52 protein-coding genes, 1 tRNA gene, 1 rRNA gene and 1 pseudogene (2 of these 55 only partly in view) are annotated in these 57,671 nt (G+C 30.2%); 7 read left to right on the top strand and 48 right to left on the bottom strand.

All coding sequences use genetic code 11. From position 1 onward, the window contains the following. From atpD to AXY43_RS17125, 18 genes and pseudogenes are all read right to left on the bottom strand, one after another. Nucleotides 1-554: the 5' end (the start) of a F0F1 ATP synthase subunit beta gene (gene atpD, locus AXY43_RS17210; RefSeq protein WP_011967767.1), read on the bottom strand. Its footprint begins 838 nt before the window's first position; 554 of the gene's 1,392 nt are visible here — the first part of the coding sequence; the start codon lies at nt 552-554; its stop codon lies beyond the left edge, outside the window. A gap of 14 nt (nt 555-568) precedes the next feature. Further along, complete coding sequence (gene atpG / locus AXY43_RS17205) at nt 569-1,420, bottom strand: ATP synthase F1 subunit gamma (protein ID WP_011967766.1); 852 nt, start codon at nt 1,418-1,420, stop codon at nt 569-571. 41 nt (nt 1,421-1,461) lie between these two features. Beyond that, on the bottom strand, nt 1,462-2,976 hold the full coding sequence (gene atpA / locus AXY43_RS17200; protein WP_011967765.1) for a F0F1 ATP synthase subunit alpha: 1,515 nt from the start codon (nt 2,974-2,976) through the stop codon (nt 1,462-1,464). A gap of 10 nt (nt 2,977-2,986) precedes the next feature. Then, complete coding sequence (locus AXY43_RS17195) at nt 2,987-3,526, bottom strand: F0F1 ATP synthase subunit delta (protein WP_011967764.1); 540 nt, start codon at nt 3,524-3,526, stop codon at nt 2,987-2,989. Nucleotides 3,527-3,528: 2 nt separating this feature from the next. Further along, nucleotides 3,529-4,008 (bottom strand): F0F1 ATP synthase subunit B, encoded by a 480-nt coding sequence (locus AXY43_RS17190; protein WP_023974852.1) that lies wholly within the window; start codon nt 4,006-4,008, stop codon nt 3,529-3,531. Between the two features lie 52 nt (nt 4,009-4,060). Then, entirely contained in the window at nt 4,061-4,276 is a 216-nt protein-coding gene (gene atpE, locus AXY43_RS17185) for an ATP synthase F0 subunit C (RefSeq protein ID WP_017209887.1), read from the bottom strand. 54 nt (nt 4,277-4,330) lie between these two features. Beyond that, a complete protein-coding gene (locus AXY43_RS17180; RefSeq protein WP_023974851.1) occupies nt 4,331-5,011 on the bottom strand; it encodes a F0F1 ATP synthase subunit A in 681 nt (226 codons plus the stop codon). A 1-nt stretch (nt 5,012) separates the two neighbouring features. Then, complete coding sequence (locus tag AXY43_RS17175) at nt 5,013-5,378, bottom strand: hypothetical protein (protein WP_023974850.1); 366 nt, start codon at nt 5,376-5,378, stop codon at nt 5,013-5,015. A 720-nt stretch (nt 5,379-6,098) separates the two neighbouring features. After that, nucleotides 6,099-7,280 (bottom strand): acetyl-CoA C-acetyltransferase, encoded by a 1,182-nt coding sequence (locus AXY43_RS17170; RefSeq protein ID WP_023974849.1) that lies wholly within the window; start codon nt 7,278-7,280, stop codon nt 6,099-6,101. Nucleotides 7,281-7,401: 121 nt separating this feature from the next. After that, a complete protein-coding gene (gene wecB / locus AXY43_RS17165) occupies nt 7,402-8,592 on the bottom strand; it encodes a non-hydrolyzing UDP-N-acetylglucosamine 2-epimerase (protein ID WP_011967759.1) in 1,191 nt (396 codons plus the stop codon). A 237-nt stretch (nt 8,593-8,829) separates the two neighbouring features. Then, nucleotides 8,830-9,324, bottom strand: a complete 495-nt coding sequence (locus AXY43_RS17160) for a deaminase (protein WP_011967758.1) — start codon at nt 9,322-9,324, stop codon at nt 8,830-8,832. A gap of 81 nt (nt 9,325-9,405) precedes the next feature. After that, on the bottom strand, nt 9,406-10,035 hold the full coding sequence (gene upp, locus AXY43_RS17155) for a uracil phosphoribosyltransferase (RefSeq protein ID WP_011967757.1): 630 nt from the start codon (nt 10,033-10,035) through the stop codon (nt 9,406-9,408). A gap of 310 nt (nt 10,036-10,345) precedes the next feature. Further along, the gene (gene rpiB / locus AXY43_RS17150) at nt 10,346-10,795 is read right to left on the bottom strand and encodes a ribose 5-phosphate isomerase B (RefSeq protein WP_023974847.1); all 450 of its coding nucleotides are present in this window, start codon (nt 10,793-10,795) and stop codon (nt 10,346-10,348) included. A 50-nt stretch (nt 10,796-10,845) separates the two neighbouring features. Continuing rightward, nucleotides 10,846-11,895 (bottom strand): L-threonylcarbamoyladenylate synthase, encoded by a 1,050-nt coding sequence (locus AXY43_RS17145; protein WP_017209891.1) that lies wholly within the window; start codon nt 11,893-11,895, stop codon nt 10,846-10,848. A gap of 55 nt (nt 11,896-11,950) precedes the next feature. Then, on the bottom strand, nt 11,951-12,538 hold the full coding sequence (locus AXY43_RS17140; RefSeq protein ID WP_011967754.1) for a hypothetical protein: 588 nt from the start codon (nt 12,536-12,538) through the stop codon (nt 11,951-11,953). A 65-nt stretch (nt 12,539-12,603) separates the two neighbouring features. Beyond that, nucleotides 12,604-13,686: a peptide chain release factor 1 gene (gene prfA, locus AXY43_RS17135; protein WP_011967753.1), complete on the bottom strand. Its 1,083-nt coding sequence runs from the start codon at nt 13,684-13,686 to the stop codon at nt 12,604-12,606. A gap of 135 nt (nt 13,687-13,821) precedes the next feature. After that, nucleotides 13,822-15,581: pseudogene (prmC, locus tag AXY43_RS17130) on the bottom strand (peptide chain release factor N(5)-glutamine methyltransferase). A gap of 25 nt (nt 15,582-15,606) precedes the next feature. Further along, nucleotides 15,607-16,191, bottom strand: a complete 585-nt coding sequence (locus tag AXY43_RS17125; protein ID WP_017209894.1) for a thymidine kinase — start codon at nt 16,189-16,191, stop codon at nt 15,607-15,609. 189 nt (nt 16,192-16,380) lie between these two features. Between AXY43_RS17125 and rpmE the strand changes: the two genes are divergently transcribed. Then, nucleotides 16,381-16,590: a 50S ribosomal protein L31 gene (gene rpmE / locus AXY43_RS17120; protein WP_023974844.1), complete on the top strand. Its 210-nt coding sequence runs from the start codon at nt 16,381-16,383 to the stop codon at nt 16,588-16,590. Between the two features lie 213 nt (nt 16,591-16,803). Further along, the gene (locus AXY43_RS17115; RefSeq protein ID WP_039772942.1) at nt 16,804-17,910 is read left to right on the top strand and encodes an MGDG synthase family glycosyltransferase; all 1,107 of its coding nucleotides are present in this window, start codon (nt 16,804-16,806) and stop codon (nt 17,908-17,910) included. Between the two features lie 41 nt (nt 17,911-17,951). On the opposite strand, the gene rho is transcribed toward AXY43_RS17115, so the two are convergent. The 14 genes from rho to AXY43_RS17045 form a co-directional block, all read right to left on the bottom strand. After that, complete coding sequence (rho, locus tag AXY43_RS17110) at nt 17,952-19,394, bottom strand: transcription termination factor Rho (protein WP_039772945.1); 1,443 nt, start codon at nt 19,392-19,394, stop codon at nt 17,952-17,954. A gap of 308 nt (nt 19,395-19,702) precedes the next feature. Then, entirely contained in the window at nt 19,703-21,313 is a 1,611-nt protein-coding gene (locus tag AXY43_RS17105) for a CTP synthase (RefSeq protein WP_039773938.1), read from the bottom strand. A gap of 164 nt (nt 21,314-21,477) precedes the next feature. Further along, nucleotides 21,478-21,786, bottom strand: coding sequence for a hypothetical protein (locus AXY43_RS17100; protein WP_023974841.1), 309 nt, complete (start codon nt 21,784-21,786; stop codon nt 21,478-21,480). A 105-nt stretch (nt 21,787-21,891) separates the two neighbouring features. Continuing rightward, entirely contained in the window at nt 21,892-22,308 is a 417-nt protein-coding gene (locus AXY43_RS17095; RefSeq protein ID WP_011967745.1) for a DUF1934 domain-containing protein, read from the bottom strand. Between the two features lie 131 nt (nt 22,309-22,439). Further along, nucleotides 22,440-23,177 carry a stage II sporulation protein R gene (spoIIR, locus tag AXY43_RS17090; RefSeq protein ID WP_105411868.1) on the bottom strand — a complete coding sequence of 246 codons (738 nt, stop codon included), beginning with the start codon at nt 23,175-23,177 and terminating at the stop codon, nt 22,440-22,442. Nucleotides 23,178-23,240: 63 nt separating this feature from the next. Then, entirely contained in the window at nt 23,241-24,083 is an 843-nt protein-coding gene (gene ispE, locus AXY43_RS17085) for a 4-(cytidine 5'-diphospho)-2-C-methyl-D-erythritol kinase (protein ID WP_023974839.1), read from the bottom strand. Between the two features lie 148 nt (nt 24,084-24,231). Continuing rightward, nucleotides 24,232-26,874, bottom strand: coding sequence for a cyanophycin synthetase (cphA, locus tag AXY43_RS17080; RefSeq protein ID WP_105411867.1), 2,643 nt, complete (start codon nt 26,872-26,874; stop codon nt 24,232-24,234). Continuing rightward, a complete protein-coding gene (locus AXY43_RS17075; RefSeq protein ID WP_011967741.1) occupies nt 26,846-27,691 on the bottom strand; it encodes a cyanophycinase in 846 nt (281 codons plus the stop codon). The genes cphA and AXY43_RS17075 overlap by 29 nt, the downstream gene beginning before the upstream one ends. Nucleotides 27,692-27,697: 6 nt before the next feature. Next, complete coding sequence (locus AXY43_RS17070) at nt 27,698-27,874, bottom strand: hypothetical protein (RefSeq protein WP_155715372.1); 177 nt, start codon at nt 27,872-27,874, stop codon at nt 27,698-27,700. Nucleotides 27,875-28,020: 146 nt separating this feature from the next. Further along, nucleotides 28,021-29,583 carry a DUF3794 and LysM peptidoglycan-binding domain-containing protein gene (locus AXY43_RS17065; RefSeq protein WP_023974837.1) on the bottom strand — a complete coding sequence of 521 codons (1,563 nt, stop codon included), beginning with the start codon at nt 29,581-29,583 and terminating at the stop codon, nt 28,021-28,023. 463 nt (nt 29,584-30,046) lie between these two features. Beyond that, entirely contained in the window at nt 30,047-30,289 is a 243-nt protein-coding gene (locus AXY43_RS17060; protein WP_011967739.1) for a Veg family protein, read from the bottom strand. A 615-nt stretch (nt 30,290-30,904) separates the two neighbouring features. After that, nucleotides 30,905-31,444, bottom strand: a complete 540-nt coding sequence (locus AXY43_RS17055) for a glutathione peroxidase (protein WP_011967738.1) — start codon at nt 31,442-31,444, stop codon at nt 30,905-30,907. A 238-nt stretch (nt 31,445-31,682) separates the two neighbouring features. Next, entirely contained in the window at nt 31,683-32,543 is an 861-nt protein-coding gene (yabG, locus tag AXY43_RS17050; protein WP_011967737.1) for a sporulation peptidase YabG, read from the bottom strand. Nucleotides 32,544-32,705: 162 nt separating this feature from the next. After that, entirely contained in the window at nt 32,706-33,704 is a 999-nt protein-coding gene (locus tag AXY43_RS17045) for a CotS family spore coat protein (protein WP_011967736.1), read from the bottom strand. Between the two features lie 108 nt (nt 33,705-33,812). Here AXY43_RS17045 and AXY43_RS17040 point away from each other — a divergent pair, with 108 nt between their 5' ends. Beyond that, complete coding sequence (locus AXY43_RS17040) at nt 33,813-34,934, top strand: glycosyltransferase family 4 protein (RefSeq protein ID WP_011967735.1); 1,122 nt, start codon at nt 33,813-33,815, stop codon at nt 34,932-34,934. Nucleotides 34,935-35,253: 319 nt separating this feature from the next. Here the strand turns inward: AXY43_RS17040 and AXY43_RS17035 are convergent, their stop codons facing one another. From AXY43_RS17035 to AXY43_RS17025, 3 genes are read right to left on the bottom strand one after another with little or no spacing between them, the layout of a single operon-like run. Then, nucleotides 35,254-36,309, bottom strand: a complete 1,056-nt coding sequence (locus AXY43_RS17035) for a CotS family spore coat protein (RefSeq protein ID WP_023974836.1) — start codon at nt 36,307-36,309, stop codon at nt 35,254-35,256. Nucleotides 36,310-36,364: 55 nt separating this feature from the next. Then, nucleotides 36,365-37,171 (bottom strand): spore coat protein, encoded by an 807-nt coding sequence (locus AXY43_RS17030; protein WP_077869022.1) that lies wholly within the window; start codon nt 37,169-37,171, stop codon nt 36,365-36,367. A 1-nt stretch (nt 37,172) separates the two neighbouring features. Then, nucleotides 37,173-38,189, bottom strand: a complete 1,017-nt coding sequence (locus AXY43_RS17025) for a CotS family spore coat protein (protein WP_017210071.1) — start codon at nt 38,187-38,189, stop codon at nt 37,173-37,175. Between the two features lie 128 nt (nt 38,190-38,317). Here AXY43_RS17025 and AXY43_RS17020 point away from each other — a divergent pair, with 128 nt between their 5' ends. After that, entirely contained in the window at nt 38,318-39,436 is a 1,119-nt protein-coding gene (locus AXY43_RS17020) for a glycosyltransferase family 4 protein (protein WP_023974834.1), read from the top strand. A gap of 156 nt (nt 39,437-39,592) precedes the next feature. On the opposite strand, the gene AXY43_RS17015 is transcribed toward AXY43_RS17020, so the two are convergent. The 5 genes from AXY43_RS17015 to tsaD all read right to left on the bottom strand — a co-directional run bounded on the left by AXY43_RS17015 (nt 39,593) and on the right by tsaD (nt 44,793). Further along, nucleotides 39,593-40,747: an ABC transporter substrate-binding protein gene (locus tag AXY43_RS17015; RefSeq protein WP_017210069.1), complete on the bottom strand. Its 1,155-nt coding sequence runs from the start codon at nt 40,745-40,747 to the stop codon at nt 39,593-39,595. Between the two features lie 12 nt (nt 40,748-40,759). Then, nucleotides 40,760-41,068, bottom strand: a complete 309-nt coding sequence (locus tag AXY43_RS17010; protein ID WP_011967729.1) for a PTS lactose/cellobiose transporter subunit IIA — start codon at nt 41,066-41,068, stop codon at nt 40,760-40,762. A gap of 199 nt (nt 41,069-41,267) precedes the next feature. Then, the gene (locus tag AXY43_RS17005; RefSeq protein ID WP_023974833.1) at nt 41,268-42,497 is read right to left on the bottom strand and encodes a S1C family serine protease; all 1,230 of its coding nucleotides are present in this window, start codon (nt 42,495-42,497) and stop codon (nt 41,268-41,270) included. A 265-nt stretch (nt 42,498-42,762) separates the two neighbouring features. Further along, nucleotides 42,763-43,764: an alpha/beta hydrolase gene (locus AXY43_RS17000; protein ID WP_023974832.1), complete on the bottom strand. Its 1,002-nt coding sequence runs from the start codon at nt 43,762-43,764 to the stop codon at nt 42,763-42,765. A gap of 9 nt (nt 43,765-43,773) precedes the next feature. After that, nucleotides 43,774-44,793: a tRNA (adenosine(37)-N6)-threonylcarbamoyltransferase complex transferase subunit TsaD gene (tsaD, locus tag AXY43_RS16995; protein ID WP_023974831.1), complete on the bottom strand. Its 1,020-nt coding sequence runs from the start codon at nt 44,791-44,793 to the stop codon at nt 43,774-43,776. Nucleotides 44,794-45,268: 475 nt separating this feature from the next. Between tsaD and AXY43_RS16990 the strand changes: the two genes are divergently transcribed. Together AXY43_RS16990 and AXY43_RS16985 are read left to right on the top strand one after the other, a co-directional pair. Further along, entirely contained in the window at nt 45,269-45,967 is a 699-nt protein-coding gene (locus AXY43_RS16990; protein WP_023974830.1) for a RusA family crossover junction endodeoxyribonuclease, read from the top strand. A 21-nt stretch (nt 45,968-45,988) separates the two neighbouring features. Beyond that, nucleotides 45,989-46,552 (top strand): GDSL-type esterase/lipase family protein, encoded by a 564-nt coding sequence (locus AXY43_RS16985; RefSeq protein WP_023974829.1) that lies wholly within the window; start codon nt 45,989-45,991, stop codon nt 46,550-46,552. Nucleotides 46,553-46,629: 77 nt separating this feature from the next. On the opposite strand, the gene AXY43_RS16980 is transcribed toward AXY43_RS16985, so the two are convergent. Both AXY43_RS16980 and yedF read right to left on the bottom strand, forming a co-directional pair. After that, the gene (locus AXY43_RS16980; protein WP_105411866.1) at nt 46,630-47,586 is read right to left on the bottom strand and encodes an NAD(P)/FAD-dependent oxidoreductase; all 957 of its coding nucleotides are present in this window, start codon (nt 47,584-47,586) and stop codon (nt 46,630-46,632) included. Between the two features lie 62 nt (nt 47,587-47,648). After that, on the bottom strand, nt 47,649-48,182 hold the full coding sequence (gene yedF / locus AXY43_RS16975) for a sulfurtransferase-like selenium metabolism protein YedF (RefSeq protein WP_243099098.1): 534 nt from the start codon (nt 48,180-48,182) through the stop codon (nt 47,649-47,651). A 289-nt stretch (nt 48,183-48,471) separates the two neighbouring features. Here yedF and AXY43_RS16970 point away from each other — a divergent pair, with 289 nt between their 5' ends. Beyond that, nucleotides 48,472-50,355, top strand: a complete 1,884-nt coding sequence (locus AXY43_RS16970) for an LTA synthase family protein (protein WP_023974826.1) — start codon at nt 48,472-48,474, stop codon at nt 50,353-50,355. A gap of 56 nt (nt 50,356-50,411) precedes the next feature. Here the strand turns inward: AXY43_RS16970 and AXY43_RS16965 are convergent, their stop codons facing one another. From AXY43_RS16965 to AXY43_RS16940, 6 genes are all read right to left on the bottom strand, one after another. Next, nucleotides 50,412-51,221: a putative ABC transporter permease gene (locus AXY43_RS16965; RefSeq protein WP_023974825.1), complete on the bottom strand. Its 810-nt coding sequence runs from the start codon at nt 51,219-51,221 to the stop codon at nt 50,412-50,414. A gap of 45 nt (nt 51,222-51,266) precedes the next feature. Beyond that, on the bottom strand, nt 51,267-52,610 hold the full coding sequence (locus AXY43_RS16960; protein ID WP_023974824.1) for a TldD/PmbA family protein: 1,344 nt from the start codon (nt 52,608-52,610) through the stop codon (nt 51,267-51,269). A gap of 2 nt (nt 52,611-52,612) precedes the next feature. After that, entirely contained in the window at nt 52,613-53,998 is a 1,386-nt protein-coding gene (locus AXY43_RS16955) for a TldD/PmbA family protein (protein ID WP_023974823.1), read from the bottom strand. Between the two features lie 291 nt (nt 53,999-54,289). Beyond that, a complete protein-coding gene (locus AXY43_RS16950) occupies nt 54,290-55,387 on the bottom strand; it encodes a polysaccharide deacetylase family protein (protein WP_023974822.1) in 1,098 nt (365 codons plus the stop codon). Between the two features lie 165 nt (nt 55,388-55,552). Further along, nucleotides 55,553-55,627, bottom strand: a tRNA-Asn gene (locus AXY43_RS16945). A gap of 72 nt (nt 55,628-55,699) precedes the next feature. Continuing rightward, nucleotides 55,700-57,671 (bottom strand): 23S ribosomal RNA (locus AXY43_RS16940) (it continues 940 nt past the right edge of the window).

Genomic DNA, 57,671 nt, shown 5'->3' with positions numbered 1-57,671 from the left:
CTTTCACCAACTCCAGTAAATACTGATAAACCACCATGTTGTTTAGCTATGTTGTTTATTAATTCTTGGATTAAAACTGTTTTACCAACTCCAGCTCCTCCAAATAGACCTATCTTACCACCTCTTTGATATGGTGCAAGTAAGTCTACTACCTTGATTCCTGTTTCAAACATTTCAGGCTCAACTGATTGATCTTTAAAGCTTGGTGCTGGTCTATGAATCGGATATTCTTGTTTTACTTCAATATCCCCGCACTTATCAATAGGCTTTCCTAAAACATTAAATAATCTTCCTAATACTTCTTCTCCTACTGGAACAGAAATAGGTGCTCCTGTGTCAACAGCATCCATTCCCCTCTTTAATCCTTCTGTAGCTGACATAGCTATTGTTCTAACTATATCATCTCCAACGTGTTGTTCAACTTCTGCTACTAATTCATAATCTCCCGCCTTAATAACAATGGCATTATATAAATCTGGGAGAGAATCTGAATCAAACTTTATATCTATTACCGGTCCAATTACTTGAACTACTTTTCCCATCTTTCCAGGCATAAGATACCTCCTTACTAATTTTGAGCTGCTGCTCCTCCAACAATTTCAGATATTTCTTGCGTAATCGCACCTTGCCTAATTCTATTAAATTTAAGCTTTAATTTGTCTAATAGATCATCTGCATTCTTTGTTGCTCCGTCCATAGCTGTCATTCTTGTACTTTGTTCACTACATTTCGAACTTAATAAAATGCTTCTGATTTTTCCTTTTAGATAAATATTAAGAGCATCTTCTAATACTATATCTAAATCCGGCTCAATAAGAAATGATCCTGTTGTGCCTTCAGATTTACTTATAGGCAAAATCTTAACTGACTTTGTTTCTTGTTTAACTGATGATATAAAGTCAGAGTATACAATATTAACCTCTGATACATCACCATTTAAATACATTTCAAGAGCTTTATCAAATATTTCTTTTGCTTCGCTTACTGTTGGCACATCTTCAATACCAACATATTCTCCTACTGGTTCTATCTTAATTCTCTTTAAATAACCAAGACCTTTGCTTCCAACTAAAACAATCTTTGCAGTATCCTTTTTATCTTTAATTTGACTTACTAATTGAGATACTACACTACTGTTAAACCCACCGCACAATCCTGAATCTGATGTTATTACTACATATAGTTTATTTTGACTATCATTCCCTTCAAAATAAACATTGCTTCCTTCTTCACCAGCTGTAGTTGCAAGATTTCTTACGACAGGTTCAGTTATATCAATAAACTTATTGTTTACTGCTAACTCATTTTTAGTTTTTCTTAACTTAGAAGTGGCAACAAGTCCCATTGCATTAGTGATTTTTCTTGTATTTTCAACTGATTTAATTCTCTTTTTAATTTCAAGAAGTCCAGCTGCGCCCATTATCTCCACCTCCTAAGAAGGGCATAGCTTAAGAATTTAAGCTATGCTTCTTGTAAAAATATCTTTTTAAACTCAACTATTGCTTCCTCTAACATAGATTTTATTTCATCAGTTAAAGTTTTTCCTGTAATAATTGATTTTTCAATTTCTCTATGATGAGTATCAACATACTCTAAGAATTCTTTTTCGAATCTCTTTATATCGCTAACTTTAATGTCCGATAAGAAATCATTAACAGCTGCATATAATATTATGATTTGCTTTCCAACTTCAAGTGGACTATATTGATCTTGTTTTAATACTTCAACTAATCTCTTACCTTTTTCAAGTCTTCTACTAGAATCGGCATCTAAGTCAGATCCAAATTGTGAAAAGGCTTCTAGCTCTCTATATTGTGCTAGTTCCAATCTTAAAGTACCACTTACCTGTTTCATAGCTTTAATTTGTGCACTACCACCAACTCTTGATACTGATATACCTGCATTTACTGCTGGTCTTTGTCCTGCATTAAATAAATCAGATTCTAAGAATATTTGACCATCAGTGATTGATATAACATTAGTTGGTATGTACGCAGTAACATCTCCGGCTTGAGTTTCTATAATTGGAAGTGCTGTAATTGATCCACCACCTAATTCTTTAGATAGCTTCGCAGCTCTTTCAAGTAATCTTGAATGTATATAGAAAACATCTCCTGGGTAAGCTTCTCTTCCTGGTGGTCTCTTAAGTAATAATGACATTGCTCTATATGCAGTTGCATGTTTTGAAAGATCATCATATATTATTAATACATCTTTACCTTGATGCATAAAATATTCTCCTATAGTGCATCCAGAATATGGAGCCATATATTGAAGTGGAGCTGATTCTGAAGCTGTAGCACTTACAACTATACTATAATCCATAGCCCCCATTTCAGTTAATGTATTAAATATATGAGCAACTGTAGATTGCTTTTGACCGATAGCAACATATATACATATAACATCTTTACCCTTTTGGTTTAATATTGTATCTATAGCTATAGCTGTTTTACCTGTTTGTCTGTCTCCAATGATAAGTTCTCTTTGTCCTCTACCTATTGGAATCATTGAATCTATAGCTTTAATTCCAGTTTGTAATGGCTCATTAACAGAACTTCTATCAATTATACCTGCTGCTGGAATTTCGATTGCTCTAGTTTGGCTTGTGCTTATAGGTCCCTTACCATCAATTGGTTCTCCTAATGCATTAACAACTCTTCCAATCATTGCTTCGCCTACAGGAACTTCAACAACTCTTCCTGTTCCTTTAACTGTATCGCCTTCTTTTATTCCTTTTTCTTCTCCTAAAAGAACACAACCAACATTATCCTGTTCAAGATTTAAAACCATCCCATATACATTGTTAGGAAATTCTAATAATTCCCCTTGCATACAATTATCTAATCCATAAACTCTTGAAACACCATCTCCAATTTGGATTATAGTACCAGAATCTACTGTTTTGATATCTTTTTCGTATTTCTCTATTTCCTTCTTTATAATAGAAGTTATTTCTTCTGGTTTAATATTCATGGATTCACCTCTATTCTTTCTTAAGCATTAATTCTTTCATTTCTTCTACCTTTGATTTTATAGTTCCATCAATAATATCATTTCCAACTTTAACATAAACTCCGCCTAGGAGACTTTTGTCTATTTTAGTATCAAATAAAATATTTTTTTCGTATTTTTTTTCAAAGATAGCTTTTAATTGTTCTAACTCTTCATCTAAAAGTGGTACAACTGTTTTAACTATACCTCTTATAGTATTTCTTCTTTCTAGATCAATCTTTTCCATTTGATCTAGTATTTCTCTTAACTGAAGAATTCTATCCTTTTCAATCAATATCATCATGAAAGAAAGTAATTCTTCATCAATTTTTCCTTTAAACAAATCAGTAAATAACTGTTTCTTTTTTGCTGTGTTTATTTTAGGATGATTAATTACTTCATAAAACTCTTTATTTTCATCAAATATATCACATATATCTGTTAAGTCTCGTAAATATTCATCCACTTTATTGTTCTTTTCAGCAATTTCATACAGAGCTAACGCATATCTTTTTTCTAAATACTCCTGCATACTTACATACCTACCTTAGCAATAAAATCGCCAATAAGTTTTCTATGTGTTGCTTCATCTACCTGCTGCTCTAATGCTTTAACTGAAAGCTCTACCGCTAAATCTACTGCTTGTTTTTTAATCTCATATTCTGCTTTTTCTTTTTCTCTTTCAATTTCTAAGTTAGCTCTTTCTTTTATTGAATTTGCTTCAACTTTTGCATTTTGAACAATTTCCTCGTAAAGTTTATCACCTTTTGCTCTTTGAGCTTCAGTGATTTTCTTCCCTTCTTCTTTAGCTGATTGTAAAATTTGTTCATTTTTCACCAAATACATTCTAGCTTTTTCAGCATCTTCATCTGCTTTACTTATCGTTTGATTAACGAGATTTTGTCTTTCTTCAATTATTCCTTTGATTTTATCCCAAAAGAAATGTTTTAAAATCAAGATTATCAGACCAAAATTAATCCAATTGAATATAATTGTTGATACATTTACTTCCATTTTTACTTATATCCTCCCTTCGGAGTCAATGCAATTAACTCATACAAATTTATTATCTGTTCATTAACATAAATGCCATTACTAATCCATATATTGCTGTAGTTTCACAAAGTGCTGCACCTAATATGAAAAATGTCATTACTCTTCCTGATGCTTCTGGTTGTCTTCCTACTGCTTCAACTGCCTTACCAGCTGCAATTCCAATACCTACTCCTGCTCCAATACCAGATAATACAGCTATACCAGCTGCTAGAACTCCTAAACTCATTATGATTCCTCCTAAGATATTAATTAATTTTAATTTTTTAATAATTTTCTAAACTTATTCTTCTGCTATTTGTTTGATATTAATCATAGTTAGCATTGTAAATACTATCATTTGAATTAATCCATCAAATAAATCGAAATATGCGTGTAATATTACAGGTATACCAAACTGTGCAAAAATTGATATTGAACTCAATCCATGATACACCAATTCTAATAATATTACTGCTGCGACCATGTTACCAAAAAGTCTTAGCGCCAAAGACATTGGCAAAATAATTCTTTCTATTATGTTTAATGGCAGCATAGGGATAAATGGATGTAACAATCCCTTTCCAAACCCAAGTATTCCATTCTTTCTAATAGCATTTAAATTCACTACTAAAAATGTGGTTATTGCGAAGGATGCTGTTATGCTCAAATCACTTGTAGGTGGCTTAAATCCTAATAATCCAACTAGATTTAGTATTAGCAAATAGATCATTAATGTTCCTATATAAGGCAGAAATGATTCATATTCTTCACCCATAGTACCAACCATAAAGTCCCTTATTGCTTGATAGACTTTTTCCAAAGCCGCTTGGGTCTTACCAGGTTTTAACTTCAAGTTTTTTGTTAATAGAAAAGCACCTATCCCTAAAATTGCGATAATAATCCATTCAATTATTATCCCTGCAGTAATATCTACTGTAACGCCAAAAATTTCAGGTGAAAATATAGGTATCACGGGCTCCACTCTAAACACTTCCTTTCCTATTTTCTTTAATACGAAAAACTATAAGTAGTACATAATGTGAAACAAAACCTATCATATAATATATTACGTATTCCATGTTTCCCAAAAAAGGAAATATTGTGGCAATTATGAATGCCATCCTAATAAAATACGTAGGAATTATAATCCATGCTCTATTTTTATCCAAAAACTTTCCAACTATATAACCACTTGCTAGAAAATTTATTAACGAAACACACATGCCTATCATATAGATTCCTGCATTTATAAAGGTGGAAATTAAGACTATTATTAAAGATATCAATAATCCGCTCCCCAAATCATATTTTATCGTCTGTAGAAGCAGTTTATTCACTTCTTTATTCATACATAACCCCCTTAACCTCAATATCAGTAATTATATCTTTATATTTATCTTTAATAAAACACTATTTGAAAGTAAAATCAGCTTATTTTTACTTTATAATGAATTTATATTTCATATACTCGTGAATGCTCAGCTAATATTGGTTATTTCTTCATTTTTCTCATTTAATGATTTTTAAAAACTTGCTTGATTCAATTTTCTAAATATTCCGTAATATTTATCTACAAAATATTATTTTTGTTAACATTTTCATTACAAATTTTGTCATCAATTTTCAAAAATTTGGTGAATTTTATACTATTTTTGGGTTTTATAAAGCTATACTTACTATTATACATTTCATATTATTGAATACAGAAATTAATCCTTATTCAATATTTATTTTTTTTCAATCTACAATTACCAAATTTATATGTATTATTTTTTAGCAAATCCTCGCATTAACTATGTTATGAAGTATATAAAACACCTTAATGAAATATATGATTAAAAATTCTTTCATTTTTTCCACTGGTTTATATATAGTAATTATTTTGATAATATTTTTACCCCTTGTATCAGATAATGAATATACATAATAATTTCATTTTCCACTGGCTCTATCTAATTTAATACATGCATTTCTATTTTCTTCTTTTAACTTCATTTTATACTCTTATTTAATAAAAAAAGGTTACCATGAGAATTATCATAGTAACCTTTTTTAAATCTTAATTTATATTAAATTCTTTCAACGATAAGAGCTGTTCCCATTCCGCCACCTATACAAAGTGTAGCTAATCCTTTTTTAGCATCTCTCTTTTCCATTTCATGAAGAAGAGTTACTAATATTCTTGCACCTGATGCTCCAACTGGATGACCTAAAGCAATTGCTCCACCATTTACATTAACTTTTGACATATCGAATTTTAAATCTTTAGCAACTGCTAAGCTTTGAGCAGCAAAAGCTTCATTAGCTTCGATTAAATCTAAGTCTTCTACTGTTAAGTTAGCTTTTTCTAAAGCTTTCTTAGTTGCATGGAATGGTCCATATCCCATGATAGCTGGATCTAATCCTTTTGAACCGTAAGAAAGTATTTTAGCCATTGGTTTAAGTCCTAATTCTTCTGCCTTTTCTGCACTCATAACAACAAAAGCTGCTGCTCCATCATTAATACCTGATGCATTACCTGCTGTAACAGTACCATCTTTAATAAATGCTGGCTTTAATTTAGCTAAAGTTTCTGCTGTTGTTCCGAATCTTGGGAATTCATCTGTATCAAATACTTTTGGTTCTCCCTTTCTTTGAGGAATAACAACTGGAACTATTTCATCTTTAAATCTTCCTGACTTGATTGCTGCTTCAGCTTTTTGTTGAGATGAAGCTGAGAAAGCATCTTGCTCTTCTCTAGTTAATCCCCATTGTTTAGCAATATTTTCAGCTGTAACTCCCATATGATAGTTGTTAAAAGCATCCCATAATGCGTCTTTTATCATTGTATCAACTAATTTGCCATCGCCCATTCTTTGTCCCCATCTTGCTTTGTCCAATGCATATGGAGCAGCTGACATATTTTCCATACCTCCAGCAACAACAACATCAGCATCTCCTGCTTTAATCATTTGTGCTGCTAAACTAACTGCTCTAAGACCTGATCCACAAACCTTATTAATAGTCATAGCTGAAACTTCTTGTGGTAATCCAGCTTTTATTGTTGATTGTCTTGCGGTATTTTGACCAAGACCAGCTTGAATTACATTACCCATAATAACTTCTTCAATTAATTCAGGTTTTACTCCAGCTCTATTTACGGCTTCTTTAATTACTAAAGCTCCTAAATCTACTGCTGAGACATCTTTTAATGCTCCACCAAAACTACCTAATGCTGTTCTTACTGCACTTACAATAACTACCTCTCTCATGTTTGACCTCCTAAAATTTTATAGATTATTTTATTAACTTTCGTTAAATTATTAACATAACTAAATTATACCTTTTATTATTTCTTTTATCAAGCATAAATTGTTAAAATTTAAACAAACTTTATCTTTTAAATTCTTCCACTTCTCTTGTTGTCAAACCAAAATATTTTAATATAGCATCTGCTATTCTTCTAGATGCAATTCCATCTCCATAAGGATTTATAGATTTACTCATTTTACAATAAGCATCAGGGTTTCTAAGTAACTCGTTTGCCTCTGATACTATTTGATCTATATTAGTTCCAACCAACTTAACGGTGCCTGCCTCTACAGCTTCTGGTCTTTCAGTAACGTCTCTCAACACAAGTACAGGTTTTGCTAAATGTGGTGCTTCCTCTTGCAATCCCCCTGAATCTGTCATAACCATAAACGATTTATTCATCAAATTATGCGTTTCCTTAGTATCTAATGGTGACAGCAAGTGAATTCTTTCTTTTCCTCCAAGTCTCTCATAAACTACATCTTTAACTACAGGATTCAAATGAACTAAGTACACTAATTCTACGTCTTCATTCTGTTCAACTATTTTGTTTAATGCTATACATATATTTTGGATTCCTTCTCCCCAGTTTTCTCTTCTATGAGCAGTTATCATTATTACTTTCTTACTAAAATCAATATTATTTAACTCTTCGTTTTCAAAGATGTAATCATCTTCAACTGTATGTTTCATAGCATCAATTACAGTATTTCCTGTAACATATATATCACTCGCATTTATTCCTTCCCTTAGTAAGTTTTCCTTCGAACCTTTAGTTGGTGCAAAATGTAGATCAGCTAGACTTCCTGTAAGTTTTCTATTCATTTCCTCTGGAAAAGGAAAATACTTATTAAAAGTCCTTAGACCTGCTTCAACATGCCCAACTTTAATTTGCTGATAGAATGCAGCTAAAGAACCTGCAAATGTAGTTGTAGTATCTCCATGAACTAATATCATATCTGGCTTTTCTTCTTTAAAAACTTCCTCTAACCCTTCTAAAACTCTACTCGTAATTCCTGTTAAAGTCTGTTTTGTCTTCATTATATTTAAATCAAAATCAGGTTTTATATCAAATAATTCCAAAACTTGATCTAACATTTCTCTGTGTTGAGCTGTCACGCAAACTTTCGATTCAATCTCTTCTCTTCTTTCTAATTCCTTTACTAAAGGTGCCATTTTTATAGCCTCAGGTCTAGTTCCAAAAATCGTAATAATTTTCTTTGTACTCAAATTATTTCCTCCTATATTTAAGCAATTATAGATTTTTCTCATTCTATTTCTAAGTACTGTCTTTATGTATATTTAAAATCAAGTTAAACTTAATTCAGGCGTAGTTTAGTCTCCATCTGAATCTTAGTTGAAACTTATCCAGCGCCGTGCAGCCGTTATCTCCTCATTAAAGAAAAAAGCGTATTACGCATACTATCTATCTGGTAAAGTTTATACTTTAAAAATAAATCCAACTCGCAATGCTTGTTGGATTTATTCAAATATGCAAATTCTAAAAAATTAATACCCTGCGTCTTTTACTATTCTTAGAGAGTCATCGTCTTCTATCCATGAATCTACGCTTATTTCTCTATACTCCTGCTTTGAATCCCTTATAATAACATTAGAAATTCCAGCATTAATTATCAATCTCTTACACATGGAGCAAGAGTTTGCATCCCTTACATATTCTCTTGTTTTTGCATCTCGTCCTACCAAATATAATGTAGCTCCAATCATATCTCTTCTAGAAGCGCTTATTATTGCATTAGCTTCACTATGTACACTCCTGCACAACTCATAATGAGTACCTCTTGGAACTTTCAACTTTTCTCTTATGCAACTATTCAAGTCCATGCAATTTTTTCTACCTCTAGGTGCTCCTGTGTATCCAGTAGAAATTATTTCATCATTTTTAACAATTATAGAACCATAGTTTCTCCTCAGACAAGTTCCTCTCTCTAAAACTGTTTCAGCAATATCCAAGTAATAATTTTTCTTATCTCGTCTCTCCATTTTCTATATTCCCCCCAGTAAAATTATCTTGGGTCATTCAGAAACTTATGTAGATAGCTTTTAATTCTAATAAATCACTAATTACTTAGTGCCAAATAATCTATCTCCAGCATCACCAAGACCTGGAACAATATATCCATGTTCATTTAATTTTTCATCAATTGATGCTAAGTATATATCAACATCATCATGTGCTTTTTTAATAGCTTCTATACCTTCTGGTGCTCCAACCAAGCACATTAATTTTAAATTTTTTGCACCTCTATTTTTTAACATAGTTAAAGCATCTATTGCAGATCCGCCTGTAGCAAGCATTGGATCAACTACTATAATATCTCTTTCTGCAATATCTTGTGGCATTTTACAAAAATATTCAACTGGTTGAAGTGTTTTCTCATCTCTATATAATCCAATATGTCCAACCTTAGCTGCTGGTATTAAATTAAGTACTCCATCAACCATTCCAAGACCAGCTCTTAAAATAGGAACTACAGCCATTTTCTTTCCTGAAAGCATTTTACATTTAGTAACTGCTACTGGTGTTTTCACTTCTACTTCTTCCGTATTTAAATCTCGTGTGACTTCATACGCCATTAACATTGAGATTTCTTCTACTAATTTTCTAAAATCCTTTGAACCTGTTTTTTCATCTCTTAAGATTGCCAACTTATGTAATATTAGTGGATGATTTATTTCTATAACTTTGCTCATTATTATTCCTCCAAGTTTGCTTTTAGTATTTATAGCCCTTTATATTTATATACCCCATTTAGCTTTCTAATAATATAAATTAATATTGTTGCAGCATAGCTGCTTTTTTTCTAATCTAAATGATCTTGGTTGCAGCATAGCTGCTTTTTTCTAATCTAAATGATCTTGGTTGCAGCATAGCTGCTTTTTTCTAATCTAAATGATCTTGGTTGCAGCATAGCTGCTTTTTTCTAATCTAAATGATCTTGGTTGCAGCATAGCTGCTTTTTTCTAATCTAAATGATCTTGGTTGCAGCATAGCTGCTTTTTTCTAATGTGTATACTTTTTTTCAATATCTGAAATCTTATCTATTCTTTTTTGGTGCCTATCTCCTTCAAATTTAGCTGATATAAATGTTTTTACTATATCTAAAGCAAGACCTGCTCCAACAACTCTTTGGCCCATAGTTAATATATTAGCATTATTGTGTTCTCTTGTTGCATGGGCACTAAATGTATCTGAACATAGTGCTGCTCTAATTCCTGGTACCTTATTGGCCGCAATACCAATTCCTATTCCTGTACCACATATTAATATACCAAACTCATATTCCTTTGCAGCAACCGCTTCTGCTACTGGTAATGCAATATCCGGATAATCGCAAGAACCTGTTGAATATGTACCAAAATCCTTAATCTCATGCTTTTCACTTTCTAAAAACTTTATGATTTCATTTTTAAGTTCAAATCCACCATGATCGCATCCAATTGCAATTTTCATAATTAAATCATCTCCTAATTTATTTTGTGATTTTTCAACATGCATAATTATTATACATTTATGATATCAAATCCAGCAGCTTTATTTAATCTATTCATAATAGCTACCCCTACACCTTTTTCTTCATATCCTTCTGCAAAAACTAAATCCGCTCCTAGGTCATCACACTTTCTCAATGCTTCAAATAAACTTCTAGCAACTGTTGATAAATCACTTAGACTACCCAATACTATACTAGTTCCTTCTGTATATTCATCAACATTTTCTTCAACAGTGAGGATACATACTTTTTTACCTTTTTCTATATTATAGTGTACCATTTCGCGGATTTTTTCAATAGTTTTTTTTCTTTCCCCAGAAATTATTGTAACTTTAGCATTTGGTGCATAATGCTTATACTTCATTCCAGGAGCCTTTGGCTTTAAGTTTTCGCTTGGTTTTTCCATTATAGCTTTATCTATTTCAATTCTTGGGTCAACTTCTCTAAGCATCTCTAATGTAATACCACCTGGTCGTAAAACTATAGGTGGCACTACTGTGCAATCCACTATAGTAGATTCAACACCTATGTCACTCTGTTCTCCTCCAAGAATATAATCAACCTTCCCATCAAGATCCTCTATGCATCTCTGAAAATCTGTTGGACTCGGTCTCCCACTTATATTAGCAGAAGGTGCTGCTATAGTTGTCTGAGATAATTCAATTAGTTTTCTAGCTACTTCATTATCAGGCATTCTTATTCCGATAGAGTTTAAATTAGCACTTGTTACATTAGGTATTATATCTTTCTTACTCAAAATTATTGTGAGTGGTCCTGGCCAAAATCTATTTATAAGTTCATCAGCTACTTTTGGTATTTCTTTTGCATATAGATCAAGTTTCTTCGACGAAACATGAATTATGAGTGGATTATCTTGCGGTCTTCCTTTGGCCTTAAATATTTTTTCTACCGCTTCTTCATTAAGTGCATCTGCACCCAATCCATAAACTGTCTCCGTAGGAAAAACTACAGTACCGCCATTTTTTATACATTCAGCAGCTTCTCTTATTTTCTCTTCATCCTCACTAACATTTTTGATCATACTAATTTTAGTTTTCAAACATATTACCTTCTTCCCCTAATTCTAAACTTATTGTTTATAAAAAAATTCCTAATTAAACTATAAGCTGGCCTCTTGATATTTTTATATTTTGTATACTTTCATCAGTGTAAATAGCTTTAACGCAATTCCTATATATTGAATCTAATAATAAATACTTCTTTAGTCCACCTCTTTTTATTACTTGAAAATAATACTCTTTCTGAGAATTTAATTGTTTTATAGAATTATAATCTTCAATAATTTGTGGATATCTTCTTAAAAACCCATCATCAACAGGTCTCAATCCCTTATTTTTAAAAACAACATTTGTTATTAAAACTATTTCTAAATCATAGTCAGATTTATTTGTATGTACAAGTACAACTTTATCACATATAATTAAATATTCTTTAATGGAAATACCGACCTTGAAAATCAACCTATTATTTAAGCACCTATATTCAACAATATAGGCATTCATCTTAATTATAATAGCTATAACTATTAAAAATTCTATAAAAATCACATAACTAATATAAAAAATAGTAGTTAATCCAGTTATTATTAGAACTGTTGGAAGAAAAAACGCAATAATAACCATGGTAATTAAGAAAATTTTTAAATGTAATCGCTCTTTTTTTACAGCCTTATATATATCCATAATCAATCTCCAATGTACTTTTAAAGCCCTACATATATAAAATGCAAGGCTTTGCTTTATAGTTATTACATTTGTGTGTTTCCCATTAATTTCATCTTTTCAGCTTGGTCAGCTGTAATAAGTGCATTTATCATTTCATCAATATCTCCACCCAAAAATGTATCTAACTTATATAAAGTTAGTCCTATTCTGTGGTCTGTAATTCTTCCTTGAGGATAATTATATGTTCTAATTCTTTCACTTCTATCCCCAGTTCCAACTTGGCTCTTTCTGTCTTCTGCTATTCCTTGTGCTCTTTCTCTTTCTGCCTGTTCATATAATCTTGATTTTAAAACTTTCATAGCTTTTTCTTTATTTTTTAATTGTGACTTTTCATCTTGACATGAAACTACAAGCCCTGTAGGCAAGTGAGTAATTCTTACAGCCGAGTCTGTAGTATTAACGCACTGTCCTCCATTTCCTGAAGCTCTAAATACGTCTATTCTAACATCTTTATCTGCAACTTCTATTTCAACATCATCAACTTCTGGTAGCACTGCTACTGTAGCTGTTGACGTATGAATCCTTCCACTTGATTCAGTATCTGGTACTCTTTGAACTCTATGAACTCCACTTTCATATTTTAATTTAGAATAAGCTCCATTACCTTTTATCATAAAAACAACTTCTTTAAAACCACCAAGATCTGTTTCATTCAAACTCATGATTTCTACGCCCCATCGTTGAGTTTCAGCATATCTTGTATACATTCTAAATAAATTGTATGCAAATAGTGCAGCTTCTTCGCCACCTGCACCCCCTCTGATTTCAACAAATACGTTCTTATCATCATTAGGATCTTTTGGTAATAATAAAATTTGTATTTCTGTTTCTAGTTGTTCTTCTCTATTTGTGAGATCAGTTATTTCTTCATTTAACATTTCTCTCATCTCTTTATCACTTTCACCGCTTAACATTTCTTTGTTAGCTTTTAAATCTTCAACTACTTTCTTATATTCCCTATAGCTATTAACTATAACTTCTAAGTCAGCATGTTCCTTACATAGTTTTCTCCATTCATTCTGATTCTGCATAATTGATGGATCACTTATTTTCACTGATAATTCATCATATTTGTTTTCTATAAATTCTAATTTATCTAATAACATTTGATCACTCCGTACTTCTTTTTTCACATTTCTACATTATATCATATTTTAATTACTTAACCAACTAACCTCATTTATAAATTATACATCCTATGACTTCTTAATTCGTTCTTATACCTAAAAGATCTGTTTCAATTAAATTTTAATTCCAACTACCACCCTATCAAGGCTAGCAAAATCTTTAACAATTTTCACATTAGTAAAACCGTTATTTTCCATTAATAGTTTCACCGCTTCTCCTTGATTATATCCTATTTCAAATGCTAATATCCCACTTTCTCTCAATGTATATTGGCTTTGGTCAATTATTTTTCTATAAAAATCTAATCCGTCATTTCCACCATTTAATGCAGTGTGCGGTTCATAATTCTTTACATCCTCCATTAATTTCCCAATTTCACATGCCTCAATATACGGAGGATTTGATACTATAATGTCATATATTTTATTATTTTTTATCGACTCTTCTAGCAAATCACTTTTTATAAAGAAAACTCTATCTTCTAACTTATTTTTCTCTATATTAATTAGTGATACTTTTTCCGGAATAGGATAATAGTCTATTAAATCAACTTTTATATTTTGCCTAAAATGTGCTAATGATATACCAACTGCACCAGATCCAGAACACAAATCGCATATTTGCATTTCTTGATTTTCTTCTATAATTTTAAGAACTTCATCTACAAGTATCTCTGTATCCCCTCTTGGTATTAAAACACCTTCTTCAACATAAAATTCGATACCCATAAATTCACATTTATTTAGAATATATTTTACTGGCATTTTATTTCTACGTTTTTCAATCAAATCAAAATATTTTTCAGCATCTTCCTTACTTACTTCATCTTCTTTATGTGTAATTAAGTAAACCCTATCTTTCTCAATAATATTTCCTAACAATAGCTCTGCATCTAACCTAGCAGTATCTATACCATTTTCTTTTAATGTAAATGTACCTGTTTTTATCAGCTCTTCAATATTTTTATTTGGATCTTTTATTCCTTCTGCTGCTTTCAACGATGCAATAGCCACTTCAATTTGGGAATCATCTGGTTCTTTAGTTGTTAACAGTTGTAACTTAAGACCAGGATACGCTATTATTTGAGCTAGCATACTGTCATTTTTACCAAGCCATTTTATTATCTCATAACTAATCCCTGTAACTACTGGTATAAGAATAATTCTAAGAGCTAACCTTTCTATGATTCCACCCACCCAGTAAAAGAAAACACTATAATACTAACAAACATTACCAAAAACAAAAAGTTAGTACCGCATCTTGGATGTAATCTTGATTGTTTTCTAACGTTCTCTACAGTTAATTCTTCCATAGCTTCATAACAGAATATAGTCTTATGTTCAGCTCCGTGGTATTGAAACACTCTATATATATCGTTAAGTTTGCTTATAGAAAACATATAAAGCAAGAGAATCACTATTCTTATAAGAGCTTCGATCAGATTCAGCATTACATTCGAAATACCTGCACCTTTGAAAACTGATGCTATGCCTGTTGGCAATGCAACGAAAAGTCCTATAGCGAAAAGAAAAGAAATAAACATAGTTATTGCCATTAATACACTATTAGCCCTTTCTCCCAGTTTGTCATCTAACCATTTTTCAAATTTAGAAGGTTCTTCATTATCTTCTTCCAAAAATGATGCTGAGTAGTTTAATGATTCCATTCCAACCTTCATTGATTCTACTAGTACGAAAAAACCTCTAAGAAAAGGTATATTTAAAATCGGATATTTTTTTGTTACTGGTCTATTATCTTTAAAATCTATTTCTATATTACCTTTGGGAGTTCTAACAGCAGTCGCAAGATTTTTACTTCCTCTCATCATAACACCTTCTATGACAGCTTGCCCTCCAACATCACGTCTTTCCATTTATAAAAATCACTTACTCTCCTAATTAATTTTCTTTGTATTTATAGTAGCACTCTCCACACAATGACTCATATTCAACATTATCTTCATCATCAATTGCGATTTGTTCTCCCTCAAATACAAATTTATTATTTATTTTTCTTCCATTAAATATGGCTTTCCTACCGCATGCACAGATTGTTTTCATTTCTTCAATACTATGAGCCAACAATAACAATCTTGTACTACCTTCAAATCCATTTCTTTTAAAATCAGTTCTTAGACCATAACATATTATAGGTATATTAATCTTTACAGCAATTTCAAACAACTGATCTATTTGTGATTCTCTTAAAAATTGAACTTCGTCTACTAGTATACAGTCTATTTTATTATTTTCTTTTATATAATTACTGATTATTTGAAAGATATCATCCTGATCTGAAACTAATAAATCTACCCGCCTATTTACTCCTAACCTAGATACAAGTGTGTCTCCACCTTTGTTATCAATTCTAGGTTTAATAATTACCACCTTCATACCACGTTCTTCATAATTATAAGCAACTTGCATTAAATGAGTTGATTTTCCAGAATTCATGGCCCCATATCTAAAATATAATTTACTCATCTGTAAAATACTCTCCTTATTTAAGGTATCATAATCGATTATATCATTTAATAGTGATCATAAAAAGACATTTTTATATTATTTACATACACGGATTTATTATTGACGCTAAAATTCTACTATGATATAATATGGTGGTTGTTATTGAATAATTAACATAGTTTATATAATTGAAAGAGGTGAAAAATAATGAGAGAAGGCATACATCCAGAATACCACCACAATACAGTGGTTAAGTGTGCATGTGGAAACACTTTCACTACTGGTTCTGTTAAAGAAGAACTAAAAGTTGAAATATGCTCTAAATGCCACCCATTCTTCACTGGTAAACAAAAAATTGTTGACGTTGGTGGAAGAGTTGATAAATTCAACAAGAGATTCAACCTTGACAACAAGTAATAACTTTATGAGGAAAGACGATGTCTTTCCTTTTTTATTCATATTTCTAATATATTAGAAATATATATTTTACTGCAATTGTTTGCAAACTTATACATACTTAAAATTTAAATAACTAAATTTTAATATATTAGCGTATATAATTTAATATTTAAATTATATACTATACATGGTAAACTATGTAATATAATAATGTTGAAATGAGTGACTTTCATGAAAAAAGTTTTAATCTTAACAACATCTACAGGACAGGGACATAATCAAGCTGCTGCTTCGGTAGAGGAATCATTTAATAATTCTGGTTATGAGATTACAAAGCTTGATTTTTTAGCCAAGAATAGCAAGCTTCTTAACGATATAATTGTAATTGGATATGAGTTTTCGGCATCGAAGTTTCCCAAAACTTATGGTTTCTTTTACAAACTAACTGACACAAATTTAACTAATAAACTATTAAAACTCATCTTCTTTATGGCAAGAAAGAAGGTTTCGAAACTTATAAACAAAATACAACCAGATGTCATCATAGCTACCCATTCAATTAATATTAGCGTAATTTCAGATCTAAAAAAGAATGGATTGGATATACCTTTTATTTTAGTGGTTACAGATTTTAAGGCTCATTATTTATATGTGGATTCTTACGTTGATGCTTATATAACCGGAAGTAACTATACAAAAAAATCTCTAGTAGATAGAGGTATTAATCCTAATAAAATTTATCCAATAGGCATACCTATAAGTAGTAAATTTTATACTGAAGTTACATCAGCAAACGATTTAAAAGATGATGAATATTTTAATTTATTGCTTATGGGAGGAAGTCTTGGGTTAACTACTATTTTTACAGTTCTTAAAGAATTGTTAAAAAATCCACACAAGTTAAGAATCACAGTAGTTTGTGGCAAAAATGATAACTTAAAGAATAGATTAATTAGTTATTGCAATGAAAATAAATTTGAAAACAAAAAGCTTCATATATTAGGCTTCACAAAAGATATCTCTTATTTAATGGATTATTCTGATATCCTAATATCAAAACCTGGTGGATTAACTGTTACAGAATCTATAGTAAAGAACATTCCATTAATAATTCCATTTGCCATACCAGGTCAAGAAAATGAAAATATAGATTTTCTGACTAGCGAAGGTTATTCAATATATGTAAAAGATTTAAGCAAGCTAAATGATAAAATAAATTATTTAATAAATAACCCCAATGAGCTATCCAAAATTAAACTAAAGCTCAAAGAGTTATCATCAACTTATTCTTTAACTAAAATAGTCGATATAGCAGATGATTTAATTTCAAAAAAATAAAAGATGGCCACTAGAATAAAATGGTCATCTTTTTTTGTTATCTATTGAACTTTTTTCTGGAATACATCTATAAATTCTTTATTGTTGCCAGTTTTAGATAACATATTAATTAAATTCTCTGTAATATCATCTGAGTTTCCATCTCTATACATCTTTTTCCTTATGGAGAATGCTACTTCTAATTCTTCTTTAGATAAAATTAAATCTTCTTTTCTTGTTCCAGACTTATATATATCTATAGCTGGGAAAATTCTTCTCTCTTGTAGACGTCTATCTAAATGAACCTCCATATTACCTGTTCCTTTAAATTCTTCAAATATCATATCATCCATTCTCGATCCTGTTTCAATTAGTGCAGTAGCTAGTATTGTTAAACTTCCGCCCTCTTCAATTTTTCTTGCTGCTCCAAAAAACTTTTTAGGCATTATAAGCGCACCTGGATCAAGACCACCTGATAATGTTCTACCTGTAGGAGTTATTGTCAAATTGTATGCTCTTGATAATCTAGTTATACTATCCATAAGAATAACAACATCTTTACCTTGCTCAACCATTCTCTTAGCTCTTTCTAAGACCATTTGAGCTACCTTTGCATGGTTTTGCGGTTCCTCATCAAAAGTTGAATAAACTACATCTCCATTAATAGACCTCTTCATATCTGTAACTTCTTCTGGTCTTTCATCTATAAGCAAAACAATAAGCTTTACATCAGGATAATTTTTAGATATATTTTGAGCAATCTTTTTTAATAGCGTAGTTTTCCCAGCCTTTGGTGGAGCGACTATAATTCCTCTTTGCCCCTTTCCTATTGGGCATATTATATCCATCAGTCTAGACGATAAATCATTACTATCAGAGGTTTCTAATTTTAATCTTTCTTTTGGATATATTGGTGTTAATGTTTCAAAGGATTTTCTTCCTATAGCTTTTTCCGGATGCTCTCCATTAACTTTTTGAACAAATAATAAAGCTTTAAACTTCTCAGTTTCCTTTGCTTCTCTTACTTTACCTTCAACTTCATCTCCTGTTCTTAAATTAAATCTTCTAATCTGAGATGGAGATACATAAACATCTTCGCTACTAGTTAAATAGTTTTTACATCTTAGGAAACCAAAACTATTATTTTCAAGTATTTCTAAAATTCCATTTGCAACGTTGGATTCATTTATCATTTCTTTTAAATTTTCTTTCTTTTCCACATTCCCAATTTCATTTGTTCTAGATTTTACTTCTGAATCATTGCTTTCTTTATTCGACTCAGTATTATTACTTCTAGGCATAACACTTCTAGTCTCTTCTACATTCTTAGGTGCTATATTTTCTCTTAATATAACACCATTCTTTTCTATAAAGTTACTAGGAACTTTCAATATTTCTTCTATTAGCTCATTCTTTTTATATTTAGATATATTTTTCACACCTAAATCTTTAGCAATATCTTTTAACTTTGTTAAAGTCATGCTTTCATATTCTTTTTTTGTCAAGTTCGCACCTCCAATTTATAGATATGAATCTATAAAATCAATTCTTTTATAATTTTAGTTATATTTTATATCGGAAAATTTAACAGTAAGATAGTTAGAAATGATATATTTGAGAATATTTTAGAATAATACTTGTAAAAATACATTTTCTATTAGTTTGGATATTTATTTAAAATTTAATGCAATATATTAAATTTTATTTTATATAATTCACGATCAATAATTTAAACTACTAAAGTTATTAAAATAAGTTTAATATATAATAAATTATAATACTTATTATATATTAAACTCAATAATAAAACAAATTACTTTGATTTATTTTCTTCTAATGCTGCTTTAATAAATCCTACAAACAACTTATGTGGCTTGTTAGGTCTTGATTTTAACTCTGGGTGGAATTGTACTGCAACATACCATGGATGATCTTCAACTTCAACAATCTCAACTAATCTTTCATCAGGACTTGTTCCTGCAATTTTCATTCCAGCTTCAGTTATTTGTTTTCTGAATTCATTATTAAATTCATATCTATGTCTATGTCTTTCCTTGATAATTTCATTTTTATATACTTCATAAGAGTTAGTATTCTCAGCTAATCTACAAGGATATAATCCTAATCTCATTGTACCACCAAGATTTTCTATATCCTTTTGATCTGGCATAAGATCTATTACTGGATAATTTGTACCTGGGTTTATTTCCGAACTATTTGCATCTTCATACCCTAATACACTTCTTGCATATTCAATTACGGCACATTGCATTCCCAAGCAAATTCCTAGGAAAGGTTTCTTATTTTCTCTCGCCCATTTTATAGCTGCTATTTTACCTTCTATTCCTCTGTCACCAAATCCACCTGGCACTAATATTCCATCAACATCTTTAAGTAATTCTTGAGCATTACTGTTTTCAATATTTTCGGCATTAATCCACTTAATTTCAACATTAGTATTATTAGCATATCCACCATGACTTAATGCTTCAACTACTGATATGTATGCATCGTGTAACTCAACGTATTTACCCACTAATGCTATCTTCACGTTGTTTTTAAGGTTCTTAATCTTTTGTACCATTTGAATCCATTCGGAATTATCAATATCTTTACATCCTAAATGTAATTTTTCACATACAAGATTATCTAAACCTTCTGAATGTAGCATTAATGGAACTTCATATAAATTTTCCGCATCAAGATTTTGAATTACTGATCTTCCGTCTATATTACAGAACAATCCAATTTTAGCCTTAACATCATCTGATAATTCTTTCTCAGTTCTGCATACTATTATATCTGGTTGGATACCTATCATTCTTAATTCTTTTACTGAATGTTGAGTAGGCTTTGTCTTTAATTCTCCTGCTTTTCCCAAGTATGGTACCAAAGTAACATGTATGTAACAAACATTTTCAGCTCCAACTTCACTTTTTATTTGTCTAATAGATTCTAAAAATGGTTGTGATTCTATATCTCCAACAGTCCCACCAATTTCAGTTATTACCACATCAACATCTCTATCTTTTGCTACTTGGTATACTTTATCTTTTATAGCATTAGTTATATGAGGAATTACCTGAACTGTACCTCCAAGGTATTCTCCCCTTCTTTCTTTTTCTATAACAGAACTATATATCTTACCAGTTGTAACATTTGAATTTTGGGTTAAACTTTCATCTATAAATCTTTCATAATGGCCTAAATCTAAATCTGTCTCAGCTCCATCATCCGTAACAAAAACCTCTCCATGCTGATAAGGGCTCATTGTTCCTGGATCCACATTAAGATATGGATCAAATTTTTGAATAGAAATTTTTACCCCTCTATTCTTCAATAATCTCCCAAGAGACGCTGCTGTTATTCCTTTTCCTAGTGCTGATACAACTCCGCCTGTAACAAAAACGTATTTAGTACTCATTTTTATCCTCCCTATGTTAAAATGTTCTTCTAAATTAATATTGACTTTTTCAAAAAGTCATGCTATAATGAAAATCACCCCATAATATAATATGGGGCATTTGTGTTGCTTAATAACATAGGTATTATAATATCACATATCTACTCCAATATCTAGTCTTTTTTTTATAATAAATTGGTCATGCTATTCTTTCCTATATTATCTTCTAATTCAAAGTACTTCTCTCTAAAAAGTCTATTTATTAATAACTTTTCTTCTGCTAGTTTCAAATTGTTACTTATACTCTTAGAAGTTTTTAGATTAAAAACTTCCTTAACTCTCTCAGTATCTAAACAGTGATTATATTTTAATAATAATAATAATATATATTTATTATCTCTATTTTTTAGCAATTCTATAAAATTTTCTTCATCAATTCCGTAATATTTGCATATGTTATTCAATATCTCTATATATTTCAATCCATTTTGCATATATATTCCTCCCTTTGAAATTATATCCCATTTTTTTCTAATTTAATCAACTTATTCCTAAATATCTTTATACAAAGGGAGTATTTAAATAAATATAGAACCTACTTAATTTAATTTCACACCGATAGTTAAGTTTGTCTTCAATGCAGGCTGTCCACCTATTTCTAGTATGTACATTGCGGTTATTGTTCCGCCCTCTTTACTAATATCAATATTAAGTTTTTTAGTATCTATTTGAAGATCCATAACACCGTACGGCGTTTTATATAGAGATATTGTTCTATGATTATTTCTAAATTCCATTTTAGTTTCTGTAGTGCCTTCTCTTATTAAATCAAAAGAATCATTTCTTATTATTATAGTAGTCTTTGTCCCTTCCATCCCTGAAAGCTTTGTTTCCTCATACTCTACCTTAAATCCATCTTCTATTTCATGGAAATCTCCTGGAGTTACTACCCCTACAAGATCCTCTTCATTATCCAATACATAACTATCTACCGTTATAATAGCTTTTTTCTTCATATTCTCCTCCACTTATAATATATTATATTTGAATATTATTTTTGACTTTCAGAAATAAGCTTTAGCTTTATTAAATTCATTTGACAACTATATAAATTTCGTGAATAAAACTTCCAAATATCCTATTAATATTATTTAAATATATCTCGAAATATTTCCACTATTTTAAACTTTATCTTTATATTATTTCCATCTGCCTGCTTATCCCCTACATTTTCAGTTGAATCGTCTTTAGATTCTAATTCAAAACTTTTTCCATTTGACTTTATTTTATTCTCTGTTTTATCATATTCCACTTGTGCCTTTGATTCGTCTACAAAACATAATGGAGGAAACATTACACACCACCAGTTTCTACCTTGTCCACTTCCTATAATTATTCTAAAGGCCTCATAATTTCCTTGAGGTAAAGTGATATTACCATAAGACTTATCAGGAAAATTTTCCCTAGACAATTCAACTTTTACATCATAATCATAATTATTATCCTTAATCACTTGTTGTGCAAGTGTTTTAACATCTTCCATCTTATCTTTTATAATTTTTCTTGATTCATCTAATGATTGTGAAGAATTTAAATAAGGATATAGATAATCTATAACTCTATTCTTAACTTTTAACTTCAATTGTTGATCATCATCATTATCACTATTAGCAATTACATGAAATCTTATTAATGAATCTTTAATCTCGTCGTAATTGAGAACCCTCATATTATTATCATTTTTATTACTTTCTGTTGCAATTAAACTATTTACCAAACTTGTACTATTACCTCTAACAATGCTTGTACATCCAGAAAATATATTTATGCTTAATGTTATTAAAACTACCAATACTATTTTTTTTAATTTCAAATATTTTATCATAAACAAACCCCCTTGTAGCTAAAATTATTACCACTTGGAGGTTTTTTATACATTCAATTTGAATTAAATTGTTCTTGTTATAAATACATCTTTATATTTTTTTTTCATTTCATCATAACATAACTGTGCTTTTAGCATATCATCAAAAAGAGCAAAAACAGTTGGTCCACTACCACTCATCATTGTACCTATAGAGCCAATAGATTTCATTTCTTCCTTAATGTTAGCAATAACTCTATGCTTCCTTAAAGTAACATTTTCTAATAAATTTTTCATATTATTTGCTACAAAATAAACATCATCATTATTCATATTTTCTATTAAACTATCTATTTTAGGATGAAATACAACTTTTGATAAATCAAAGCATTTATAAACTTCTTTTGTTGATACACCAAAAGGTGGCTTTACTAAAACTATTATTTTATCTTTAAATGATTTTAATTGGGTAATTTTTTCTCCTATACCTTCGCACAGTGCTGTTCCACCTTTTATGCAATATGGTACATCAGCTCCTAGTTTTAGCCCTATAGATTTCAATTCTTCATCACTTGCATTTACATTAAACATCTTATTCATAAGCTTTAAAACTCCTGCTGCATCGGTACTTCCGCCTGCCAATCCAGCTGAAACAGGTATATTCTTAGTTAACTTTATATCTACTCCCTGACTAATAGAATAAGTTTCCTTAAATATTTTCGCTGCTTTATAAGCTAAATTTCTTTCATCTGTAGGAACATAATGTTTATTACAATTTAACCTTATCTCAGATTCAGTTTTCTCTATTTCTATTATGTCATATAAATCTATAGTTTGCATTATCATTCTTAATATATGATATCCGTCTTCTCTTTTCCCAACAATATCTAAGGCAATATTTATTTTGGCATAAGCCTTAATCTTCATTATCTTATTCCTTTCTTAACATTTTGACAATATTTTATCATAGGTAAAAAATCTTGTCTAATTAATAAATTAAAAAAGGATTAATAATGTCTATTAAACATTCTACTATGAGATCAATTTTAGATAACTTTAAATCTTTTATCAAGAGTTATAATGTATTACTGTACTGTTTATATTCTTCATCGAACGTATCTAGTTGTTTGTTTGGTTCCTCATTTATAAACTCTAAAAGAGAATCTAATTTTTCATAGAATACTACAATCATATCGCCCTTATTACTCATATCTATTGCATATTTTAACGCTTGAACTTCATCTAGACAAATCTTCAAATTTGCATTTTTATTAGTTTTCAATATTGACTTTTCTAATATATCTGCAATCTCTCCAGATTTTCTACCCCTTTTATCCTTATCTTCTTTTATTACTATTTTATCAAAATTATTAGCACATATTTCTCCTATTGCGTATCCTATATCGTCTTTTCTATCTCCTGGTATTCCAATTACCCCAATTAAATCATTATCTCCCTTAATCTTTCTCAATGAAGATATAATCGCTCTATAACCTTCAATATTATGAGCATAATCTAATATAACTCTTCTGTTAAGGTAATTGTACATGTTAAATCTTCCGCTATTATCTTCATTCTTTAACCCAAAGTCCATAAAACCTTTTGAAATCATACAATAATCAACTTCTAAGCCTACAAGCCCTGCACAAGCTGCCATTGCATTTTCTATATTATATTCTAATGTTCCATTATATGATATTGGTAACTTTCTAGTAGCTACAATTTCATACTTCTTCTTATTATTAATTACGCAAATTTTATCATCTTCAACAAATACAGCTATTTTGCCATTAGCTATATTTTCTTGTATCAACGGATTTTTTTTATCTTTTGCAAAATAAATTTTTTCTGCTGTGAATCTATTTATTACAGTTTTGCTATATTTATCATCAGCATTTACAACAACAAAACCATCATCTTTTACTGCTTCTCCTACTAAAGCTTTTGTAAAGCTCAACTCTTCAATAGAATTAATTCCATCCAAGCCCAGATGATCATTGGTTATATTTGTGATTATTGCTACATCTGCCAACTCATATGCTAGCCCTCTTTTAACCAATCCTCCTCTAGCAGTTTCTAAAACAGCTACATCTACATCTTTATTCATCAGTATTGATCTTGCGCTATTAAATCCAGAATCATCTCCCTTATGTATACACTTTTCATTCAAATATACACCATCAGTCGATGTCATGCCTACATTGCTTCCCATCTTTCTTAGCACATGACTTATTAACCTTGTAGTAGTTGTCTTTCCATTAGTGCCTGTAATAGATATTACAGGTATATTTTTAGGTTCTTCATCATAAAGCGTTTCAAGTATTGCTTTTCCCACATTACGCCTTTTACCTTTTGAAGGGAAATGGTGCATTCTTATACCTGGTGCGGCATTTATCTCTAAAACTACTCCATTATTATCCTTAAGCGGAACACTAATATCTTTTGCACAAATATCAACTCCACAAATATCTAACCCTAAAGTTTTAGCTGCATTTATGCAACTTTCTATATTTTCCTCACAGATTTCATCAGTGCAATCTATTGCTATTCCACCAGTAGAAAGATTTGCATTCTCTCTTAATAATATTTTTTCACCCTCTTCAGGGATATAGTTCAGTTCCAATCCTCTTTTAGAAAGGCATGATATTAACTCAGCATCAATTTTTATTTTGGTTAATGCTTTTTCATGATCCTCTCCTCTTAATGGATCCTTATTAAGAACCTCTATTAACATCCTTAAACTATCTTTTCCATTTCCAATAACATATGGAGCAATTCTCAATGATACAGCTACCACCTTGTAATTTACAACACAAACTCTGTAGTCGCTTCCTTCAAAGTATTTTTCCAAAATTATATCCTTTTGATTTTTTCTTAAGTTAATATATGCATCAACCAATTGTTTTTGATCTTTTATATTCAGTCTTACTCCTTGACCCTTGTTTCCGCATTGTGGCTTTAAAACCACTGGATATCCAATTCGTTCTGCTTCTTGTAATAATCCAATTAAATTAAGCACTTTACTTCCGTCTGCTACAGGAATATTTTGAGTTTGAAGCAACTGTTTTGTTAAGAGTTTATCACAAGATATATCAACTCCTACACAACTAGTCTTGTTTCCTATAGAAGCTTCTATAATTCTACCCGCTTTTCCATATCCTATTTGATATATGGTACTGTCCCCTAGTTGCATAACAGGAAGTTTATATTCCCTTGCAGCATCACATATTGCTTTTGTAGTCGCACCCATTTGCTCATTTTGCAATATATTTTGTATAATTTTCATTCTTCCATCGAAATTTATTGGATTTTGCGCTATCAAAGAATTCATTAAATCTATGGCTAAATTAGCCACCTCAAGTATTGTATTTTTATATTCATATTGTACGATAATATAATACATATCGCCTTTAATTTCTCTTGCCTTTCCATAAGCAACATCTATTCCTAAATTATTTTGCATCGCTATCATAGTGTGTTCACAAATATGCGCTAGGTAAGTTCCTTCTTTTAGTCTTTTAACAAAACCACCTTCTTCATCAATTCCGCATCTATGATTTTTTAATTCAGGAATTATGTTTACAAGATTAAAATTAAAATTCGGTATGTCCTTACTTGGTATTTCAGAATATCCTTCCAAATCCATATCTATTCTTATACACTTTTTATGAGAATAAATATTTTGGCCTTCATATATTCTCTTTTGTATTATCTTCATGATTAAACTTTTCCTCCTCAAAAGGTGACTTTTTTATAAGATCAAATTTATTTCCATCAGTTAATACATGCAACTTAACATTATGCATACTCAAAATATCATCTGCATATAATTCTGAAACATTAGTATATGTAATTGCACTACCATCAATAAAGTAAACTGCTCCTTCACCTATTACCTCTATCATTCCAGATTGGTTTACTACTATTCCTGTATTCTCATCTATTCCTATTCCTAAAACCTCAGGGTTTTGTGCAATTCCTGTTAATAATCTCCCTATTCTTCCTCTTTGAGCAAAATGTTGGTCAATTATAACATCCTTAATCAACCCAAGGCCTGGAGACATTTTTAATGTGCATTTTCTAGGATCATCATCATCTTCCCCTTGAACTATCATTGTGTCACTCATTACGGATGCTCCTGCTGAAGTACCTACTATAAATGCACCATTCTTCCAAGCTTCTTCTAATGCATCATAAACCGGAGTTCCGCCAATTAAACTTGTTATTTTTAATTGATCTCCACCGGTAAAAAATATTAATGAAGAATCTCTGATTAGCTCTACATTCATATCATCAGATGCTTCTGTTCTCTCACTTATATCTAATACCTTTATATTTTTTACTTCAAGTTCTCCAAATACCTCTTTATATTTATTTGCGGCCTCTTTAGGATAATCAGTTGCAATAGTTGCAATTAATAAAGTATCTTTACTTTTGTCAATTGAATCACATACTCTTTTTAAAATTTCTTTTTTGCCTTCTTTATCTTCGGCTCCTCCAATGATTATTAAATTACCACTTAAAACTTTTTTCAAATTTTCTCACCTCATATCATGCATTACATATTCTATCCACCAGATTAAATAATTATTCAAGAAATTTGGCTGCTGCAAATGCCAAACCACGTTTCCTATAAGAATAATTTCTCTAGTTTTTACTTCCTTAAGTTCGAAGTAATTAGCAACTATAAAACAAAACTTAGTTTGTGTATTTTTCATTTTATTATGTAAATATTTTTTCTTCATATCCAAAAACTTTTTCTATTTTTAGAGCTTAATAATATTGCTTCATAAAAAAAGAGATACTCCAGAATTCATCTAATGAAATTCTTAAAGTATCTCTTTTTTTATGAATTTAATTAATTTTAGAATATTGCCCTTCCTGGTATTATCAATTTTTGTCCTTCTTCAATATGTTCTGGATCTTCAATCTTATTTATTTTAATTAAATCGTCAACTGTTGTATTATATTTTTTTGCTAAGTTCCAGAAAGTATCCCCTTTACTAATTACATATATAGTAATACTAGCTTTCTTTTCTGGAATATCGCCCTCTTCTTCAACCACATCTGAAACAAATTCTTTATTCATTTCATACAATACTCTGCCAGATAGTATCACAGTAGCTTTAATCGCTATATTATTTCCTTCTATAGCCGCCTCAATATTTTCTAAATTACTTTTAATTATAGATTTCATATTTTCATCTGCGCCTGCTATATCAATTGCAGCTGAGAATGGTATCTCTGCTTTAACACTTGATAGGTATTTCTCCTCATCAGTTGTCTTATACAATATACTTGCTTTTATAATTCCCTCTACAATAACTCTGTCTTTTACAACTTGTTTATCTGTTAATATTATAGCCCCATTAGCAGATATTATATGTTCAGGTCTCAAATCATTATCTTTCAATTGAATATTATACTTAACAATTGCTTCAGAATTATTCATTCCATGAAGAATTCCAACTTCATGTTCATCTTTTTTGAGACTAAGCAAACAATTGGTAGAATATGCATCTTTAATAGTATCTATGTTTTCTTTTGAAAATATCTTAACATTTGCTCTAACTACAAGCTCATCGTTTATAATTCTTATTTCGCCTAAATCATCTTCTTCCAACATTAAATCATTATTTGATATTTCATAGGAAACAGTTGGAATCATATCTGATGTTATACCATTAATTTCTTCCTCTTTTGATAAATAAATATCATCTTCTAATGGAATTATTTCCTTAGAATCTTCTCCTTTGTATAGTATATTTAATTTGCAGTAACAGCCAAGATAAACTTTATCTTCTGTTATTTTTATTTCCTTTTTATGAAGTAGTAAGGAACACTTTAATATTTTGCTGATTTGTGGTTTATCCATACCAACTCTAATCATAGATTTGCCTACTAATTCAACATCCTCTGTTGCATTGATTTTATTAATTGTCTCTGTTTTTTTCAATACTTCTACTTGATCATTGCCCTCAATATCTTTTACAAATTCAAATTCATTGCTCTTGTAAAGTTCCCAATCTACAGTAACTATACCCTGAATAGATATTTTCCTCTCATTCATTATGTTTGCTTCAATATGTTCAATATTACACTCTGCCTCGCAAATTACTCTATTTTCCCCTTGATTTAAGTCAATATTATTTGTAAAGTTCTGATTATAATTCACCGAATTTACTGCGAGTCCCTCTTCTTTAGCTAAATATATTACTGTGTACTCAACCTTTCCTTCTATAACTACTTTATCTCCAATTATTTCTTTATTAGTTACCATTGGTCTAGCTTCAACAGTTAATATCTCTTGTACATCAGGATGGGTATCAGGGATTAAGTATTCATCTTTTAATACCGAATTCGTATTATTTTCCCTAAGCAATTGTTCAAACTGTACATTTTCTTTTACAATATCTATATCTGCCATATTTTATACCTCCATAAAATTCCTACTATTCATTTATATACATATGAGTAGAAATTTATGATAAATATATTTTTATTTTATTCTAACAAATTAAGTAAACCTTTTACTTAATTTACTTAACAATATTTTTTTAAATTTTTTTGCGTTTTTTATTGACATATACTATTTTTTGTCGTAATATAGTAATTGGTTATTGACCATATAACCTCTCATAAATTCTCAATACCCTTTTATACCATAGTTGAAAGATGGAAACCCACCATCTTTCTTTTTTTATAAAATTATTTAGTTAATCTAAATCCTATTATCATTTTAATCATAAAATTATATTCTATTTATGGATTTCTACGTATAAAAACACTTCTTACAATTTCTAATTCATTAATTATTTTAAATAAATATGAATAGTAGAAACTCACTTTTAAAATAAGACAAAAAGAAAAAACTCCGAATTAATCGAAGCTTATATTCTAGTTGGAAATACCAATTGTACAGTCTTTGTTAATACATCTGAATAACTATAAGTCACGGTCCTTTGGGTGTCATTTTTTAATCTTATAACAAAAATACTTGGGTATACACTTTCAATTATACCATCATTAACTAAAATCTTTTTCCTTCCACCATTAGCTTTTAGAGTCACTTTCTGACCGACGTGTCTCTCTATATCGTTTTTAATGGAAGCAATAGTTTTAACTTTTTCCATGTAAACACCCTCTTTCATACTAATTATATAACAAAATCATAAATTAGTCAAGTAAAATAAATATTTTATCATTTATAGCACCATATTGTCAATGTAAACATTTTTCCAATTATATATGTTTTCAAGCTATTTTATTATATTATCTGCTTTTTCTTAATTATTATTCCCCTTATCATTAAATTTAATTCTATAACATTTCATAATCTATAAATAACCTTAATTTTATTTCTAAATTGATTCCATGTTCATACTTAGATAAGTATATAATTTAAAATCAGATATTATATTAAAAATCTTTCTTAGCTCAATGTTATATCTATAAACTATTCCCCCTTCAATTATTCTATACTCTTATCCTATTAACATAATTTCGAGTATTTCCAATGTTATATATTGACCAATACTACTTACAGTAATATTGGTCAATAGTTTATTCCTTACTATATTTTTTAAGAAAATCTTAGTAGACATTTTATATAAAGCTGGAATTCCCTCCCCGTTCAGAATTTATTCTCAACAATACTAAATGACATTTTTTAATCATATAAAAATATTTTTTACTATAAAATACTCCTTTAATCACACGTACATTAAAGGAGTATTTATATTTATTCTCTATTTTTCATTAATTAATTTTTCAATTTGATCAGCAATTTTCTCTGGTTCATATGTTGGTGCAAATCTAGCTATTACTTTTCCCTCTTTTGATACAAGGAATTTTGTAAAATTCCACTTAATATCATCTCCACTTGTATTAAAGCCTTTTTCTGATAAAAGATTATACAATCCCTTTGATGCATCATCTTCGCTTGCAATAGGAGCCTCTTTCTTTAAAAAAACATATAATGGATCACTATTCTCTCCATTTACATCAATCTTTGCAAATGTTTTAAAAGTTGTTCCGTATGTTAATTTACAAAAATTTGATATCTCTTCATTAGTCCCCGGCGCTTGCTCAAAGAATTGATTTGATGGAAAATCTAATATTTCAAATCCACTGTCTTTATATTTATCATAAAGCTTTTGAAGCCCTTCGTATTGTGGAGTAAACCCACATCCTGTAGCTGTATTAACAATTAGTAATACCTTTCCCTTGTATGTCTCCATAGAAACTGAATTTCCATTTATATCTTTTACTAAATAATCATATATCATTTTGCTTCTCTCCTTATCATCTTTAATATGAACTTAAGTGAATAAACTTATGTTTTCATAAATTATATTTTATAAAATTAAATTTGTTTAAACCATTATATATTCTATTATTATTTTTGTCAAATAGAAATATTATATTTATTAATTATAGTTAAAAACTTCAATACTCTTACTAATTGTTTAGATGCATTGAAGTTTTTAATAATTTATTTTATGCAATTCCTATCTAAATTATTTATTAAATATAAGGAGATTTAGGATATCCTTCTCTATACTTTCCCCTGGTCTGCAATCCTCCAACTCCCTTTATTCCTGTTATCGTATTTTCAATAACATCAGTTATTGAGACTACCTTATCAATTCTTGTATAAGCAATCTTCTCACATACAAAAACAGGGTCCAGGCAGTGTATTAATACTCGATTTGGACTCGAGGCAAAATTAGCACCTACGTCTAATATTCTTTCATAGCAACTTTGACAAGCCCCTGCAAATATTACTAATTCATCATAACTTGAATTATAATTTCTTAAGTTTTTGACTGATTCTAAATAATATCTTGAATTTCTATAATTATCTAAATTCAAATAATCCCTTGGTTCTCGTAAAACACTATCGTGTCCAGTTAAAACTACTATGTCCGGTTTTATTTCTTTAACTAAGTCTACTATTACCTCTGGTTGATCTTTTTCCGCTATAGCTCTCCCCACTGCATCTAAAGATAATTGCTTATATACCTTTAAACAAGTCTCCATGTACTCACTATCCCCATCTACATGGAGAATCTTTCCTGGTCTTCCAAACATCAATTCATTCTTCGTCTTTATCTTAGGAGATTTTTCAACTTTATCCCTAAGATCACCTCGTAGTATCATAGCTTTCTTTATGGCCTCATTAACTCTTGTATTTAATATTTTATCTTGAGATCCAGTGTCCTCTTCTGCCATTTCAAGATCATCCAAACTTGCATCTGCTATTATTCTTATATTAATTCCTTTTAGAATTATATTATACTTTCCGCCACTATCTTTAATATCAATTATTTTAAAAGTAATATCTTTATTATAAGATTTTCTAACAACTATATCTCCTATTTCCATTACTTTCTCCTAATACATTCTTTCACATTATAATATGGTAAAGATTATTAAAGGTTTCTAAATTAATATAAGAATGATTTTATTCTATCTAGGCAAGAACAAAATAAATGAACTATCGAAATAATTTTTTAATTATTTCGGTAGTTCATATTATTATGTTTATTATATCTTATATTCATTCTTGAATTTTTCTAAAAATTCTAGGTATTTCTCTTGCTCATGTATTATTGATTCTAACTTACCTGCAAATGTATTTTGCCCCCAATTAACTTCATTATAATAATATCTATTTGCAAGCCTCCAATATCTTTGTGGGAATTGAAGATATGCATATAATACCTTATATTCCTCTGGTTTTAATTTTGATACTGAATCATAGGATTCTATAATAGCTGTCGCAAATTCTAAATTCCACTCAACTCTCTTTAGCACCTTTATCATAAAATTGCTTATATCAAAAGTTCTAACTTCTCTTTTACAGTAATCAAAATCTATAACATGTACATCCATACTATCGCTTAAAATTATATTATGATAAGTAAAATCATGATGGCAAAAACTTTTTTCATTCTCAGCAATTGCACATAACTCATAGTAATCTGACTCATTTAAAGTCACTAAGGATTTCTTTCCAATCTCTTTATAAAACTCCATAGATTTTAAATAAAGCATGTCAAAATCACTTTTTATACTTTTTTTCCTTACCATATCTCTCATTTTATCTAAAGATTTAATTCTTTTTTCTATTAAATGAGGCCATCTGCCAAGATCACTTTTGAGCTTAGAATTCTCAGGTGGATCATAGCCCTTAGATGCTTCATGGAGATTAGCTAAAGTCTTTGCTGCTATTTTTACTTCATCTATGTTATGGAAGTCACATTCCCTTCCTTCTAACCATTCAGACAAAGTATATAAGTCTTCATTAACCAATGCATAAGGCTCTCCATTTATGTTTAAATAGTATTTATCTAAATTATTAAAACCATTTTTTCTTAAGTGCTCTTTAGCACCATACACGAACAACAACTTTTGGGGTCCATAATTTATTTTTTTCAAACATCTCTCGCCTTTATCTGTTTTAAGATAGTATACGCCTTTATTTGCCTTTATTTTTTCTATCTTTATATTGAATTGTCTTTCAATTTCAAATTCCCTCATCATACTTCTCACCTCCTGTATATTTATATGAGGATATCATTTCTTTTATTAACATTTTTTATATTCTTTTAATATAATACATTAAGACAAATGCTATGAAAGGGTTTAATAATGAAAATAGGAATAGATGGTAGAGCTGCAAAGTGGTATCGAGGCACGGGTATAGGTACCTATACTTATCAGTTAATATCTAGCCTCAACAATGTTGATAGTAACAATAACTATTTAATTTTCACACCACAATGTGACTTTATAAGCGATTTAAAGAATAATTTTAAAACAGAACTTATTGAATCAATACCTTCTAATAGTTTTTGGGATGATATAAATGTTCCCAATATATTAAATAATGCAGACATAGAGCTTTACCATGTCCCACAAAACGGGGTTGGTCTATCAGAAAATGTTGAATGCAAAAAAGTTATTACTCTACATGATATAATTCCTTTAAGAATGCCTGAAACTGTTAGTGATAGATATTTAAAAATATTTAATAATGAACTGCCTAAAATTTTAGATAATTGTGATGGAATAATTACTGTATCTAATTACTCTAAGGATGATATTGCTAAGGAATTTAACTTTCCTGCTGAAAAGATTTATGTTACCCAATTAGCTGCTGAAGATATTTACAGACCTATGAGTAAATGTAGATCTAAAGACTTTATTACCGAGAAATATGGGATAAAGGAAGACTTCGTACTTTACGTTGGAGGATTTAGTCCAAGAAAGAATATTATAGGACTAATAGAAGCTTATTCTAAACTCCCAAATAAATTAAAAGAAAGTTTCAAACTAGTTATAATTGGTCGTAAGGGTCCTTCTTATACTAAATACAAAAATAGAGCTGATGATCTAAATATATCTAATAACGTTATTTTTACTGATTTTATTCCCATTGAGGATATGCCATTATTCTACAATGCTGCTGAGGTCCTTGTATACCCTTCTTTTTATGAAGGATTTGGACTTCCTCCTATAGAGGCTATGGCATGTGGTACTCCTGTAATAGCTTCTAATGTTACGTCATTACCTGAAGTATGTCATGAATCAGCGCTTTTTATAGATCCTAATGATATTGATTCACTATCTTATGACATAGAAAGAGTTTTAAGTAATAGCCTATTAAGGTTAACAATGGTCAAAAAAAGCCTAACACGAAGTAAAAACTTTTCTTGGAATAAAACAGCCCTAGATACAATATCCGCCTATGAAGCTATAATAAATTCATAGAATAATACACTAACTATATAAAATAAAATTTATATTTTTTATATAACTAGTAAAATTCCTTCATAGTTTTTGTAATTAGCTACCTTATAAGTAATTTATATTACAACAGTTTCAATTAAACATTAAATATCTGTATAAAGGCAAGAAAATCATAAGAGATTTTCTTGCCTTTATAAATTCTCAATATTTCTTAACTAATAAGAAACCAATATTCCATTTTCAAAATAAAATATTGGCTTAATCATTATTATAAATAGGTGAATTATAAGTTAGATTTATATTATTCTTTACATTCAAATAAATTAATCTTATATTTAAATTACTTCTTTACTTCAGAACCTATGAAAAATTTATTTTCTAAAACCTTTAAAAATTCATATCTAAAATCCTCATTGCTAAACTTTCCTTCAAATCTGCTTAAATATACTTCATATTCCCAATTCTTTCTCTTATGATAATAATCTCTTGATATTGTATAAAAATCTTTAGGGAACTTTATAAGTATATACAAGAGTTCTTTTTCTTCTTTTTTTAAAATGGACACATTCTCATATCCATTAATACAAGTTGACATCTTATCCACATCGAATGCGGCATTCTTTATACACTTTAAAATAAAATTCCATATATCCATTACTCTTAAATCTATAGTCATAAAATCAAAATCTATTATATTTATTTCATTATTTTTGGTTAAGAAATTATGATAAGCTAAATCATTATGACACAAACGAATAGTATCTCCATCCTGCCTTAGGTTATCATATGAGCTTTTTTCAAGGTCATTTTGAACCTCTTTAATTTCATTTAAATACTTATCTACATTGTTTACAAATAATTTATCAAATTCATTTTTATATTTGTACGTATCTACTAAGCTCTTCATCCAAATTAAATCATCATATGCTTCTTTAATTTTATCTTTCAAAGATATATCTAGAAAATCTTTTTTGTATTTATCCTTCAAATATTCTCTTAATCCTTTTGAAGCTTTATGCATTAAAGCTATATTTTCTGCACAAAGATCAATTTCTACTGGATTAGAAAATGATGCTTCTCTTCCATTCAATATATCCATAACAATATAAATTTGTCCATTCCACTCTTTATAACATAAATCATCTTTGAACCTTTTATATGTTATTACATGTTCATAACTCTTTTTTACATAGTCTAAAGAATCACTTATTAAATTGACTCTATCTACATCATAATTTACTCTTTTCAATATTTTATTTCCTTCATCTGTATATACCAAAAATACTTTTCTAAGTGGAACAATGTCGTTTACTTTTATTCCTAGTTCTTCGAAGAACTTTAGGCTCAAATCATAATCGCATAAATAATTTTTTTCTGAATACTTAGTTCTATTCATATTCTTCCTCCTAACAACTAAGCTTTAGGTATAAACAATAACTACCTTTGGTTACCTATATGATAAAATTTTTACTTTCATACTTTAAACTTTTCTTCAATCCATTTAATAATTGTTCGTCATTCCTTGCTTTCCTACTACCCTTACATTCCTCATTTTGTATATTATAAATTTCCCTTGTATTATCCTTTCTACTATCTCTATACCTCTCCCAAAACTTTAAAAAATCCTTTGGATAACTGCAAAGCCCTCTTAAATAATCAAAGCTGTTAAATGATAGGTGTGATCCATGTACAAATAACTTTATTAGTTCTTCCTCATCTATATTAATTTCCTTTCTTTGTAGTTTCTTAATATAATTATATAAGTCTTCTTCTACCAAGTTATATGTCATACCTTTTATTGTACACACTTCTATTTTTTCATTATTTTTTCTTAAATTACTTTTATCAACTTTACCAAGGCAGATTTCTTCTCTATTCATACTACGTCTTATAACTCCAAAGTAGTCATGTTCATAAATATAATTTATAGCCTTATTAGCTTTTTCCAACATTATTTTTCCGTTTGATAATATGATATTCTCTATCTCATTTGTACATGTTTTACTAGATACATATGAATAATTCTTTTGTAGTTTTCTTATCTGCACTTTATAAGATTCCACTTCTCTGCCTATTGTGCTTTTAATTTTGCTTAGCCCTGTTAGATTACCGCCTAATAGCAATTTATGAAATTCTATAATTAAATCAACTTGAGAAACTATATCATTTCTTTGCATATTTTTATCATAACTAAAACCTTGTCCCATAATAGCTATTCCTTTTTTATTTAAATACTTATTAATCAATAATTCATCCATATTAATTTCCCCCACTAAAATAACTATCAATAAACTTTTCTCTAAATTCACAATCATTTAAGTACTTCTCTAACTTATTGATGAAAAATTCTTCTCCCCATGGTTGCTGTTCCCAATAAACCTGCAACCCTATTTGCCAGAAAGCCTGAGGAAATCTTATAAATTCTCTAATTATAGGTAGCTCTTCTTTTCTTATTTCTATTCTCTCACTATAGGCATTTAAAATTAGATTACATTTGTCGCTTTCCCATTTTCCATCTTTCATTGATCTTATTAATAAAGAAGATACGTCGTGGAGATGTGAATCTAATATGCAGTAATCAAAATCTATAATATTAATATTTTTCTTATTATCTATTAATATATTATGATGAGCATAGTCATGGTGGCAAAATCCCCTTGAAAGAACTTCCTTTTCCATAACCTTTACATAATTATTTTTTTGAAGACCTACTATACTCTTTTCTGCTCTATTTAATTCTTTTTCCATATTGTCCAAATACAATAAATCAAAATTTGATTTATATGCTTTTTGACTTATTCTATTTTTAAAATCCAGTATTTCTCTTCTCCTTGTCTCAAAAACATCTATCCATGAAAACCATCCAATCCTTGGTTTCATCTCTTTCTTCAATGTAAATCCTTTGCTGCATTCATGTAATTTTGCAAGCTCATTTGATACCATTGATAATTCTATTGGATTATCATAATTACTTACTCTCGATGGAATCCATTTTGTTAAGTACGCATACTTTCCGTTTATGTTCCCATATTCTTTTTTTTCTCTATTCATAATAAATTCAGGAATATCCCCAAATCCATTTCTTTGTAAATGCTTCATTGCAGATAAGATAAAATAAAAATGAGAGAATTCATATTTAACTACTTTCAAACAATATCTCTCATCCTTTGTAATAACTTTATAACTATTTTTAACTTTTTCAATATCTTCTACATCTAAATTATAATTTTCTTCAATATAGCCTTTAATTTTAAGTATCTCCTTATTATTCTCCATAAACTTTTCCTACCAGCTATTATTTATTTTTATTATATGTGCTCAAATAATTTATTGTGATTTATATTCACAAAAATTAAAAACTAATAATATTCTGTATTATATATGTAATTTGTTGAGGTGTTCATATGAAAATTGCCATTGATGCTCGTAGTTCCACGTTACATCAAGGAACTGGAATTGGTACTTATACTAGTAATCTCATATCAGAGATTCTTTCTTTAGATTCGAATGATGAATTCACTCTATTTTGCTCTGGAAAATTTAACAAAGAATTCAATAAGGAAAATGTTAATATAATTTATTCTTCAGGTAGACATGGCGGTTTTTATGAAAGATATTATATACCTAATGCACTTAACAAGGTCCATGCTGACCTATATCATATTCCTCAAAACGGAATAGGACTCGATTTTGATACAAAAATACCAACTATAGTTACAATCCATGATCTAATCCCATATATAATGCCTGAAACTGTTGGCAAAGGATACCTAGAACGATTTTTAAATAATATGCCAAATATAATTTCTAATTCACGCGGCATTCTAACAGTTTCTGAATACTCTAAAAGAGATATATTGAAATTCTTTAGTTTTTATCCTGAAGAAAAAATATTTGTAACTCCACTTGCCGCTAATAATAATTTTAAACCTTTGGATAAGAATCAATGTAAGCTATACGTAAAAAACACATTTAAAGTTGATGATCCTTATATATTATATATAGGTGGGTTTAGTTTAAGGAAAAATGCCTTAGGATTAATTAAATCATTTTGTAAAGTTTATAAAGACTTGAATAAGCCTTATAAGTTATTGCTTGGGGGCCCTTTAAAAGATGAAGGTGAAAAGTTACTTTCATTTGTTCAAGAAAATAACTTACAAGACAAAGTTGTTTTTTGTGGATATATAGAAGATGATATTCTTCCTGTTCTTTATAGCGGGTGTGATGCATTTGTATACCCTTCCTTCTATGAAGGATTTGGCCTTCCTCCGCTTGAAGCAATGAGCTGTAAGGCACCAGTTATAACATCTTCTATAACTTCTATTCCAGAAGTAACTGGTGATAGTGCTATTTTGATAAATCCTTATAATATAGAAGAATTAGACAATGCCTTAGTTGATCTTTTGAATAATGAAACTTTAAAAGCTGAGCTTAGTGAAAAGGGATATCTAAGAAGCCTCAACTTTACTTGGAATAAGACTGCCAAGAATACCTTAAATGCCTATAGAAGTTTAATATCTTAGACTTTTATAATTATTTAAATCTTTAGTAATAAATTAAATGTGAATTCAGAGTGATATTTCAAATACTATTTAAAATAAATTCAGCATTATAAGAAACACATTACTGTTTTTCTTATAATGCTGATAATCTAAAACTATTTATATAAATTCTCATTATTAATTGGTATTTGCTCGAATCTCTTGCTTTATCTTTATATATTCATCGTAATTACTTATGATTGGAGTTTTTTCTTCTATATTACTTAATACTACAAGAGGACTTTTTCCAGTAAAATTTTTTACTGGCTCCTCAATATCTTTAGTATTATAAGTATATAAATAGCTTGAGAAAAACTTTCCTTCCTTAACATATTTAACAGCTTCCTTGTTGTTCGTTATTACGTAAGTTATAAATTTTTCAATTAGCTTATCATTCTCGCTGTTTTGGTTTAATATTAATAAATTATCTCCTTCTGATGAAAAAAACTTATTAGCCCCTGGTTTAAGGCTAGGCACGTTATTAACGCTCCACGTACAAGGAACATCTAATGCTGCTATTTCTTTCATTGCATTAATAGACGATATTCTTGCTAAGAATTCTCCTCCATTTTGTAAATTTAAAATATTATTATCCTCTAGTTTTTTCATCATAGCTTGAACTTCTGATTTAACTACATCTGTGCTTTTATCACCATCACTTAATGTTTCCATGGTTAATAGATCCATCAAATCTTCGTAATCTTGATCAGTTGCATTAATTATAAATATTTTTCCGTTACTTTTTTCATGAATATCTTTTCCAATCCTTATAATATCATCCCATGTATTCAGACTATCTCTTTCATATCCGTAACTTTTTAATAAATCTTCTCTGACATAGAAAGCTAATGGCCTAGATGTTAAAGGTATTCCTATGGAACTATCACCATATTTAACCTGAGCCACCCTATACTTAGAAAAATTCTTAGCATATTCGCTCAAGAGCTTATCATCCTTGTTATAATACTCATAGTTATCCAATTTTAGTTTATCAAAACTAAACCTATCTATCTGCGCTATACTAGAAATCTTTGATTTCGTACTTCCTTCTGAATTATTATTAACTATCTGATTGTAATTTTCTAACTTCTTTACACTTATTGAAGTCCTATCATTCTCCTTCATAAAATTATTGGCGCACTCAACTAAGTACTCATAAGAATTCTCATTTACTAAGAGCTCTATATTTCCTCTAACTTGTTGCTCTTTATTCGGTTGAAATAGATTAATGCTTACTATTCCAATTAACAAAAGAACCGAAAATACAATAGCATATTTAATTTTATTTTTCATATTTATATACCTCTATTTAATAGAACTTATTTTTTCATGCACTTCTATTAATTCAACCGCTAAATCCTTCAAAACCATTGTAGTCATTAAGTGATCTTGAGCGTGAACTAAAAGCAAGGAGAATTCTATTTTCTCATTTACAGCTTCTCCCTGAATTAAACTTGTTTGAGAATTATGTGCATATCCTAATTCCTCATCAGCTTTTATTATTAACCCTTTTGCTTTATCAAAATTTCCTTGTTTAGCTAAAGTAATTGCTTCCATAGAAAAAGTTCGTGCTTCCCCGCTGTGCATTATTATATTTAATATTATTTCCTCCATAAATTATCCCCTTCTCCATTTAGATATCAAAAAACTATTAAATTAAGATACCTTACCCTTATAATCTTTAATTTTACTACTTTTCCTTAAAGTTTTAAAGAATATTATTTTGATGCAATAAAAACTAGAATTGATAACATTAAATTTATCAATTCTAGTTTTAACACTCAAATATATTTAATTTCTATTTAGAAGGATTTTAATTAGATTTTTCTTCTAATACAACTGACAAATCAACAGTTTTCTTATCTCTAATTACTTCTATCTTCATAGTATCCCCAGCATTCTTACTTTCCTTTATTGTCTTAAGTTCATCGAATGTCCTAGCTTCTTTTCCGTCGCATTTAACAATTATATCTCCAATCTTAAGACCACCTTTTTCAGCCGGTGAATACTCTTCAACAGAAGATACATATATTCCTTCTACCAAATCGTATTTCTTAGCTGTAGCGCTGTCAATTTCTCTTATTTGAATTCCTAGATTTAATATAGGTTTTGATAAAGCATCTATCTTATTCTTAACTTCATTTATAGGTATTGCAAACCCTATACCTTCAACTGGTGTTGATGATCCCGATGCATCAGAACCTATCTTCATAGAATTTATTCCTATAACTTGCCCTTTAGCATTCACTAATGGACCTCCACTATTTCCAGGATTAATAGCTGCATCTGTTTGAATGAAATCTACACTTTTTCCACTATCATCTATTGTTCTATTGCTTCCACTTATAACTCCCTTTGTAAGTGTCTGAGCAAAATTCTTTGAGAGAGGTGTTCCAATTGCTATAACCTCAGCTCCTGGATATACTTCATCAGAGTCTCCAAGTTCTGCAACAGCAGGAACTTTAGTTCCATCTTTTAATTTAAGCATTGCAACATCTCTATCTTGATCATAATTTACTACTGTTGCACTTACTTCAGTATTATTACTTAAAGTTACTGTAATTTCTTTAGCATTTGCAATTACGTGATAGTTAGTTAGTATATATCCTTCTTCATTTATAATGAACCCTGATCCCATCCCCTCAACTTCGCCGTTCATAAATCCACTGTTAGATGAACCTTTCGTCGAAACAATGACAACTGCTGGCGCAACTTTATTAAATGCATCTGCCGCTGACATTGCATCAGGAGTGCTTGATGTGAATGATTGCGGAATATAACTTGTTATTTGTTTAGTTGCAGCAACATTATTAGTTTTCATGAATGAATAAGTAGCAGCACTTCCAATTGCCCCTCCTACCATTGTAAGAACTAAAATTCCTGCAATCCTTCCTAGCATGCGCAGACCTCTTCTTTTCTTTCTCTTCGGATCTACATAATTATTACTATTTTGAAAACAATTTTCCCATGCAACTTGCTGACCTTTATCTACTGGTAATGACTCTACATCAATAAATTTTTCGTTATTATCATTATTATTCATGTATTTTTCCTCCTATATATCAATTCTCAACTTATATGACTAGTAATTAAACTATACAAATTCGTTCTTATAAAGTATATTAGAATACTTTAAATATCTACTAGTATTATCTTTATAGTGTTAGTATAGATTTATTATGTGTCAAACAAATGACAAGAATATATAATTTGATATAATTTTTTATGAATTTTAGCCCAATAGAAGCTTTATTTCTTAATTATTCAATAATACTTAATATTTAATAAAATATACATATTTATTAGCATCAAGATTTTTTAGCTGCCTTCTTAGCATCTTTTAAAACACTATTAACGCCGGTAACTACTGAGTCAGGATCTAATACAGACATTGGAGATCCCTCTATTTCCTCTTTATATATAGTTGTTACTGTTGTATTACCAATCTTTTTAACAGGATCATCTTCATTATTAGTTATTAAATATAATGGCTTATTTCCTAGTAGTTCATTAGTTTGACTATTCGAAATGCCTTTATATAAATTTTCTAGTTCGTTTGAAACTGCCTGTTTATAATTTTTCTTATTTTCAAAACTCTGAAATTCATCTAATTCATTCTGATTTAAATACTTCTTAAACGTATTATTTTCCATGGTTAACCCTGCTTTATTTAGCAATGCAGTCAAACTAAAATTCGTACCCATTTTCTCAAATATACTTCTATAATATTTGGACTTAATACTATTCTTAAATTCCTTAGTTTGAATATTTTCCTCTGATATTGGGTTAATTAACACAACTCCTGCTACTGAATCTGAATATAAATTGGCAAAATTACTAAGAACCAGACTACCGTACTCCTCTCCAACTAAAACGTATGGCTCTGGTGCTCCAGCTTTTCTAAGCAATGCTTTCAAATCCTTAGCCTGCTCTTCTGGTGTTCTATTATCCCCGCCATCATTAAATCCATATCCTTCTCTATTATATGTAAAGGTAGATATCTTCTTCTCCTCTAATGACTTACAAACATCATCCCACTCATACATTGTAGTTCCAATTGATCCATCAAATACTACAGTATAATCTCCACCAGTCTTAAGTTTATACTCCATTTTACGTCCATCTATTCTGACATACTTAAATCTGGATTTTAATCTTGTATTATCTACAAAGTCATTTAAAATTTGCACTAAAAAACCAAAGATAGATAATCCCACAAAAAAGATAACACATTTTTTTAAAATGCTCCTTTTGCTGGTTTTATCTTTCTCAACCTTATGTACTCCATTAGAATGTGATAACAGCTTCATACCTAGCCTCTACCTCTCCCCTAGTTTTAAGTTAGGTTTTGCATTTATATTTAAATCTGATACTGCTCCCTCTTGATAGTTGAAATATGCTGCACTTCCTATCATTGCTGCATTATCTGTACACAATATAGGTGATGGAAATAGAATTTCAATCCCCTTTTTTTTACCTTCCTCTAGCAAAGTTTCTCTTAAACAAGAATTTGATGCAACACCACCTGCCACTGCAATCTTTTTTATTCCTTTTCTCTCACAAGTTAAGAATAAATTGGTCTTTAATACATCTATTATCGCATTTTGAAATGACGCTGCAATATCAGCTTTATTTATCTCTTCTTCCTTCATTTTTGCTTTATTTAAATAATTCAACACAGCCGATTTAACTCCACTAAAAGAAAAATCTAATGTATCATCCTGAAACTTAGCTCTTGGAAATTCTATTGCATCCTTATTTCCTTGCTTCGCTAGCTTATCTATTTTGGGCCCACCTGGATATCCAAGTTCTAATGCTCTTGCCACCTTGTCATAAGCTTCTCCTGCCGCATCATCTCTTGTTTGGCCAATAACCTCAAAATCCCTATATCCTTTTACATGCACAATAAAAGTATGTCCTCCTGAAACCACTAGTGATACAAAAGGTGGTTTTAAATCTTTATGCTCAATAAAATTAGCACTAATATGTCCCTGTATATGATTAACCCCAATTAAAGGCTTTTTAGAACCTAATGCCAATCCTTTTGCGTATTGAAGCCCAACCAAAAGTGCCCCAACAAGTCCTGGTCCATACGTAACTCCTATTGCGTCAACATCATCTATTGATATCCCTGCCTCTAATAATGCGGCTTTTACAACGCTATCTACTGCTTCAATATGCATTCTCGATGCGACTTCTGGAACCACTCCTCCAAATTTTTTATGAGTATCAATTTGTGATGCAATTATATTTGATAAAACTTCTCTACCATTCACAACTACTGCAGCAGCAGTTTCATCACAACTTGATTCTATTGCTAAAATTATTTTTTTATCCATATCTAATACCTCTTTTTATTACAATTCAAATAAAATTATTTATTCTTATCTATCTAAATAAGCTGATTAAGCCTATTTAGAACTTAATTTTAACTAATCTAACAAGAAAAAACTTTGATATATTAGTTAAAATTAAGAACTAAATAAATTAAATACTTACTATAGCATTATTTAATTTATCTAAATCTATTTTATCTTAAAAAAAAGATAAAATCTCGTATTTATATATTGTTTAATATCTTCTTAATATTTATGAAATCATATCTTTTTAATGCACAAACTATTCTATATTTTAATTACTAAAATATTATACTTTATCTATACAATATTATCAAAGTTCAATTTTTCTAGTTACAAAAATACACTTAACATATATCTTATTCTAACAATTTCATTGCAATATTAACTTGTTGTATAAAAGATACATATGATGTATATTTGAGATAACAAATATACTTTCACAAGGAGAATTTAAATGTCTAACTATGCTAAAGTTATAATTAAAGGATCACCTATTACAAAATCTAATTTTAAGTTACACAATCTAAATGGACGTGCAATCCTACCACATAGCTCTGGAAAATATCATGATAGGTATGCTCTATACGAACAGGAAATAGCACTTCTTGCAAGAAATCAAAATCCTGATGTTGTTTTTTCTGAAAGTCTAATAGCTTTACTAAGAGTATATTATAAAAGTGAAAAGCGTCATCCAGATACCATTAATATTACCAAAAGTATATTTGATGGAATTGAAAAAAGTGGATTAATTATAAATGATGCTCAGATAACCAAAATCTTTACAGAAGAATATTATGATAAAGAGAATCCAAGATTTGAACTAGAACTCTTTGCTGAAAGTGAATATGATTTTAGCTATAAAGTTGTCAAAAGAACTACTTCCTTAAAACCTAAATTATATTCTCCAATAAGAAAAAATATACTATCTGATAAAACTAGTAGTTCTGCAACTAATTATCAAAAAGATAAACTTGATTGCAATGCTGAAAATAAACGTGATAAAAAATCAAAAAAAACCTCATCTAACTCATTAATGTCTAGCGAAATGATTATATGTAGCATCTGCAATAAAGCCATTATTTCAGATGATTATGTAAAAGCCGATTCAGGAAAAACATTAATATGTAAAAAGTGCTTTAACAAACTATTCTAATTACATAAAAGGAGTCTATATATGAATAATAAGCTTGATATCATTTTCTTTGGAGACAGCCTAACTTTAGGATATGGGGTAACTAAACAAAATTCTTGGGTTTACAAACTTACGCAAGAACGCTCCCTTTCATCATTAAATAAAGCCTGTAATGGTGATACTACCACTTCAATGCTTACTCGCTATAATGATGATGTTTTAATTTATTCTCCATCGAAAATTTTTATAATGGGAGGTAGCAATGATCTTCTTCTAGGACGCAAAATTCCTTTTATAATTAGTAATATTGAAATAATGATTAATGATGGACTAAATATAGGCTCAAAAGTGACTTTAGGAATTCCCCCTAAGATTATTGGCCAAATGGCAAATTCGCTTTTTTCTCCTTCGCATCTATATTCTTATGCAGAAAAAGAACTCAAATATTTAAAGGATGAACTAATTAAATTATCTAATAAATACAATCTTCAATTTATCAATTTCTACGATTTGACATTTAATAGGGATGATATTTATTTAGATGGAATTCACTTGAATTCACTTGGCCATCACCTAATGTATGAAAATGCTCTCAATTATTTTTAAACCATATTATTCTGTGAACTAATTAGCAGTAATTTTAGCTTTTATTATATTACTGCTAATATATCTCTACCTAACTTCTACATGCTTTCCTTTACAAATCTAGCCGCAATAATTCCACATTGTATACCATCAGTTTCTTCCATCCAAAACGCATTTTCTCCGTATATAACATTTCCACAAGCAAAAAAACCCTCTAAAGATGTTGCAAAGTCTACTACTTCAAATCCAGATGTCTTAGAATTTATATCAAAACTTGTTTTTTTAATTACGGTTGTTTCTGGCAAGAAATTAACTGATAATAGAAGTGAATCACATTCCTTTTCTGTTATTTCTTCATTCTCTAAATTAACTATTTTTAGCTTCTCAATTCGCGTTTTCCCTTCAATTTCTGTTACTCTAGAATTCTCTATTACTGGTATATCAAAGCCATCAACAATATCTCGTATTTCCGAATTAGCCATTTCTTCAAATGTATTCTCAATGACAACCGCTTCTATATTTCCACCTTCTACTATAAGCCTTCTTGCAACTATGAATCCCCATTTATTTTTCGCTATAATCACAGTCCTTCTTCCTGGTAGATATCCATCTAAATTAATTATTTTATGAGCCTCTCCTACAGTGAATATTCCTGTAAGTCCATTTGTAGGAATTATAACATTTCCTGAATATGTTTCTTTTGCTCCCATAGCAAATATTATTGCTTGAGCGGTTAAATCTTTAATACCATCTCTAGAATTTACATATGTAACTTTTTTTCCTTCAGTCACTTCTAAAGCTGTAGTATCTAAAAGTATTTCTATTTCAAATTCTCCTAACTGCCTCTCTATAAAATCAATATACTCAGGACCGGTCACTGGCTCATCTAGAAAGTTTTTTCCAAAGCCATTATGAATACATTGATTAATTATTCCCCCAACGTTAGACTCTTTTTCAATAATTAGTATTTTTGTTATTCCCTCTCTTGCAGCTCCAAGTGCAGCTGTCATTCCAGCTATTCCTGCTCCAATAATAATTAATTCATAATCTGGCATTATAATATCCTCCACCATTAATTCCTAAAGCTTTATTAATTTCTTTGCTTTCTTCATTGCAACTACCATATCATAATGCTTGCTATTTCTCCAAAAGTTATTTGTTCTGTTAATTTATAATAGTCTAAGGATGTATCACTTATTAAAAGTTTAACGCCCTTTTTATATAACATTCGTATATCTTCTATAGCCTTAGAATCCCTTTTAAACAACTTAACCCCTGAATTTAAGAATAAAATTTCTTTTGGAAGTTTATCATACTCATTCAATGCTTCGAAATATTCACTCATTAGAGTTATTCCCAAATCATCATTTCCCTCACCAATTTTATCTCTTGTTATTAATATAGAAAAAATTTCTTCCTCATCTTCTGATTCTAAGCATCCTCTCTTTTCCATCTTTATTAAAAATCTATTTTTTTCATCCTCTATATCTATTTTATATCCTTTATGTGCTGCATACCTTATAACATTGGACCGCCCTAATTCATTGTTTACTACTACAACAGCTTCTCCTTCTCCAATTGAATTAAAATACTTCTTAACTTCTCTTATTATTTGTAGATACGATAATCCTCTGCAATCTATTTCTTTCATATGTTTGACCCCTTTATAATTATTTTAATCTATAATTAATATATCAAATTTTTCAATCGATTTCTTAACTAATATATAACTTAATTTAAAAATATATTAAATTAAGTTATTATAAGTCTATTATATAAGTTTTCCCACATTAATAGTATACCATGCTAATTTTTATATATAGTTTTTTATTCACAAATTATTTACCTTTTAATTACTAATATATCATTAATTTATATTTGTTTAATCCATAAATTTATGTATACTATAATGTAGTGATATATTGAATTGAGGTGAAATCATGAGTTCTTCTAACTCATATGTTGTTAATTTTTTTAAAAATAGCTTAGAAAATAATATAAAAAAAGATAAGGTTATAAGATTAATTTTCTTTCTAATAGCTCTTGTCTCTATAGTATTAAAGGGGATTATATTTCAAGGATTTGTTACGAGCAAAGATCCATATACATTCAGTTTTTCTACTGGCTATGAATCTGCTAGTTCTTTCTTAAATTATTATGTGGCCTTTACTTTAATATTCTTAAGTTTCTCATTATTATTTAAAGGTAAAGGCAGAATAATCTATACTCTAGTAATCGATTTTTCTTTAACACTATTAATATTAGTTGATGTCTGGTATTTTAGAGGTTTTTTAACTGTTCCATCTGCATTAATATTAACTCAAACTGCTAATTTAGATAATATGTCTGGAAGTATATTATCAATGACCAGCAATTTAGATTTTATATTTGCATTTGATTTTATAATACTAGGTATATATGCTTACATAACCAGAAAATCATTTACTCAAGTACATAAACGAGCATTTAAAACATTCTTTTGTACTTTTGTATTGCCAATATTATTTATAATTTATGTACCTATCAGTATAACTGTATTCAATAATACAGATGTTCATAATGCTTACTTATTCAGTAATTATGATAAGTCAAATACTGCCAAGTATTTTTCTCCTATTGGATATCATATTATGGACTGTTATACAGTTTATAAAGATTCTAAACCATATAAATTGACAGATCAAGATAAAGCCGATATAAATGAGTTATTTGAAATAAAAAAAGAGAACCTTCCAGATAATGAATACCTTGGCATGGCAAAAGGAAAAAATTTAATTTATATTCAAGTTGAATCTTTAGAAAACTTTGTTATCGGAAAAACAGTTAATGGAAAAGAAATAACACCTAATTTGAATAAATTAGTACAAAAATCATTGTACTTCCCTAATACCTTTGAGCAAGTAAACGAAGGGACAAGCTCCGATGCTGATTTAATGGTTAATACTTCAATGTTGCCTTTAAGACAAGGAAGTACATTCTTTAGATATCCAAATACTAATTATAATTCGTTACCAAATTTATTAGAAGGTGAAGGCTATGCTACTTCTGCTATTCATCCTGACAAAGGTTCTTTTTGGAATTATAAAAACGGATTGCTTGGAATAGGTTTTGATAAATTTACTGACTACTACTCATTTAATGTTGATGAACAAATTGGCCTTGGTATAAGTGACAAAAGATACTTCGAACAAGTTGTTCCTATGTTAAAAGAATTAAAGCAGCCATTCTACGCTGAAACTGTAACATTGACAAGCCATGGTCCATTTGATCTTCCTGAAAAGTACAGAGAACTTGGACTTGATCCTGAATTAAATGAAAGTAAACTTGGTGGGTATTTTGAAAGTCTTCACTATACAGATAAACAAATAGGTTATTTTATTGATCAATTAGATAAAGAAGGATTACTTAAAAATAGCATTATAGCAATAATGGGTGACCATACAGGAATTCATAAATATTATGACGATAGCATTGGGCAACTATCTCATAAAGAAGATTGGTATCTAAATACAGGAAATCCGACTGTTCCATTTATTATCTATAATCCATCTACAAATGAAGGAAAAACATTTGATAAAATGTATAATGGCGAGGTTGATGTAATGCCAACACTCTTATATTTACTTGGAGTCGATAAAGATAAGTATGAGAACACTGCTTTAGGTAGAAACTTATTAAATACAAATAAATCTTTTGCCGTAATAACTAATGGAACACTTAAAGGTGGGGAAAACTTAACAGATAAAGAAAAAGATATTTATAAAAAATCATTAGATCTTTCGGATAAAATGATACGTGCAAATTATGCTCATAATTCTAATTAGATAATGATATTTTAACTATAGTAAAGAGATGGTCAAATAAAATTCGACCATCTCTTTTATTTTTTCTTAATTTTTTTTATCTCTTCTTTTAATCTATCTAGTGAATGTTGATACTTCAAAGACTTTATATTTGGAAATGCTTTAATTATTCGTTTATTCACGGCCTTATTGTTTAAAACCAAATTTTCTAATTTAAATTTTAGCTTGCTAATTTGTTCTTTCGCATGAATAACTTTTTCACTTTCCTGTTCTATCAAGCCATCAAATCTGCTTAAATTTTGTTGTAGGACCACTTTATAGCTTTCAGTTTTTTCTCTTATCTCATCAAATAAAGCGCTCATTTCTTTGAGTTTTCCACCTAATTTCAAAACTTTAACTGTTGTAGTTATCCCATCTGTTAATAAATATAAGAGTGAAATATTACAAATCCACATAGAAACCTTTAGTGATATGTGACTAACTAAGTCTATTATAATTGGATTAATAACTTTTATTGTGATTAGAGATAAAAGACCAAATAACACTGAATTTAATAGACATACTCTGCCCTTTATATTAAATTTATAGCCTGAATAATCCCACCATTTAAGATTAAATATTGTTTCTAGCAAAAAACCTGTTAAATACTCTAATATGCTTGTAAAAATCATTGCACTCAAGAATAAAATTATAATATTATCTGAAAATGGAGCCAGCAATATAATTACTATAAGTGCACCTGATCCATAGATAGGGCAAAATGGTCCTTTTAAAAAACCTCTATTTACATACTCCATATCGATTATAGAGCAATATATAGTTTCACATATCCATCCAAGAAAGCTATAAATTATAAAAGAAAAAAGATAAATATAGATTATATTCATAACTATTTAACCTACCTTAGCATATCTATCAAATTAATAACAAAATTATTTTCCAGCTATTGAAAGTTCTTTCACAACAACTGACGGACATCCTATGCTACTCATCGGGAACTTTAAGTCACTTCCTACTTCCTCTATATCTTTCAGTAATGTAAAGAAATTTCCTGCAACTGTAATTTGTTCTACCGGAAAGCTCTTCTTTCCATTTTCAATCATAAATCCTTTAGCTGCTAAAGAAAAATCTCCAGTTACAGCACTAGCTCCAGAGTGAAGGCCTGCAAAATCTGTAATTATTACACCTTCTTTAACTTCATTGCAAAGTTCTTCAAAAGATTTATTACCTGGATTTATATAAAAATTTGTGGCACTAACACCTACTATTGATGCATACGAAGCCTTGAATCCATTTCCTGTAGATTTAATTCCTGCCTTATGCGCAGTTTTTAGATTATATAATAATGTATTCAATTTTCCTTTAGATATTATCTCTTTTTTGATAGTTGCTACTCCTTCATCATCAAATGAAGTTGTTCCAAGCCCATCCTTTAAGTGAGGATCATCAATTAGAGTCACTACATCTGATGCTATAATTTCCCCTTCTTTTCCTTTCAGCAAAGATAACCCTTTTTGTGCTTGCTCTGCATTAAAAATTCCTGAAAAAGTTCCAAGCAGTGATACCATGGCCTCGTTATTTATAATTATCTTATATTTGCCTGACGGAATACTTTTTCCACCAATTCTTGAAAGCGCTTCTTCAAGACCTTGCTTAGCTAAACTTTCTGGATTTATGTCATCTATCTTTTTAGCCATAACATATCCTGTTCCATCATACTTTTCACTATTATCTTGTATTATTGGAACGACATATGCACTTAGATTATTCCTTTCATTTTTCAAATTAAGTCCCTTTGAATTTATTATTCCATAAGTAGCTTTACCATATCCAATTCCACAACCTTGGAAACTTACAACTTTATCACATTGTTTTTTACATTCCTTTTCTATTTCTAAAGAAAGAGCTATAAGCTCATCAGGCTTAATATTATCCAAATCTTTTTTGTAACAGTCTAATTCTTTATATTCCTTATCCCCTTCATATATAAACTGTTCATCATCATTTTCTATAGCAAATGCCGCTTCCTTTGCATTTCTTATAAGAGTTTTTATTGCTTCTTCATCTAATATTTCAGTATATGAATATCCCATTTTGTTATTGATTTTTCCTCTGAACGAAAGACCAAAGGCATTATTTAGTTTATATTTTTCAACTTCGCCTTCATAAATACTTAAACTTAAACTTTCAGCATCAGAATAATATATTTCAAACTCTTCAAAGCCTGAATTCTTAGCTTCTTTAAATAATTCTTCTTTAAATAATTCAAAATCCATATTTATCTACCTCCAACAGTCATTTTCTTTACTCTAATCATAGGCTGACCTACGTTGGTAGGAATACTTCCTGATGATGAGCCACACATACCTTGAGCTACATCTAAATTATTTCCGACCATATCTATATCCATAAGTACTTCACTACCTTTACCAATAAGACTTGCTCCTCTTACCGGCTCCTGAATCACACCATTTTTAACTAAGTACCCTTCTTGAACTGCAAAATTAAACTCACCAGTTACAGGGTTAACCGATCCGCCTCCTAGCTTCTTTGCATATAATCCTTCTTCTATAGATTTAATGATATCATCCGGATTATCATTTCCAGCTGCTATATAGGTATTAGTCATTCTTGAAGTTGGTTGGAACTTGTAACTTTGTCTTCTTGAACTTCCTGTAGCCTCCATATTCATACGTCTTCCATTTAACTTATCAATCATATAACCTTTTAGAACACCATTTTCAATTAAAATATTTTTTTGTGTCTTATTACCCTCATCATCTATATTTAGCGATCCCCAAGCATTAGGTACAGTTCCATCATCTATAGCTGTTACCTTTATTGATGCGATTTTCTCACCTAATTTATTAGCAAAGACTGAATTTCCTTTAGCTACAGCACTGGCTTCTAAAGAGTGTCCACAAGCTTCGTGGAATATAACACCCCCAAACCCATTATCTATAGCAACAGTCATATTACCTGCTGGACAGTTCTTTGCATAAAGCATCGTATGAGCTATTCTCGCTGCTTCCTTTCCGTGATATTCTGGATCAACACTATCAAACATTTCAATTCCCATATGTCTTCCAGGTCCTTCAAATCCAGTTTGGTTTTCGCTTCCTTTTGATGCTATTGCACTTATGCCTAACCTTGTTCTTATTCTTGTATCTTGAACATATAAACCTTCAGTGTTCGCGATTAAAATATTTTGCTCTTTATCTGCATAACTCGTAATAACTTGAGAAATATCACTGTTATAATTCTTTGCTGCATTATACGCACTTTTTAAAATTGCTATTTTTCTATCGTATGCAACATCCTTAGGATAATACAATATTGGATGTATTGTAGATATACTCTTCTCAGTCAATACTATTGAATTTATTTCATTTTTATTTACATCACCTAAGGCTAAAGCTGCTCTATAGGCAGTGTCTAAAAGACCACTTAAGCTATTATTATTTGTATAAGCATATACACTGTTCAATCCCTTGAATATTCTTATTCCTATACCATAACTTCTTCCACCTATGGCATCATCTACTTTGCCGTCAATTAATGCTATAGAATTATTAATTGAATTTTCTTCAAATATCTCAGCAAAATCGCCACCAGTTACTAAGCACTTTGCTAATACCTCTGCTACAATATTTTTTGATAACATCTTATTCCTCCTTATTCCTAATATAAAGATAATTTTCAGTAATATTATAATTATATACATTCTATTATTAAGATTATTGTTATAAATTATAACCTTAGTGCTTCCATGTATGCAAATCTAATTATATATTAATAGTTTATCATTAATTATTCCTATTTCAATTAATTGATAAAAATAATATTTGTACCAATTATATAAAAAAACTATGTCATTTTTATTTATTTTAATTTATGTAACCAAAGTTTAGCTACATAAATTAAAATAAATGAAAATCAACATAGTCATATTAGGCTATTTCATAATTTTAAATTCATATCCTTGTTGTTTTAGATATTTGATTATTTCTGGCAATGCTCTTGCAGTTTCCTCTTTTCCATAAGTATCATGCATTAATATTATCGCTTTTTCTCTTCCTGATACAGTTTTTATAACTTCCTGTTTTAGCTGGTCTGCATTTTTATGTGCCCCTTCTGCATCTTGAGACAATGAATTCCAATCTATTTGATGATAGTCTTTTTCATGAAGAGCCTTATCCATTGCATCAGCCCCCGATGGGTCCTTCTTATCCCATGTCATTTGACCTCCTGGGAATCTAACAGCTCGTGTAGAAAAATCCTGTCCTAAAATGTTTTTCAAAGACTGATTAGTTTTTTCAAAATCAGAAATACAATTTTCTAAATTTATTTTTCCATTTGGATATAAATATCCATAATTATGTGAATAAGTATGATTACCTATTGCATTTCCTTCTGCAAATTCTCTTTTAACTATATTTCTATTAGTTTCACTTTCATCTATTGCTTTTCCCACAAGAAAAAAAGTAGCATGAACATTTTCTGCTTTAAGAGTATCTAAAACTTTTGGAGTCACAGTTTCTGATGGACCATCATCAAATGTTAAATAAACAACTTTCTTTCCATCAGCTCCATCAGGCATTTGACCCTTCATCTGCTGATTTAAATATTTTTCTATAAAAGCAACATCCTCTACTTCTGAACTTCCCGCTGAATTATATACGTTACTATCTGTCTGGTTTTTATCTCCTTCAGAATATGGATTTTCATTTGCATTAAGAGCTTCTGCTGTTTGCTTATTCATAACAAATTTTTGTAGCGTAATAGCGATTCCTATAATTATAGCTACACCTATTATCGTAAGTAAAATAGCAAATTTTCTTTTTTTTATACTTTTGAAATCTTCTTCACCAACTTCATCGATCTCAAATGGCCTTATATTATCACTAATATCATTGGTCTCAGAATTACCTTTATTGGTTTTAGAATTATCATCTATCTCACTATTTTCAATAGATTCATCAGCTTCTTTTGCTTCATTAACCTCACTGGTTCCATTACTATAATTCATACTATTATTAATGTCATCGCTCATATTATAATACCTCTTATATTTCAATAGATTTTATTATTAATTATTCCGTAGTATCTAATTTAATTATTAATAAATTTCACATCCATATATAGTATAAGTTTTTACTCTATTTTATACAACAAAAAAAAGCCGATTTCTCGACTAAAAATTCTTTTATTATAAATATGGCTCCGCGAAGAGGACTCGAACCTCCAACCTATCGGTTAACAGCCGAGTGCTCCACCATTGAGCTATCGCGGAACGTCATTTGAAAGAATATAATGTTCTTTCAAAATTGCATATAATTTTAATGTATATTACAACTTGATTATATTGGTCAAGCCCTCGACCTATTAGTATCAGTCAGCTAAATATGTTACCATACTTACACCTCTGACCTATCAACCTTGTAGTCTTCAAGGGGTCTTACTAGCTTATGCTATGGGAAATCTCATCTTGAGGTGGGCTTCACACTTAGATGCTTTCAGCGTTTATCCCTTCCCGACTTAGCTACCCAGCTATGCTTCTGGCGAAACAACTGGTACACCATAGGTCAGTCCATCCCGGTCCTCTCGTACTAAGGACAGCTCCTCTCAAATTTCCTACGCCCGCGACGGATAGGGACCGAACTGTCTCACGACGTTCTGAACCCAGCTCGCGTGCCGCTTTAATGGGCGAACAGCCCAACCCTTGGGACCTACTTCAGCCCCAGGATGCGACGAGCCGACATCGAGGTGCCAAACCTCCCCGTCGATGTGAACTCTTGGGGGAGATCAGCCTGTTATCCCCGAGGTAGCTTTTATCCGTTGAGCGATGGCCCTCCCACGAGGTACCACCGGATCACTAAGCCCGACTTTCGTCCCTGCTCCACTTGTAGGTGTCGCAGTCAGGCTCCCTTCTGCCTTTACACTCTTCGAACGATTTCCGACCGTTCTGAGGGAACCTTTGGGCGCCTCCGTTACATTTTAGGAGGCGACCGCCCCAGTCAAACTGCCCACCTAACAATGTCCTGTCACCAGTTTCATGGCATCCAGTTAGAACTTCAATACTATCAGGGTGGTATCCCAACAATGACTCCACCAAGGCTGACGCCCTAGTTTCCAAGTCTCCCACCTATCCTGTACAGACAATACCGAAATTCAATGCTAAGCTACAGTAAAGCTCTACGGGGTCTTTCCGTCCAATCGCGGGTAGCGAGCATCTTCACTCGCACTACAACTTCGCCGGATTTGCAGTTGAGACAGTGCACAAGTCATTACGCCATTCGTGCGGGTCAGAACTTACCTGACAAGGAATTTCGCTACCTTAGGACCGTTATAGTTACGGCCGCCGTTTACTGGGGCTTAAGTTCACACCTTCGCGATATTTCACTAAGTGTTCCCCTTAACCTTCCAGCACCGGGCAGGCGTCAGCCCCTATACATCAGCTTTCGCTTTAGCAGAGACCTGTGTTTTTGTTAAACAGTTGCTTGTGCCTATTCTCTGCGGCCTGATTTCTCAGGCACCCCTTCTCCCGAAGTTACGGGGTCAATTTGCCTAGTTCCTTAACTGCAATTCTTCCGTCGGCCTTAGGATTCTCTCCTCATCTACCTGTGTCGGTTTGCGGTACGGGCACTACTTCTCTTTCTAGATGCTTTTCTTGGAAGCATGGAATCAAATACTTCGGTTCCGTAGAACCTTCCCCATCACGCCTCAGAATTGTTAGAACGGATTTGCCAATCCCAACTCCCTAAACGCTTAGACTAGCATCCAATAGCTAGCACATCCTATCCTTCTCCGTCACACCATCGATAATAACGATTATAGTGGTATTGGAATATCAACCAATTGTCCATCGACTACGCCTTTCGGCCTCGCCTTAGGTCCCGACTAACCCTGAGAAGACAAACTTTACTCAGGAAACCTTAGATATTCGGCCTGTAGGATTCTCGCCTACATCTCGCTACTAATGCCAACATTCTCACTCGTAATCAGTCCACCGCTCCTTACGGTACGACTTCAGCCCGATTACGACGCTCCTCTACCGCTCACGCAAATGCGTGAACCCGTAGCTTCGGTGGTAAGTTTGAGCCCCGGACATTTTCGGCGCAGGATCTCTTGACTAGTGAGCTATTACGCACTCTTTTAATGAGTGGCTGCTTCTAAGCCAACATCCTAGTTGTCTTAGAAATCCCACATCCTTTTCCACTTAACTTACACTTTGGGACCTTAGCTGACGATCTGGGCTGTTTCCCTTTTGACCATGGAACTTATCTTTCATAGTCTGACTGCCGGACTGATAGTATGTGGCATTCGGAGTTTGATAA

This window comes from Clostridium sp. MF28, from assembly GCF_002969175.1.
GTDB classification, from domain to species: Bacteria; Bacillota; Clostridia; order Clostridiales; family Clostridiaceae; genus Clostridium; species Clostridium beijerinckii.
The sequence above is the reverse complement of the archived record's forward strand: the minus strand, read 5'-3'. Positions and strand labels throughout refer to the sequence as shown.

What these genes read in the sequence shown, in the direction of transcription:
- atpG (WP_011967766.1), bottom strand. Translation starts at nt 1,420, where the DNA reads ATGGGCGCAGCTGGACTTCTTGAAATTAAAAAGAGAATTAAATCAGTT.
- atpA (WP_011967765.1), bottom strand. Translation starts at nt 2,976, where the DNA reads ATGAATATTAAACCAGAAGAAATAACTTCTATTATAAAGAAGGAAATA.
- AXY43_RS17195 (WP_011967764.1), bottom strand. Translation starts at nt 3,526, where the DNA reads ATGCAGGAGTATTTAGAAAAAAGATATGCGTTAGCTCTGTATGAAATT.
- AXY43_RS17190 (WP_023974852.1), bottom strand. Translation starts at nt 4,008, where the DNA reads ATGGAAGTAAATGTATCAACAATTATATTCAATTGGATTAATTTTGGT.
- atpE (WP_017209887.1), bottom strand. Translation starts at nt 4,276, where the DNA reads ATGAGTTTAGGAGTTCTAGCAGCTGGTATAGCTGTATTATCTGGTATT.
- AXY43_RS17175 (WP_023974850.1), bottom strand. Translation starts at nt 5,378, where the DNA reads ATGAATAAAGAAGTGAATAAACTGCTTCTACAGACGATAAAATATGAT.
- AXY43_RS17170 (WP_023974849.1), bottom strand. Translation starts at nt 7,280, where the DNA reads ATGAGAGAGGTAGTTATTGTAAGTGCAGTAAGAACAGCATTAGGTAGT.
- wecB (WP_011967759.1), bottom strand. Translation starts at nt 8,592, where the DNA reads ATGAGAAAAATCTATAATTGCTTAAATATAGGAGGAAATAATTTGAGT.
- AXY43_RS17160 (WP_011967758.1), bottom strand. Translation starts at nt 9,324, where the DNA reads ATGGAGAGACGAGATAAGAAAAATTATTACTTGGATATTGCTGAAACA.
- upp (WP_011967757.1), bottom strand. Translation starts at nt 10,035, where the DNA reads ATGAGCAAAGTTATAGAAATAAATCATCCACTAATATTACATAAGTTG.
- rpiB (WP_023974847.1), bottom strand. Translation starts at nt 10,795, where the DNA reads ATGAAAATTGCAATTGGATGCGATCATGGTGGATTTGAACTTAAAAAT.
- AXY43_RS17140 (WP_011967754.1), bottom strand. Translation starts at nt 12,538, where the DNA reads ATGGATATATATAAGGCTGTAAAAAAAGAGCGATTACATTTAAAAATT.
- prfA (WP_011967753.1), bottom strand. Translation starts at nt 13,686, where the DNA reads ATGTTATTAGATAAATTAGAATTTATAGAAAACAAATATGATGAATTA.
- AXY43_RS17125 (WP_017209894.1), bottom strand. Translation starts at nt 16,191, where the DNA reads ATGAGTAAATTATATTTTAGATATGGGGCCATGAATTCTGGAAAATCA.
- rpmE (WP_023974844.1), top strand. Translation starts at nt 16,381, where the DNA reads ATGAGAGAAGGCATACATCCAGAATACCACCACAATACAGTGGTTAAG.
- AXY43_RS17115 (WP_039772942.1), top strand. Translation starts at nt 16,804, where the DNA reads ATGAAAAAAGTTTTAATCTTAACAACATCTACAGGACAGGGACATAAT.
- AXY43_RS17105 (WP_039773938.1), bottom strand. Translation starts at nt 21,313, where the DNA reads ATGAGTACTAAATACGTTTTTGTTACAGGCGGAGTTGTATCAGCACTA.
- AXY43_RS17100 (WP_023974841.1), bottom strand. Translation starts at nt 21,786, where the DNA reads ATGCAAAATGGATTGAAATATATAGAGATATTGAATAACATATGCAAA.
- AXY43_RS17095 (WP_011967745.1), bottom strand. Translation starts at nt 22,308, where the DNA reads ATGAAGAAAAAAGCTATTATAACGGTAGATAGTTATGTATTGGATAAT.
- spoIIR (WP_105411868.1), bottom strand. Translation starts at nt 23,177, where the DNA reads ATGATAAAATATTTGAAATTAAAAAAAATAGTATTGGTAGTTTTAATA.
- ispE (WP_023974839.1), bottom strand. Translation starts at nt 24,083, where the DNA reads ATGAAGATTAAGGCTTATGCCAAAATAAATATTGCCTTAGATATTGTT.
- cphA (WP_105411867.1), bottom strand. Translation starts at nt 26,874, where the DNA reads ATGAAGATAATACAAAAGAGAATATATGAAGGCCAAAATATTTATTCT.
- AXY43_RS17070 (WP_155715372.1), bottom strand. Translation starts at nt 27,874, where the DNA reads ATGAAAAATACACAAACTAAGTTTTGTTTTATAGTTGCTAATTACTTC.
- AXY43_RS17065 (WP_023974837.1), bottom strand. Translation starts at nt 29,583, where the DNA reads ATGGCAGATATAGATATTGTAAAAGAAAATGTACAGTTTGAACAATTG.
- AXY43_RS17060 (WP_011967739.1), bottom strand. Translation starts at nt 30,289, where the DNA reads ATGGAAAAAGTTAAAACTATTGCTTCCATTAAAAACGATATAGAGAGA.
- AXY43_RS17055 (WP_011967738.1), bottom strand. Translation starts at nt 31,444, where the DNA reads ATGATATATGATTATTTAGTAAAAGATATAAATGGAAATTCAGTTTCT.
- yabG (WP_011967737.1), bottom strand. Translation starts at nt 32,543, where the DNA reads ATGGAAATAGGAGATATAGTTGTTAGAAAATCTTATAATAAAGATATT.
- AXY43_RS17045 (WP_011967736.1), bottom strand. Translation starts at nt 33,704, where the DNA reads ATGATGAGGGAATTTGAAATTGAAAGACAATTCAATATAAAGATAGAA.
- AXY43_RS17040 (WP_011967735.1), top strand. Translation starts at nt 33,813, where the DNA reads ATGAAAATAGGAATAGATGGTAGAGCTGCAAAGTGGTATCGAGGCACG.
- AXY43_RS17035 (WP_023974836.1), bottom strand. Translation starts at nt 36,309, where the DNA reads ATGAATAGAACTAAGTATTCAGAAAAAAATTATTTATGCGATTATGAT.
- AXY43_RS17030 (WP_077869022.1), bottom strand. Translation starts at nt 37,171, where the DNA reads ATGGATGAATTATTGATTAATAAGTATTTAAATAAAAAAGGAATAGCT.
- AXY43_RS17025 (WP_017210071.1), bottom strand. Translation starts at nt 38,189, where the DNA reads ATGGAGAATAATAAGGAGATACTTAAAATTAAAGGCTATATTGAAGAA.
- AXY43_RS17020 (WP_023974834.1), top strand. Translation starts at nt 38,318, where the DNA reads ATGAAAATTGCCATTGATGCTCGTAGTTCCACGTTACATCAAGGAACT.
- AXY43_RS17015 (WP_017210069.1), bottom strand. Translation starts at nt 40,747, where the DNA reads ATGAAAAATAAAATTAAATATGCTATTGTATTTTCGGTTCTTTTGTTA.
- AXY43_RS17010 (WP_011967729.1), bottom strand. Translation starts at nt 41,068, where the DNA reads ATGGAGGAAATAATATTAAATATAATAATGCACAGCGGGGAAGCACGA.
- AXY43_RS17005 (WP_023974833.1), bottom strand. Translation starts at nt 42,497, where the DNA reads ATGAATAATAATGATAATAACGAAAAATTTATTGATGTAGAGTCATTA.
- AXY43_RS17000 (WP_023974832.1), bottom strand. Translation starts at nt 43,764, where the DNA reads ATGAAGCTGTTATCACATTCTAATGGAGTACATAAGGTTGAGAAAGAT.
- tsaD (WP_023974831.1), bottom strand. Translation starts at nt 44,793, where the DNA reads ATGGATAAAAAAATAATTTTAGCAATAGAATCAAGTTGTGATGAAACT.
- AXY43_RS16990 (WP_023974830.1), top strand. Translation starts at nt 45,269, where the DNA reads ATGTCTAACTATGCTAAAGTTATAATTAAAGGATCACCTATTACAAAA.
- AXY43_RS16985 (WP_023974829.1), top strand. Translation starts at nt 45,989, where the DNA reads ATGAATAATAAGCTTGATATCATTTTCTTTGGAGACAGCCTAACTTTA.
- AXY43_RS16980 (WP_105411866.1), bottom strand. Translation starts at nt 47,586, where the DNA reads ATGCCAGATTATGAATTAATTATTATTGGAGCAGGAATAGCTGGAATG.
- yedF (WP_243099098.1), bottom strand. Translation starts at nt 48,182, where the DNA reads ATGAAAGAAATAGATTGCAGAGGATTATCGTATCTACAAATAATAAGA.
- AXY43_RS16970 (WP_023974826.1), top strand. Translation starts at nt 48,472, where the DNA reads ATGAGTTCTTCTAACTCATATGTTGTTAATTTTTTTAAAAATAGCTTA.
- AXY43_RS16965 (WP_023974825.1), bottom strand. Translation starts at nt 51,221, where the DNA reads ATGAATATAATCTATATTTATCTTTTTTCTTTTATAATTTATAGCTTT.
- AXY43_RS16960 (WP_023974824.1), bottom strand. Translation starts at nt 52,610, where the DNA reads ATGGATTTTGAATTATTTAAAGAAGAATTATTTAAAGAAGCTAAGAAT.
- AXY43_RS16955 (WP_023974823.1), bottom strand. Translation starts at nt 53,998, where the DNA reads ATGTTATCAAAAAATATTGTAGCAGAGGTATTAGCAAAGTGCTTAGTA.
- AXY43_RS16950 (WP_023974822.1), bottom strand. Translation starts at nt 55,387, where the DNA reads ATGAGCGATGACATTAATAATAGTATGAATTATAGTAATGGAACCAGT.